Consider the following 57,128-nt stretch of genomic DNA (forward strand, 5'->3'; position numbering starts at 1 on the left):
CAGGTTCGCATTCCCCAGCAGGCGCCGAAGATCCTGCTCCATTTCACGCACCTGCCCGATCACCTGTTGGCGGCAGGCCTGCTCCTTGTCGGTGACGGTCTGGAGCTGCACCTCCAAACGGGCCCGGTCCAGCGGTAGCCGGAACTCCGGAACCTGCAGTCCCCGCTGTGACAGTAGTATGCGAACGGCCATGGCGGCCTGAACCAGCTCGCGGAGTTCGCCGGCATCGTGGACAGCGGTGGTCAGTGAGGTCAGCTCTGAGGGTGATTCTGCTGCCTGGATCTCCTCGATCACGGGCATTAACTGGCCGTAGAGGGCCCGCAAACGCCGGTCGAGGCTTTCCAGCCGGTGGTTGATGTCGTCGTCGGGCAGGGCGTGGATCTCATCGTCCAGCGACGCCAGCATGCTTTCGATAGCGGCCGGCTGATCCGGGCTGTGGGGAGTGAGCATCTGCGCGAGACTGTGTTTCAGACTCTCGATGACTGCCGTAACCCCGATCAGCTGTTGTAGCAGCTGCCGGCGCTGCTCCAGCTCCGCCAGCGCCTGGGTTGCTGTGTTCGCTGTAGGGCTCTCGCTCAAAGCCATCTCCTGTTGTTCCGGACGGGATCTGATTACAGTTTAAGGATTGATGCTGAGTATGCCAGGGTCGATTGGGCTAGAGTGCCCATCGATGCACGTGGCTATCGATTGTCGCCGGTCTTCGTGGTATATCAGCTGTCTTTCTGATTGGAAGGGACCGGTTTTACCTCCCGCCATTACGATGTGAGTATCAGTCTGGAGTGTTAGAAATGCCAAAAGCGAGTGAAATCAAAAAGAATTCTGCGGTTGAGTACGAAGGGCGGGTGTACTTCGTGAAGGACATTGAACGCTCCGTACCGCAGGGACGTGCCGGTGGCAGCCTCTATCGAATGCGCATGTACGATGTGGTCACCAACAACAAGCTGGACCAGACGTTCAAGGATTCGGACATGCTGAACCTGGCCGACCTGGTTCGCCGGCCCGCGACGTTCTCTTACGCCGATGGTGAAGAGTACGTATTTATGGACAGCGAAGACTACACCCAGTACGTACTCAACAAAGAAGCCATTGAAGACGAACTGCTGTTCATCACCGAAGACATTCAGGACCTGAAGGTTGTTCTGGTCAGCGACGCTCCGGTAGCGCTGGATCTGCCGACCACTGTGGATCTGGAAATCACCGAGACGGATCCGTCCATCAAGGGCGGCTCTGCCACCGCGCGGACGAAGCCGGCGACACTGTCCACCGGTCTGGTGGTGCAGGTGCCTGAGCACATCTCCACTGGGGACCGTGTCCGGGTAAACGTTGAAGACCGGAAGTTCCTCGGTCGGGCATGATCTCGCAGGGCGGGCGGCAGGCAGTCTGGAGGGGCTGCTGTCGGCCTGCCTCAAACCCATCCGCTTTGCTGGATGGCCATATAGGCGATCGTGCCTGCGCTGATGGACAACAGTGCATTGCCTCGCCAAAGATGTACCGCAATGACCAGCAGGCCCGGCACCATTGCATCCAGCCCGGGGAATGGTGCTTCCCAGTGGGCTGAACGCTGCAGGAATATGGTGGCCAGCAGTGCCATTACGGCCGCCGGCAGATAACGCCCCAGATGCTGTACCAGCGGGTGTTCGGTATGACGTTCAAAGAACAGGAACGGGATCACCCGGGTTGCAAAGGTCGCCAGGGCGGTAACCGCGACAAACGCTGTTATGTAGTAGGTTTCAGCCATGACAGTCCTGCCCCGCCTTCGCTGCCGTTTGCCGGGATCTCCGGTATTGGAGCAGCAACGCCAGTGTCGCCATCACAATGGCACCGATCAGTTGGTGTGCCGACGGTAACAGCATCATGGCCATTGCGGCAGCCACTGCGCCGATCCACACCGGAAAGTTCTCCCCCAGAGATCTGATGCCCAGGGAGCTGGCCCCGAGGGATTTGAGCTGCTCGATGGTCAGAACGATGAACAGCGCGACCAGGGCGAACTCGATGCCGGTACTGTCAAACGCCACGTTCTGGCCCAGCAATGCGCCGACACCGCAGCCGATGACCCAGTAAAGCTGGTTCAACGCACTGATGCGGAAATCCAGCCTTTGCTCCTGACGGAAGTTCTCGCCCCTGACTCGGCTGGTAAGCAGCGAGTAGGTTTCGTCGGTGAGCGCGAAAATCAGGTAGGCCTTGCGCCAGCCGGCACCGCGGAACTGGCCGAGCAGGGACAGGCCATAGAACAGATGGCGGGCGTTGAGCACAAACATCGCCACGAACACCTCGGCAAGGCCGGCGCTGGCGGCGAGCAGGCTGACAGCGAGTATCTGCCCCGCGCCTGCATACACAAATACTCCCATTAGCGGTGCAATCCACCAGGCGTAGTCAAGCTGGGTGGTAAAAAGCACCCCGAAAGCCATGCCAAGAGGGACATAGCCGAACAGTATTGGCAGAGTGAGCCTGAACGTGGGTCGTTGCATGGGTATCGGTAGCGGTTGGCAAGCGGGCGAGAATAGTCAATTTTCCGGGGCTTTGAAAGTGTCCTCCCGGACGAGAGCCGGGATGTAGGTGGAACTCCTGACCCCGGCGGCTATGCTTGTGGTGATGCCGGTCAGGGTTGTGGGCAGACGCTATCTACGTTGCAACATGGAAGGAGGCACTGGGTCATGGGGCAGACCGCATCAGCCAATCCGGCCGATATGGCCGCACGCCGCGAAGCGATGGTAGCCAATCAGGTGGCCGGTCGTGGTATTCGGACGCCGGCGATTCTTGATGCGATGACCTCGGTGCGGCGGGAAGCTTTTATGCCGCTGGATCTGCGGGAATTTGCCTACGATGACACCGCACTGTTGGTGGGGCCTGGGCAGTTGATGCCCCAGCCCTATCTGGTTGCCCTGATGATCGACGCGCTGGGTCTGGCTGGCGGCGAAACGGTGCTCGATGTCGGCGCTGGCTCCGGTTATCTGGCCGCGGTTCTGGCCAGAATGGCGGCTCGGGTGGTCAGCATTGAGCGTCAGCCCGCGTTGTGCGCCCGGGCCCGGAGTGTATTGGCTGAGGAGGGCGTCGACAATGTTGACGTGGTGCTCGGCGATGCTGCCACGGGGTGTCCTTCACAGGCGCCTTTTGATGCCATTCTGGTCACCAGCGGCAGCCCGAAACCTCCGCAGGCTCTGCTCCATCAACTGAAAGTTGGGGGGCGCCTGGTTATTCCCCTGGGCAGCAATGCCCGTATCCAGGAGCTGGTCTGCATCACCCGTGAGGGCGAGCAGGATTTTCGCTACAGCGACCTGGCCGACGTCAATTTCATGCCGTTGAGAGCCGCTTTTGGTTGGTCGTCGGAGGATCTCAGTGTCTGCACGCCGTTCGGCGAGTGGGTGCAGCGGGATCGTGAGACCTCGCTGTCCCAGCGCATTGCCGACGCTGCGCTGAGTTTTGACAGCGTGGACCAGATGCCGCTGGAAGGCTTGCTTGAACGGATTGGCGATTCACGGATTGTACTGCTGGGGGAGGCGAGCCACGGCTCCTCTGAGTTCTATCTGGCCCGGGCGCAGATCACCCGGGCCCTGATTGAGCAAAAGGGGTTTTCATTCGTGGCGATTGAAGGCGACTGGCCGGATGCTGCCCAGGTTGACCATTATGTGCGCCATGCCGAATACCCGGCGTCGGAGTGGACGGCGTTTGCCCGCTTTCCTACCTGGATGTGGCGTAACGAGGAGTTCCGTGGTTTTGTCGACTGGCTGCGCAGTCATAACGGGGGCCTGCCCGCCGAGCAGCGGGTGGCCTTTCACGGGCTGGACCTCTACAGCCTCTATAGCTCAATTCAGTCGATTCTGGAGTACCTCGATGAGGTGGATCCGGAAACCGCTGCCGTAGCCCGTGAACGCTATGGCTGTCTGACGCCCTATCAGTCTGATCCGGCGGCTTACTCGCGGGCGGCACTGAACCCTCACTACCACTCCTGTGAAGAGTCTGTGCTGGCAATGCTCAGCGAGATACAGCAGCGTCATCGTCATTACGCGGAACATGACGGTGACCGTTTCCTCAATACCGTGCAGAACGCCCGTTTGGTGGCCAATGCGGAGGAGTACTACCGAACCCTGTTTTATGGTTCCCGCAGTGCCTGGAACATGCGTGATACTCACATGTTTGAAACCCTGGAAAACCTGTTGCAACACCACCGTGAAGGCAGTCGCGTTGTGGTCTGGGCGCACAATTCACACGTCGGTGATTCCGACGCAACGGAGATGGCGTTACGGGGGGAGTTCAACATCGGGCGGCTTTGCCGGGCCCGCTATGGCCGTGAGGTGTACAGCATAGGCTTCGGCACATACAGTGGCACCGTCGCTGCTGCCTCGGACTGGAATCGACCCATGGAAATCAAGCAGGTACACCCGGCGCTGGAGGGCAGTATCGAGGCGCTGTGTCATCAATGCGGCGTTGCCCGTTTCCTGCTGCCCCTGCGTCAGGGTGACCCGATGTTGCTGAACGGATTGGCTACCCGCCACCTGGAACGGGCGATCGGAGTGATCTACCGTCCTGAAACTGAGCGTCAGAGCCATTACTTCGAGACCCGGCTTCCGGACCAGTTTGACGAGTACGTGTGGTTCGATGAGACCCGGGCGGTGACGCCACTGGTGACCGAGTCGCTCAGTGGCTGTCCGGATACCTATCCGTTTGGTGTTTAAGGGAGCCGGGGGAGTGTTACGCCCGTTGTGAAATCCGGAACTCCGCCACCATTGCCTGCAGTTCCGCGGCCAGTCGGGCCAGGTCGTTACTTCCTTGGGCCGTGTGATCGGCACCGGTACGGGTCTGTTCTGCGACTTCCACAATGTGGGTAAGGTTGGCGTTCACCTGATCAGCGGCAACGGATTGTTGCTCCGCGGCACTGGCGATCTGAGTGCCCATGCTGGTGATGTGCTCGACGGCACCGCCAATGCGCTCAAGGATGTCGGCCACCTCGATCACCTGATCCCGGCTCAGTTCTACCTCATGCTGGCCGCTTTCCATGGCGGTGACGGCCTTTTCACTCTGCGATTGCAGGGCGCTGACCATGGCTTCGATTTCCTCAGTGGAATCCTGGGTGCGGCGAGCCAGCGAGCGCACCTCGTCGGCCACCACGGCAAAGCCACGACCCTGATCGCCGGCCCTGGCGGCCTCGATTGCGGCGTTCAGTGCCAGCAGGTTGGTCTGCTCGGCAATCTCGTTGATGACCTGGATCACGCGGCCAATGGACTGACTCTGCTCGGCCAGACTGCGGATTGCATCAGCCACCTGGGTGACCTCGGTGGATAATGCTTCCAGGCGACGCCGGTTGTCCTGCCCTTTTTGGCGGCCTTCTTCGGATAACTCGTCGGCATTGCCGGCGGCGGACTGGGCTTCGCTGGCGCTGCGGGCTACATCCTGGCTGGCGGCGCTCATCTGATGCATGGCCGTTGCGACCTGATCGGTCTGTTCAGCCTGGGCGGCAATGGACTGCTGGGTCTGGCTGCTGACCGCTGACATCTCCTCGGCGGCTGAGGCCACCTCCGCCGTGGCGCCGGAGAGGCGTTGAACCAGGCTGTCCATCTTCTGCAGCATATTGTTGAGTGCAGACGAGGTATCCGAGATTTCGTCAGTGCCGGTGACATCGAGTCGCAGAGACAGGTCTGAGTTATCCGCGATGCGATTGATCATCTGCTGGAGGTTGTGGATCGGTTGCGATATCGAGCGCCCGATCAGCAGGCCCAGTGTCAGCATCACGACCAGCAATGCTGCTGTGCCAATGACAAAGACCGAAACCGTCACCGCATGAACTTCCGTCGTGTGATCACGGATGACGGCGGCTTCCCGCAATTGAAGCTGCATCAGTTCGTCAATTTTTGCGGTCACCGGATCAATGGTACGGTAGAGCGGGCCATCAATCGCATTCAGCCGGCCGGAAGGGCTGCCATTCACCCCGGCCAGCACCTCCAACGCTTCTGCAATCACTTCGTCCGCCGAGCGAAGTGCGCGTTCGGTTTCAGCAACCAGGCGCTGTTCTTCCGCCGTCAGTTCATTCTCAGTGTAGTGGCTCCATTCCTGATGGATGGTGTCATTGGCCTGGCGGATGTTGTTGGCGGCCTCATTGCCTGAGATCAGTCCGGCGTTGGCCTTGTTGACGGCGTCGATGATGAACACCGCGTAGCTGTCAGAAATGGTCTTTAGCTGTTTCAGTGGCACCACCCGGTTGTCGTACAGGCTGGTGACATTTTTCTCGGCGGTATTGAACGCACTCCAGCCATACAGCGTGATGGCAATGATCGCCAGGACCGGAACGGCATAGGACAACAGCAGACGGGATCGGATCTTGATTCTGTTTAACACCGTTTTCTTCCTGATCGGTTGATGTCTGGCCCCGAACCCGGGGAAAAGCGATCGGTCACCCTGGCGTAGTGGCAGTGCACGCTGCCGGAGCAGGGACGTATCCGCGCTGACTTGATTGATTATCGGCACCGCAAAACAAAAGTTTAGGGCTGTTGGGCAATTCCTGGCGGGGCAAAAAAGAACACACTGTCACGATAATGTCATGCTAAAGTCGCAAAATTGCACAGATGTACAAATCTTAATCTCTCAAGCAGTGGGATAACGCATGGATCATCGACGCAGAAACATTCTCAAGGGCCTGGCGGCCACTTCCTTAGGCACAACGCTGGCAGGTTGTATCGGCTCCTCCGGTGGTGATTCCGGGGACTCACCGGTGGATGGATCGGTCGATGGTTCGGGTGATTTACCCGGTGATGACACCCGCAATCCGGTCGTCGTGGCTTTTGAACATGGGGTCGCGTCCGGGGACCCGCTGGCGGATCGGGTGATTCTCTGGACCCGGGTCACGCCAACCGAGGCGTTGCCCCGTCAAGTAGGGCCAGTGACCGTACAACTTGTCGTTGCCCGCGACGCGCAGATGACCGACGTCGTTCATCGCTATCAGGCGGAGACCGGCATCGAACGGGATTTCTGCGTCAAGGTCGATGCCGATGGCCTGCAATCCGATAGCTGGTACTACTACCAATTCAGTGTTGGCCATGTTCGTTCTCCCATTGGTCGTACCCGGACCTTTCCCGCCGCGGGGGCCGCTGCTGAGCGCAGCCGGTTTGCGGTGGTCTCCTGTTCCAATTATGCCTACGGGCTGTTTTCGGTTTACCGGGCAGTGGCTCAGCAGAGCGATCTGGATTTTGTCCTGCACCTTGGTGACTACGTCTACGAGTACGGTCCCGGCGAATACGGTGATTACCCCGGCCGTGAGCCCCTGCCTGCCCATGAAATGATTACCCTGGATGACTATCGTCAGCGCCACGCCCAGTACAAGGCCGAGGAGGAATTACAAGGCGTGCATCGTCAGTTTCCCTTGATCTGTATCTGGGATGACCACGAACTGGCCAACGATACCTACCGCGATGGTGCGGAGAATCATACTGAAGCCAGTGAAGGCAGCTGGCAGGACCGGCGCGTTGCTGCGGTTCGTGCCTACTTCGAGTGGATGCCGGTCAGGCAACTGCCCATGAACAACGAACGGCTCTGGCGCCAGTTTGCCTTTGGTGATCTGATCGACCTGTTCATGATGGATACCCGTCTGGAAGGTCGCGATGTGCAGGTCGACAGCCCGCTGTCGGTGGATCGCAGTAACCCGGATCGCCGCCTGGTCAGTGAAGAGCAGATGCAGTGGCTGCAGGGCGGTCTGACGGGGTCATCGGCCCACTGGCGGTTTATCGGCCAGCAGGTGATGTTTGCTGAACTCAATATTGCCCGCACGGTAGTGGAGGCGGGGACGTTAGGACTGCCTGCACCGGACGCCCTCAATGACCAGTTGGTGGTCCTGAACGTGGACCAGTGGGACGGCTATGTGGCGGATCGCGATCGTATCCTTCAGACCCTGGATGACAACGGCATTGATAACACGGTGATCCTGACCGGTGATATCCATACTTCCTGGGCGAACGAAATCTACGTCGACAATTCGCTGATCGGCAATGTGCTGACCTCGCCGGTCGCTGCGGAATTTGTGGCGCCGTCGGTGACGTCGCCAGGTCTTGAAGAACCCCTGGGCGAGCCGGGTGCTGACTTGGCGGCGGTCGCTGTTTCTCTGGTTAACCCTCACATGAAGTATGTCGAGCTGAAATCCCGCGGTTTTGTGCTGATGGATGTCACCCGGGAGCGGGCTCAGGCGGAGTACTACTACGTGGCCAGCATCTCAGAGCCTGATCGTATGGGGGAGCTGGACGCCGCGAAAACCAAAGTGGTCGGTGTTGACAGTGGCAGCAGCCGGATCTACGAAGATCGCCAGCTGTCTTTCCCGCGCGCGGTGCGAACGGCGCTGTTTAATCCCAGGATTCAGGACCAGATTGGTTAATTGGAGACGATCATGTCGAAGAAGTCGGATATTCAACAGGTCCAGAAGCATCTCGTTTCCCTGGACGGCCAGAGCCGTCGGGCCTTTTTGCGTGCCATGTTCTACACCGCCGGAGCGGTGGGCTCGGCGTCATGGCTGGTGGGCTGTGGTGGCGGCGACAGCGTGCAGGGTGACAGTCTGACGCCGACGCCGGCAGACCCGGTCACTCCGGTGGTACCGACACCGCCGCCGGAAGAGCCGGGGCTGGTTGGCCGGTTTGCTGACCTCGGGCCGCTGGAAGATCCCGATATCTACGGTGTGCGTTCGCCGGCCGGGTTCACCACCCGTGTTGTCGCGATCAATAACGAGCTGCCCCAGCCCAACGGCATGGCAGCCGCCAGCCCCACTCCCGGGGGGATAGGCAACCGGCCGTGGCACATCTTCCCCGACGGCGCCGGTGTGGTGCCGCGGGACAACGGCGGCTGGATTTACATCAGCAACAGTGAAGTACCGGGGATTGGCTCACTTGGCTTCACCTTCCCGGCACTTTCTGGGCTGACCAACATTATTGAACAATTCACGCCGGGTCTGGCCCAGGTCGGTACGCTGGTGTTTGATCCGGATGGCACCATTGTCGATTCCTACACCATCCTTACCGGTACCACCTTCAACTGCGCTGGGTGTGTCACGCCCTGGAAAACCTGGCTGTCCTGCGAGGAGTTTCCCAATGGTCAGGTCTGGGAGTGCGATCCATTCCAGGCCGGTGAAGGGCTGGCGCGGCCGACGTTGGGGTTTTTCTCCCACGAAGCGGTGGCCATCGACCCCAACGAGCGCCTGCTGTACCTGACCGAAGATATGCCCGATGGCCGGTTCTACCGTTGGGTACCGGACCCTGCTGACTGGCCGGAAGGTGCTGAGCGTGCAGCGCTGCAGGCTGGCCGCCTGCAGGTTATGGCGGTCGGAGGTGATGGTGTGGAGGGCGCGTTGACATCGCCGCAGCCGATCACCTGGATCGACGCCCGGAACCCGCACCTGCCGCAAAATGAGCACCGGATTGCCGAATCTACCGCGTTCGACGGTGGCGAAGGGGTCTGGTACTTCAATGGCATCGTCTATTTTGCCACCAAGGGTGACAACCGTATCTGGGCTGTCGACATTGCCGCCCAGACCGTTGAGATTATCTATGATCTGGCAACCGCCGAAGCGCCGAATAATATCCTTTCCGGCGTCGACAACCTGTTTGTCACCAACCAGGGCGATGTGCTGGTAGCCGAAGACGGCGGCGACATGCAGATCGTGGCGATTCTTCCCGACCGGACGCTGAAGCCGATTGTGCAGGTTGTTGGTCAGGACGCGTCGGAAATTGCCGGGGTCGCGTTCTCGCCGGATGGCCGTCGCATGTATTTTACCTCGGACCGCGGTGGCCGTAATGGCTTTGGTGGTTTCACCAACGGACTTGGCATGGTGTACGAGGTATTGCTGCCAGACTCGCTTTGAGCCTGGCTGAACGTCGGCAGTTACTGTCGGGGCAGGGTGTTTGTTAAACGTGGTAAAATGTCACGTTTATAGCGGAACCTGTGACGATGTTCTGGCGTTCCTTTTCAGATACGGACGATGGAGGAATGGAACTCTGAGGGGGCGCCCCGGGGCTTGATAGCTAGTTTGGCTATTTGAAACGGGGAGCACCGCGGCAACCCGATTCATACGATTGAGAGCGTTCTATGCTTAATAACAACAATGTCCCGCAGCCTTTTCCTTCAGAGCGGTTTCTGGAAACGCATCTGGGCTGGTTCGCCATGACCCGAGAGAAGAATGATTTGGGCCCCTTTGCCACCCGTGGCGAAGCGGAAGAGGCGCTTCGCGCTCACATACGGGTATTTGCCGGGCTCAATGACCGGGAACTGAATCCGGTCTATCACGGTATCGGGGTTCACGACTCCAGTCACTGTACGAAAACCCACTGTGCCCGCTGCATTGATGAGAAGGCGTTCATGCAGGGCGTTGTATTTTTCGAGTAACGCGGGACGGCTGCCCGGCCGTCCCGGCGCCTTTCCCGCGAATTGCCTGGGCCTAGCGCTCTTTCTCTTCGGTGAATCGGTCCAGTCTTAACCGGTGACGGTCATCAAACAGTTGCTTCAGGGTCAGCCGGGAGGCCGTCAGGATGCCAATGCTGGTCCCGGCGGCAATCAACAGGATGATCAGGATCTGGTAGCTGACGGCGTTGACCGGATCGGCGCCAGCGAGCAGTTGCCCGGTCATCATGCCGGGCAGGCTGACAATGCCACTGGCGGCCATCATGTTGATCACCGGAATCAGCCCCTGCCGGATGCCATCGCGGCGAATGGTATGGGAAGCCTCCTGCCAGCTCTCGCCCAGGGCAAGCCGCTCTTCCAGCATGGCCCGTTGCTGATGGGCACCTTCCAGAATACGACTGATGGTCAGGGCTATGGCGGTCATGGTATTGCCAAGCATCATGCCCAGGAAGGGAATGGCGAAGCGGGGGTGATACCAGGGGTCGTGATCGATCATCACCAGCAGCGCAAGCAGGGTCAGAGAAAACGAGCCGGCCGCCATCGCAAACAGGCCGTTGCGCCACTCGGCGATCGTATGACGGCGGTAGTGCTGTCTGGCCATCACTTCCCTCCCGGCAGCCAGCAGCATTACCAGCGATACCAGCAGCACCCAGTAGGGCGTGACGTTTTCAAACAGCGCCTTGAGTACCAGCCCGATCAGCGCCAGTTGCAGGCTCATGCGGGCCATGCCAACGAGCAGGCCATTGGCGCTCCGTTTGCTCAGGGGGCGCACGAAACCGGCAACGGCCACGACCATCAATGCGGCCAGGCCAAGGTCAAACAGGCTGAGTTCGGGTCCGTTCACTGGCTGTCTCCCTGATCGATAACGTGGCCGTCCTGGATTTGCCAGTGGCGGTCGGCCATGCGCTGGCGCTGAGCCGGGTCATGGCTGGTCATGATCAGCAGGCCCGCTTCCTCCTTGCACCAGCCGGTCAGCATGTCTTCCATCAGACTCGTCCGGTCAGGGTCCAGGTTGGCGCAGGGCTCATCCAGCAACAGGACTTTCGGTCGGCGGTCGAAGGCCCGCAACACCGCCAGCCGCTGCTTTTCGCCGCTGGAGAGATATTGTGGATCCCGGCCCAGAATCGCCGGGTCCAGCCCCAACTGTTCGACGGCGGCTTGCCGGGGATGGCTGAAGTGGTCTCCGACCGATGGGAGCCACCAATGGCTTTCCGGAGGGACCAGCATTACTTGCCGGCGCCATTCAGGGCCGGAAAACCCGTTCACCGGCTGCTGATCCAGCTGAATGCTGCCCTGCCATGGAATCAGGTCTGCGAGGATGCGCAGGAAGTAGCTCTTGCCGGACCCTGACGGCCCACTCAGCAGCACCCGTTCGCCAGCGTTGGCTGTCAGGTGGTCAGCCTTGATGATATCGGTCTGGATGGACTGGAGTTCAAGCATGGGCCGTCACATCGCCCGGGTACGGTTGGCTGTGATCGCCCGGTTCCTTGACGTTCTCCATGACCACAAAGGTACTGGTCTGCAGGACATGGGGCAGAGCGGAAATCTGCTCACCCAGGACCTGGCGGTATTCCTCCATGTTTCGGGTCCGGACTTTGAGCACATAGTCGAAATTGCCAGCGATCATGTGGCATTGCTCCACCGCGGCAATCTGGTTGACGGCGCTGTTGAAGGCTTCCAGGGTCTTGCTGCTGGTGTCATTAAGCGTGACCTGGGCGAAGGCGATGTGGTCGAGCCCGAGTTTTGCCATGTTGACCAGGGCGGTATACCCGGTGATATAGCCCTGTTCCTCCAGTCGTCGCATACGGACCTGGCATGGCGTCTTGGAGAGACCTACCCGGGAGGCGAGTTCGGTCACGGTGATCCGGGCATTCTTCTGCAGTTCCCGGATGATGCCGTGGTCAATTCGGTCCAGTTCGCCCATGGCGGATCTCCTGCGTGGAAAGGGGAGGTTCGGAATGATGGCATGTACATGCCTGTAATTATGGGTGTTTTTCGCTCTATTAAAACCAGATAGATAATTTCACTAAAAATATAAAATTCACAGGAAACATTATCAAATAAAATTAATAAAAAGGTAATAATAACTAAAAATACGATAGTAAATGGGAAAAAAGGATTCAGGTGTCTCGATAGAATGGTTCGATGAGAACAAATCCCTATGAGGTTACGCCTATGAACCCGCAGCCATCAGTCACTCATGAGCTGATCGATATTCGTCATGCCATTCGCTCCAGCTATCTGGCGGATGAACACACGGTGATCCATAAGCTGATTGCTGAGGCCGGGGTGTCTTCGTCGGTCCGTCAGGCTATTTCCGAGCGAGCGGCCGAGCTGGTGCGCAACGTACGGTCCAGTGCCAAGCCAACCATCATGGAAAAATTTCTGGCGGAATACGGTTTGACGACCAAAGAGGGGGTTGCCCTGATGTGTCTGGCCGAAGCGTTGCTGCGGGTGCCGGACACCATGACCATCCAGGCATTGATTGAAGACAAGGTCACCTCCGGTAACTGGGGAGCGCACGTTGGCAAGGCGTCGTCTTCACTGATCAACTCCACCACCCTGGCCCTGTTGCTCACCAGCAACCTGCTCAAGGAGTCTGAGCGTCAGAGTGTCGGAGAGACCCTGCGCAAGCTGATTCGGCGCATGGGCGAGCCCGTGGTGCGCACCGTTGCCGGTCAGGCAATGAAAGAGATGGGGCGCCAGTTCGTTCTCGGTCGCGATATCGAGGAAGCCCAGCAACAGGCTCGTGGCTACGTCGCCCGGGGTTATACCTATTCCTACGATATGCTCGGCGAAGCCGCGCGCACCGATGCCGATGCCCGTCGCTACCACCAGGCCTACGCCGACGCCATTGAGCGTATTCGCCCGGCCTGTGTCGGTGATGTGCGCAAAAACCCGGGTATTTCCGTCAAGCTCTCTGCCCTGCATGCCCGTTATGAATACGGACATAAAGACGAGGTGATGGCCGTACTGGTGCCTCGCGCCCTGGAACTGGCCAAGCGGGCCCGGGCGGCCAATATGGGCTTCAATATCGACGCGGAAGAGGCAGATCGTCTGGACCTGTCCCTTGATGTGATTGAGGCGATATTGGCGGATCCTGAGCTGGCTGGCTGGGATGGCTTTGGTGTGGTGGTTCAGGCTTTTGGCAAGCGGGCGTCCCCGGTACTGGACTGGCTGTATGCCCTGGCGGCGAAGCTGGATCGTCGTATCATGGTGCGGCTGGTGAAAGGCGCTTACTGGGATGCCGAAATCAAACGGGCCCAGGTGATGGGGCTGGAGGACTTCCCAGTGTTTACCCGCAAGGCCTGCAGCGATGTATCTTACCTGTCCTGTGCCAGCAAACTGCTGGCCATGACCGACCGTATCTATCCGCAGTTCGCGACCCACAATGCCCACTCCGTAGCGGCCATTCTCGAGTTGGCGCAAGGACGGGATTGCTACGAGTTCCAGCGCCTGCACGGCATGGGCGAATCTCTGCATGACCAGGTCATCCGCGAAAGCGGCGTGCCTTGCCGGATCTACGCGCCGGTCGGTGCCCATCAGGACCTGCTGGCCTATCTGGTTCGCCGTCTGCTGGAGAACGGAGCAAACAGTTCTTTCGTCAACCAGATCGTCGATACCCGTATCACGCCGGAGCAGATTGCGGCTGATCCGATCGTCACGGTGATGGCCATGGGGACTGATATTTCCAGCAAGGCTATTGTCCGCCCGACCGAGCTGTTCGGCGCCGGGCGCCGTAATTCCAAAGGCTGGGACATTACCGATCCGGTCGCTGTTGCCGAGATTGATGCCGGTCGAGACGCGTTCCGCCAGCACCGCTGGAAAGGTGGCCCGGTCATCGCGGCAGACGCCGTTGGCGCCGAGATCCAGGTGGTGCGGAACCCTGCGGATCCCGATGATGTGGTGGGTGAGGTGACCCAGTCCGCGGATGCCGATATCCAGGCAGCCATCGCCGCGGCGGGGGAGGGTTTCAAGGCCTGGTCCGTTCTGCCTGTCGAGGAGCGGGCGGCTCGTATCCGCAAGGTAGGTGCGTTGTTTGAGACCCATGCCCATGAGCTGTTTGCCCTGGCCACCCGGGAGGCTGGCAAGTCGCTGCTCGACGGTATTGCCGAGATTCGGGAGGCCGTGGACTTCGCGTACTTTTACGCCAATGAAGGCCTGCGTTACCGCAACAGCGGTGAAGCCCGTGGGGTGATGTGCTGTATTTCACCCTGGAACTTTCCGCTGGCCATTTTTGCCGGCCAGGTGCTGGCCAGCCTGGCGGCGGGTAATGCGGTGATTGCGAAGCCGGCGGAGCAGACAGTACTGATCGCAACCCGCGCCGTGGAGCTGATGCACGAAGCCGGGATTCCCAAAGAGGTGATCCAGTTGCTGCCGGGCTCTGGAGCCACCGTGGGGGCCGCATTGACGTCGGATGCCCGGATTGCAGGGGTCTGTTTCACCGGTTCCACCGCCACTGCCCAGCGGATCAGCCGGGTAATGGCGGACGCGATGTCGCCGGACGCTCCGCTGGTGGCGGAAACCGGCGGTCTCAACGCGATGATTGTGGATTCCACTGCGCTGCCGGAGCAGGTGGTTCGGGATGTGCTGGCGTCGTCGTTCCAAAGTGCCGGCCAGCGGTGTTCGGCCCTGCGGATGTTGTACGTTCAGAAAGACATTGCTGATCACCTGCTGGAGATGCTCTTCGGAGCAATGGATGAACTGGCGCTGGGTAACCCGTGGGCATTGTCCACCGATGTGGGGCCGGTCATTGATGCGGCGGCCAAGGCCCGGATTGAGGCCCATTGCGACGAATTCGCCCGTCAGGGCCGGGTGCTGAAATCACTGCCGGTACCGGCGAAGGGGCTGTTTGTGGCGCCGACGGTGATACGAGTCAACGGGATTGAAGAGCTGGAAGAGGAGATCTTCGGCCCAGTGCTGCATGTCGCGACCTTTGAGGCCCGGGATATCGACAAGGTGGTCGATGCGGTCAACTCGAAGGGTTATGGTCTGACGTTCGGTATCCACAGCCGGGTGGATCGCCGGGTCGCGCGGATATCCAGTCGTATCCGGGTCGGTAATGTCTATGTGAACCGTAACCAGATCGGTGCCATCGTCGGCTCCCAGCCCTTTGGCGGTGAGGGGCTGTCGGGCACAGGGCCCAAGGCTGGTGGTCCTCACTATGTCCGTCGATTCATGACCACCGCAAGGGGCGCGGTAGTTGCCGATGGCCGTGCCAAAGCGGTGTCTGCAAAGGCTGTTCAGCGGTTGATCGACCAGCTGGCGACTATGGTCGCTCCGCGACCGGAGGACCGGGTGGAGCGGATCCGTCCGATTTTCGGCGCCGTGCCCGCACCACTGGATGGCCAGGTTGAGGATATGCCGGGACCCACCGGTGAGCTCAACCGGCTGTCGTGTCATGCCCGCGGCGTGGTGCTGTGCCTGGGACCGGATCGTGACTCCGCGCTGATTCAGGCTGCGGCGGCGTTGTCCCAGGGCAACAAGGTGGTGATAATCGCACCAGGAATTGCCGATGACGTATCCAATGCTGCCCGCGCCGGATTGCCGGTGGTTGGCGTGAATGGCCTGGTGGATCCGGTGGCGCTGGCTACCGTATCCGGTTTTGACGCTGTGGTCAGTGTGGCGGAAGACCGCGTGCTGCGAGCCTACCGGGTGGCGCTGGCGCAACGCTCGGGCGCTCTGCTGCCGCTGATTACCGAGCAGAGCCTGAGCCAGCGCTTTGTGCTGGAACGTCATCTGTGTGTCGACACCACGGCCGCTGGTGGCAATGCCAGCCTGATCGCCGCATCGGAATAGTCGCCACTGACGGACAGCTGCGAGCAAAAAAGACGCCCGGGAGGAAGCTCGCCGGGCGTTTTTTTTTGGCCGCTTATGCACCGCCCTAGCTTTGCCTTGATCTGCTCAATGCCTGCTATAATCGTTGGCTGTTTCGAAGGCGTCGCTGTGCAGCGCCTGATCAATCATGAGGTATCGAGTCTTGAAAAAAGCAGTAGTTAGTGCAGTTCTGGCTGTGTTCTCCCTGACCGGGTGCCAGACCTCCGGTTACATGTCTTCTGCCGTCAACGATGGCGATGGCGTGACCTGTGCCGAAATTTACAATGCCTTCGATGCCTACCAGTCAGACAAGCAGTCGGCCCAGGCTTTGGCGCAATTGAGCGAGCTGGTCTATCCGGGTTCTGGTTCCTACGCCCAGCAGGGCATGAGTTCCGCCGATGGCTACTACGAGCAGGCCAAGGCCAGTGCCAACATCGCGCTCGCCGTACGGGGCTGTCAGCCGGTTAAATAACCGTCACCACCAGGCCTTGCCCCACATTTCCGGATTAGCCCAGTGGTCCGGGTTGTTCCAGCTGCGTTTGTGGTTGTAACTGTCCAGGTTGTAGGTATACAACGTGTATGGACCGTTGGCAGTCTGCAGCTGGGTGTGACGGCGGAACCCCAGGCTGGTGAAATCCGTGAGCATCCATCCGGCGCTGTCACTCACCAGCACGGCTATCTGGTGGCTGCCATAGTTGCGTAACTGCCCCAGCAAAAGCACGCCTTCGTCTCGAGACACCCGTTCAAGGGTGTCAGAAACCAGTGCCAGGTCGGGTACCACGGACAATGGAACAGCGGCGTTCGGTGTTGCGCTGTCGAGAACGGTCAGCTGAACCTCGGGCTTGCTGTCCTGCCAGCGCCGGCAAATGGTTTCGGTCGTGGGGCCGCAGCTGAGTACTGTGTTTGGGTTACATGACCCTATAATCTGGGCCAGAACCTCATCCGCGGCATCCAGTGCGCTGGCAAACATTCCCGTGGTGCATGGCTGCGGGGACGGCAGGTCTTCTGGGGTAAAGGCATCGCCAGAGACTTCCGGGTTAAGGGCGCGAGCTTTCTCAATGCCAGTGTCCAGCAATTTCCCCTCCTTGAATGTCAATTCCCGACGCACGTGATCGTCCCCGATTGTCAGGGTGCCGGTGTAATCCAGTGCAAGGTTTACGTTGTTGTATTGCCAATAGCAGCCACTCATTTTTTCTGGCTCAACATTGTTCAGTGCTGGCAGTGGTTGCTTGGGGCCGATCAGGCGGTCCAGTTCGGCAAGATGATCAGGCTGGGTGATAGCCGGCTTCGGCATAATATAGCCAACGACCAGGCATTCGAGCAGCAGTTGCCCGTTCTCTATTGTGTAGAACGCCTGGTAACCCGACCAGTTGGAGGACTCCACGGCCTCGGGTTCGATGCCGTAATCCCAGGGAGAAAACAAGCCGGGTTGGCTTGCCAGGAGATTATGGGCGTTGCCGTCAAAACTAAGGCTCTGGTTGCAGATCTGGTCAGTCATGGCAGGGTCCGATTTTTGTCGAACGTAGATTATAGACGTTTGAATGCCAGACCGGGGGCAGCTGTTTCCGGGCGGGGGGAGTGGTAAGCTTTGGCGCAGCCCCTCAACGCCTGAAGGAACTTGCCTGATGTCAGGAACCGACACTCTGGATTTTACCGCCCGTTTTTCCCGCGAGCGCCCCTACAACCGGCCCCGGGGCGGAGACGTTGAGCGTGCGGGTTATAGCCTGCAGGCATCGGGCATTGCGGCCCTTGAAGATCAGCTTGAGAGCGACCGTGGCCGCATCATCAACTCTGCGGCGGTACGCCGTCTGCAGCAGAAAACCCAGGTGTTCCCCCTGGAACACAACGCAGCCGTTCGCAGCCGGCTGACCCATTCTCTGGAGGTTCAGCAAACTGGGCGTTTCATTGTACGTACCATCTTTCGCAAGCTGGGCGACCGGGCTGAACACTATGGCCTGAAAGGGCTGGAACGGGCTATGGAATCCCTGGTGGAGATGGCGTGCCTGATGCACGACATTGGCAATCCGCCTTTTGGTCACTTTGGCGAGGCGGCTATCTCCCGCTGGTTCGAGGCCCATGCCCGGGCGTTGGTGCCATTTTCCGATGCCGCGGCCCCGGAGGTGTTGAGGGAACCGCTGCTGCGCGAACTGGCCAGTTTTGAAGGCAACGCCCAGGCCATTCGCCTGCTCAGCCGCCTGCAGAAGCTCAACCTGACCTATGTGCAGTCCGCCGTGGTGCTCAAGTACACACGGGTTGCGACGGAGGGGCGGCCAGCGGCCGGGGCTGCATTCAGTTACCTGCAGAAGAAGCCGGGCTATTACTATTCCGAGCGGGAGTTTGTTGAGCAGATGCAGCGGGCGCTGGGGATGGAACCCGGCTGTCGCCACCCCCTGGCGTACATAATGGAAGCCGCTGATGATATTTCTTACTGTCTGGCGGATCTGGAAGATGGCGTCGACAAGGGGCTGATGTCCTTTTCGGTGTTGGCCGACGCGCTCAAAGCCGCGTATGCCAAGGCACGTCCCGAAGATGCGGACCAGGCCCGATTCCGTAATTTTGGTGATGCAAAATCCTTCGCCCAACTGGTAGATGAAGTCCTTGAGCGTGCCCACCGAGAGCCGATCAACAAGGATCATGAGTTTTTCGTCTCACTGCGGGTCAAGCTTATCCATCCCCTGGTCAACCATGCCGCCGAAGCATTTATCGCGCATCTGGGGGAAGTGTTCCAGGGTCGCCTGAACCGTGCACTGCTGGAGGACGGTTCGCCTTGCCACAGTGTCATTGAGACCTTCAAAACGGTGGCGCTGGAACAGGTGTTTTCGGTTCCGGAAGTGGAAACCCTCGAGTTGCAGGGGTACCGGATCATCTCTGGCCTGCTGGAGCACTACCGACCACTGCTGGAACTGGATCTTGATGCGTTCGACCGCCTGCGCAGCGGAACCAGCAAAGGACTGCTGATTGAAAGCCGGTTGTTCAAACGCCTGCCAGCCAAGCACGTCAAAGCCTATGAATCCATGCGTGCCGAACAGCCGGATGACACCTCAGCCGAGCTCTGGGAATGTTACTGCCGTTGCCGGCTACTGCAGGACATGGTCAGTGGCATGACGGACCAGTTTGCGTTGGATGAATTCCGCACCCTGTCCGTCATGGGGCCGCTTTAACCCTGGCCTGGCCGTGCAACCCCTCGGCGAAGAGAGGCGCGTCGGTCATTTCAGGGTAGGGTAGCCCTCCACAAAGACCCAGTCGGTACCCTGTGCCGGGGTATGGCAGCCCATGCAGGTCTGTTCGAAACTCTCCGAGACATTAGCCGCGGGGTTATCCGGTTTGATCAGTGCCCAGCCCCAGCCGTTGGCCCAGTGGGGGCTGTCGAACCGGCCCTGGGTATCCTTGATCATCACGAACCAGACCTGGGTATCCCCCGCCCAGAGCGCCGGGCCAGTGGTTTTCACCCCTGATTCGATGCTACGGATTTCCTTGACCAGAACGGTACCATCGGCAAACTCGCCGGTCTCACGATAGGCCTGGGCAGCTTCTGGCTGGGTGTAAACGTCGTGGAAACCTGCACCGGGGGCGTCGGCATCGTTCACCACCCAGGACCCAAGGTGCACCCAGTTCAGGCGTGCGTTGGCGGGCAGGGTGATATTCCCCTCGTTATCGACATAGTCACGGAAGGTAGTCTCTGCGGGCTCGGCGGCCAGGCTCAGGGAGCACCAGCCGGCCAGCAACAGGCTGGCTCCCAGTGGTTTGATCAACGTCATAACTGAACTCCTTTCAAAGGGTGATATCGGTCATTGACATTCTATTCGGGTGACAAGACTATTGGAGTTCTTTAGTCTCTAATAACACTCCCGGAGTATTGTCTTGGATAGACTTGCGGCACTCCTTGCCACCTTTCACCTGTCAGCCAGCGTGTTCAATGCGGGGGTTCTGGGAGCGGCTTCGCGGCATCCTGAGGGCGACGGTGTGGGCTACCTGCACGTATTGACCCGGGGTTCGATCTACCTTCGGGTTCAGGGGCGCAGTGAACAACGTTTCGACAAGCCGGTACTGATCCTGATGACGGACCAGCAGGACCACGAATTGGGCCCAGGAAAAGAGGGGGCTGAGACCCTGTGCGGTTCGTTTCGCTTTGGTGCCGGCAATGGCGGGCCGATATACCAGGCATTGCCCGGCCTGCTGGTGATTCCCTTTGATGACCTCGGAACACTCGGTGGATTGCTGGAGCTGATGTTACAGGAAGCGCGTCATGACCTGTGTGGCCGACAGGCTGCACTGGACCGATTGTGCGAGGTACTGGTGATTCGTCTGTTGCGTCACCTGATGGATTCGGGAGCCATGGACAGTGGGCTGTTGGCTGGTCTGGCGCACCCCAAACTGGTCAAGGCCTTAACCGCAATGCACCAGAAGCCCGAGGTGGATTGGACGCTGTCCGGGCTGGCCGATATTGCAGGTATGTCCCGGGCCCGTTTTGCGGTGGTGTTTCGTGAAACCCTGGGTCTGACGCCGGCGGTGTGTCTGGCTCAATGGCGGGTTAGCCTGGCGGAGTCACTCTTGCGGGACGGGCTGCCTCTGGAAACGGTGGCCAACAGGGTTGGTTACAGCAGTGGTTCTGCACTGGCAAAAGTGTTCAGACGTCATCTTGGCTGCTCGCCGGTGCGTGGAACGCGGATGGCCGCCAGGCACCACGGCAGCTAGTTCCAGTGGCCGGCTATGTTGCAAGGAATGGCTGAAACGGCAGGGAAGAGCTGGCGTGTCAACGATCACCATAACGGCGATGCAGAATGCCGACCCGCTCAACATAGGCCTGCGTTTCGGCGTAGGGTGGAATGCCATCAAAGCGGTCTACGGCCCCGGGCCCGGCATTGTAGGCGGCGGTTGCCAGTGTTACGTCGTTATTGAAACGGTCCAGCATGCGCGACAGGTACAGCACGCCACCCCGAATATTCTGGGCCGCGTCAAGCGCGTCTGACACCTCCAGTTCTGAGGCGGTTGCGGGCATGAGCTGCATCAGGCCCTGAGCCCCTTTGGGAGAGGTGGCCCGTGGATTGAACGCCGACTCCGCATGGATGACCGCCCGTACCAACGCCGGGTCGACATCATACTGACGGGCCGCGGCAACAATTTCAGACTGGTAAGGGCTGCGATACAGAGGGGTGGTCAGCCAGTTAACCGTGGAGGCTGGATTACAGGCAAAGCAGTGGAAGCGGATGACATCGTAGCTGGCGTCCGTTGGACGGTTGCTGCTGTACGCGACTACGCCATGGTTGTCCTCATAGCGGTAGACCGTATCGTTACCGGTGGACGCCCGGACCTCGGGATCTCCGGCGATATTGGTGTACTCAACGGAACCGTCCGGGTGGACAATTCGGCGAATGCTGTCCGCCAGTACCGGCGTAGCAAGCGCCAAACATGTGATCACTAGGATGGATAGAGTGGGAATGCGTCCGATGGTCATGCCGTACTCGTGGATAACTGGGCCCGATGGCTGCGGTGTCGGTGGTGACAGCCTTTGCTGTTCACAAGTATATCGACTCAGGGGCTGGAGTGTAGGTGGGATTTGCGTCGAAATGTCACGAATCTTGAATTTTGCCAGCCGGTTCCTGGCCTGATTCGGGACTGAGACGGTTGGTCAGGTGACGGTTGTCTGGATGATAGGCAAGAGAGGTCTACACTTAGAGGAACAATCCCCTGATGGAGGTTTCCTCATGCGTTCCCTGACAGTTATGGTTTTCTCGCTCCTGTTTACTGGCTCGGTACTGGCATCCCAGTGCCCGAGGCTGGTTCACCAGATTGATCAGCAACTGGCATCCTCCAGTTATGACAGTGCTACCCAGGCGCAGGTGATGGCCTTGCGTGATCAGGGGCAGGCCCTGCACCAGCAGGGTAAGCACGGAGAGTCGGTTGAGGTGCTGAAGCAGGCTGTGGAGCTGCTGAACTCAGAGCAAAAGTAACGGCGCGTTCCAGATGGTTAAGGTGCGGTTGGTGGCTTTAGCAGCCCCGGCTTGCCATGGCCGGGGCTGCTAAATGAGCACGTTCATCAGATCGGGACGGCGAGCGATCTTGCTGGCCCTGGTGGTGGTTGCCTTGGGCTGTGTGCTGGAGGTTTCACCGGCCCGGGGGGAGGTGCTGACCATGGCCATCCCGGGGGAGGGCTATCCGCCGTACATCATTACCCGGAGTACGCCGGGGGTTGGCGAGCTGGAAGAGGCGCCCACCGGCATTGTCATTGAAGTGCTGAAGATTGCTGCTGCCCGGGAAAACATTGACCTGGAATTCGCTGAGGTGCCCGAGCTGCGGGCTCAGAAAATGCTCGATGAGGGGATGGTGGATATTCGCGCGGAGTCACCGCATTGGGTTGAGCGGCCAGAGGGTTATCTCTGGAGCGAATCGATCATAGCCGTCCATGATGTTTTCGTCTTTGCCCGTGATGTCGAAGACGTCTTTGAAAACGATGAAGACCTCCTTGGCGCTGACATCATCACCCACTTGGGGTATGAGTACCCGACGTTACAGCCGATGTTTGAAGATGGCGTCCTGATCCGCAATGACCGGCAGACTGAAGAGTTTATGCTGACGGCCCTCTACCATGGTGGACTGGCCGATTTCGCTCCGCCCAAACGGGCCGCCGTCATGGACCGTCTGGTTGCCAGCTGGATTATCCGGCGGGAGCCCCGGTACCAGGGGCAGTTCCGTTTCTCGGAACGTGAAGTGGCTTCCGCGCCGCTCCATTTCATGGTGTCGCAAAAGCCCGGTCATGCCGAACTTGTCGACCGGATTAACCAACACATCGTGACGCTCAAGGCGAGTGGCGCAGTGGAGGACATTGCCCAGCGAATGATCAACCTGCCGGCAAAACCGGGTTCGCGCTGAATGAATCCCCCCCTGAGGTTGCCGGGAAATGTTCGGCCGCTGTTTGAGTTTTGTTCTATCTTAAACGGACTACCCGCGTAAAAAGGACCATCTGGCAGCTTGTTATGGATGAACACGCAGCACTGATCCGCAGCCGTTTCTGTGAGATTCGACAACATAGCGAAGCCCTGTGCGAGGGGTTGGATGTCGAGGACCTGTGCCTGCAGGGCATGGCTGATACCAGTCCGCTCAAATGGCACCTGGCCCATACTACCTGGTTCTTCGAGACCTTCATCCTCAAGCCCTTCGCTCGACATTACCAGCCCTACAACGAGCGGTTTGAGTACCTCTTCAACTCCTACTACAACGCGGTTGGCCGGCAGTATCCCCGGCCTTTGAGGCACATGCTGTCACGGCCAACGGTCACCGAGGTTCTGGCCTACCGGGCGGCTGTGGATGAAGCCGTACAGGCGTTACTGGACGTACCGTCTGCGCCAGAGCAATCTGAAATCCGTCATCGACTGGTTCTGGGACTCAACCATGAGCAGCAGCACCAGGAGCTGATGCTGACTGACCTCAAGTATTGTTTGTCTCTGAACCCCCTGCAGCCGGTTTATAACCATGCTGAACTGCCAACCTCGGGCGCGGGGGGGTTAACGTTCAGCGAGTTTGAGGGGGGTGACTGCGAGCTGGGCATGAATCAGGTTGACCCGGCCCGGATCACACCTGGCAGCTTCAGCTTCGATAATGAGGGTCCGCGCCATCGCAGCTGGCTGGCCCCTTTCGCGGTTGCTGACCGGCCAGTAAACAACGGGGAATTTATCGAGTTTGTTGAAGCTGGCGGCTACCGATCGCCACAGTGGTGGCATTCAGATGGCTGGGCGGCCGTCCAGACTGAACAGTGGCAAATGCCGTTGTACTGGCAGCGGGAAGGGCAGCGCTATTATGCATTTACCCTGCACGGCTATCTGGAGGTCGACCCGGCGGCACCGGTGTGCCATGTCAGCCTGTATGAAGCGCTGGCATTTGCTGCCTGGAGAGGGCTGCGGCTTTGCCGGGAAGGGGAGTGGGAACATGTGGCGTCCGGGGTCAAGCCTGACGGTAACCTGTGGCGCCGAAATTGCCAGCATCCGACATCGGACCGAGCAGAGTCAGGCATGCGCCAGCTCTATGGCGATGTCTGGGAGTGGACCCAGAGTGCCTACAGCCCGTATCCCGGGTATCGGCCGCAGGCCGGTGCACTGGGTGAATACAACGGCAAGTTCATGCTCAATCAGATGGTGCTCAGGGGCGGTTCGGTGGCTACGCCTCCGGGCCACATCCGCGCGACCTACCGAAATTTTTTCTACCCCGCTGACCGTTGGCAGTTCAGTGGAATCCGGTTGGCTCAGGATCTGTAAGGAGGCTGTGTGCAAACCCTACCTGTTGAACAACTCGCCCCCGAGGCGAGGCTGCAGTTTCACAACGTTAAACCGGAACTGGTGGACCAGCGCCAGGAAATTCTGACGGGCCTGAAGGCTGACAGGAAGTACATCTCGCCCAAGTATTTCTATGATGAAGCCGGCAGCCGGCTGTTTGACCGCATTACCGAGCTGGATGAGTACTACGTGACGCGGGCGGAACGCAGCATTCTGCAAGCCTCAGGACGGGAAATCTGTGCCTACCTGTCGGACGACACCATGCTGATCGAACCCGGTAGCGGCAGCTGCGAGAAGGTGCGTATGCTGCTGGAGCATTATCTGCCCGCCAGTTATGCGCCTATCGAGATTTCCGAGTACTACCTGGAGCGGTCTGCACGCCAGCTGCGCAGTGAGTTTCCGGCGCTGACCGTGCATGCGGTCTGTGCTGATTTTACCAGTCTGGACTGCATGCCGGATACGGTCCCCGGAGGTCCCAAGGCCGCGTTTTTTCCTGGATCCACCATTGGCAACTTTGAGCAGCCGGACGCGGTGAAGTTGCTCAAGAACCTGCATCGTATGCTCGGCAAGGCCGGTAAATTGCTGATCGGAGTCGATCTGATCAAAGATCCGGGCCGTCTCCATGCGGCCTACAACGACCGCCTGGGGGTCACCGCTCAGTTCAACCTGAACCTGCTCAATCATATCGGGCGAATCCTCAAACGGCCGTTCGATAGCGGAAGGTTTCGCCACAAGGCGTTCTTCAACCGTCAGTTTAATCGTATCGAAATGCACCTGGAGTGCCAGGAGTCCCACGCCGTGGACGTCGATGGTGAAACCGTAAGCTTCACCAAAGGCGAAACCATCCACACTGAAAACTCCTACAAATATTCGGTGGAAAGCTTTGAAGCGCTGGCGGAAGTGGCCGGATTCCGGCGGCGTCAGACCTGGATGGATGCCGATCGCCACTTCAGCGTCCATTGCCTGGAGGCGGTTTAGACGCAGAGGCTGATGGCTTCGAATTTACCTGACTCGGGGTTCGCCCTAGAATGTCGCGTATCGGGTTGTTGGCTGACGCTATGAATTCCTCCTTGAAGTATTCCACTCTGGCTGCCTGGCCTTTGGCGATTTGCCGGGCCCTGGAAGCTCATGGTTATGACCCAGCATCCCTGCTGACGGACTGTGATCTTGACCGGGAGGCGCTCGTGCAGAACCCCGATGGTCGAGTGGATATTCGTCTGATGACCCGGTTCTGGGACCAGGTGCGGCAGCAGACCCGGGATGAGGCCTTCGGTCTGAAAGTGGCGGATTATGCGTTACCCCTGCATTTTCGCGCCCTGGGCCTGTTGATGCACACGGCCGACAGCCTGGAAGACGCGCTGCTGAAAATTGGCCGCTACGCGGCGATGGTCAGCAATTCCGTCACCATCCGGGTCGAGCAGACCCCGGCCAGTCTGGCGTTCTGCATTGACCCCATTGCTGGTGTTCCGATCAGCACCATGGCGATCGACAGTTTCTTTGCTACCCTGATGCGCTTCGCATCGCAACTGGGAGCCCGGTCGCCGCTGGTGGCGCAGGTTGAGCTGCTACGGCCGCGCCCGACAGAGCCCGCTTCCTGGGAGCGCTATTTTGAGGCTCCGGTGATCTTCTCGGCCAGCCAGAATGCCTTGTGGTTCCGCCGCGGCCAGTTGAAGCACGGTCTGCTGATGGGCGATGAGCGGATGGCGGCCTACAACGAATCCGTTGTTCAGGCCTACGTGGCCGGACTGGATGCCGCCACCTTTGGCCAACAGGTCAAACGCCTCCTACTCGCCCAGCTGGAAGCTGGTGAACCTGCCATCGGCAGTGTGGCCAGTCAGCTTAACCTGACCGAGCGTAGCCTGCGCCGGCGCCTCCGGGAGGAAGGGTTGTCCTATCGCGAGCTGTTGCAGCAAAGCCGTATGGAGATGGCCGAGTACTACCTTCGCCATACCACGCTGAGTGTCACTGACATTGCGCTGCGAAGCGGTTTCGCCGATGCCAGCAACTTTGCGCGGGCCTTTACCCGCTGGTTTTCCCAGAGTCCCACCGAATTCCGCAAGACCCAGCTCCCCCATTAACGGACGTTTGCGCCGGTCATTAAGGACAGGTGATTGTCCGTTACGGCATGGCCGTGAATTCTCCAGGGCCTAAGCTGGCAGGATGAGTTCCTCAGGCGTTGTTCAGAGGCTCCCTAACAACAAGTCATACCAATAGGTCATTCATGAACATACATCGCACAATGCTGTTCACTTCCGTGGTCGCCGGAAGTCTTCTGATTGCCGGTTGTGGTGATACACCTCCGTTTGAACCCGGTGCCAATGAACAGGGCCACACTCAGGCTTCGCCAGCCACAGCAGAGGCTAACGAGGCGGTACTGCAACAACGCCCCTTCGTCAACCGCGTCGACTTCGAGGATGCCCGCCGCGGGCTGATCGCGCAGGACCCTGAGCTGGTCGTAAAGCAGGCCAGTGGTGACAATGTCTGGGATATGCCCGCCTACGATTTTGTCGACGCTGATGGCGAAAACGCCCCTGCCTCTGTGAACCCCAGCTTGTGGCGTCAGGCCGCCCTGAACAACATACATGGCCTGTTTGAAGTGGCCGAAGGAATCTATCAGTTGCGCGGCTTCGACCTGGGCAATATGACCATCATTGAGGGCGACGAGGGCTGGATTCTTGTCGACCCGCTGACCGCCCGCGAGACGGCCAGTCGGGCCTTCCTGTTTGCCCGCGAACACCTCGGGAACAAACCGGTCACGGCAATTCTGTTTACCCACAGCCACCTGGATCATTTTGGCGGGGTACAGGGAATACTGGAGCAGCTTTCGCCGGACGAGCTTGAGAATCTGCGAGTGGTGGCTCCCGCAGGCTTTGAAGAAGAGGCTACCAGCGAGAACATCATTGCCGGACCGGCAATGGTACGGCGTGCCATGTACATGTATGGCAAGCGCCTGGCCCGTGACGAGCGCGGTCATGTGGGCACCGGCCTGGGCAAGGCACCGGCCTTTGGCAGTTTTGGCTATGCAGAACCCACCGAGCTGATTATGGCGTCCGGTACCGAGCTGACCATCGATGGTGTGCCTTTTGTATTCCAGCTGGTGTCCGGTTCCGAGGCGCCGTCGGAATTTACTTTTTACCTGCCGGAGCAGAAGGCATTTTGTGGGGCTGAAATGGTCAGTCGCAACATGCATAACCTCTACACCCTGCGTGGTGCGAAGGTTCGAGATGCGCGGATATGGAGCGGGTTTATTGATGAGGCCCGCACCACCTTTGCTGACGCAGAGGTCTACTTTGGCAGTCATCACTGGCCCATCTGGGGCCGTGACCGCATCGATGATTTCCTGGCCAAACAACGGGATACCTACAAGTTCATCCACGATCAGAGTGTACGCATGATGAACCAGGGTTCGACCCCGGACGAGATTGCCGAGAATCTGGTGTTGCCCCCCGCGCTAAATGACGATTTCCACAACCAGGGCTACTATGGCACGGTCAAGCACAATGCCCGCGCGGTCTATCAGTTCTACCTGGGCTGGTACACCGCGAATCCTTCGACTCTGGATCCGCTGCCGGATACCGAATCTGCCGGACGTTACCTTGAGATGATGGGGGGCATGGACGCCGTTCTCGACAAGGCTCGCGCCCAGTTTGACGAGGCCGCCCATCAGGGGGCCGCGGAGGCTACCCGGACCTATCGCTGGCTGGCTGAGTTGCTGAACCATGCGGTCTTTGCCGACCCGGACAATGCCGGGGCCAAAGGCCTGCTGGCCAATGTTTACGATCAGCTGGGATATCAGGCTGAGTCCGCGCCCTGGCGTGATGTGTACCTGAGCGGCGCTTACGAGCTTCGCCATGGCGGCCCTGAGGTGGGTATCAATCCGGCGACTATGAAGGATATTCTGCTGGAAACGCCAGTGGCCCTGTTCTTCGACAGCATGGCGGTGCGCCTTGACGCTGCGAAGGCGGAAGGCGAGTCCATGACGCTCAAGGTGACCTTTACCGACCTTGGCGAAAGTTACCTGCTGACACTTGATAACTCGGTTCTGCGACACCGTCAGGTGGACGCGGACACGGCTGCGGACACAACCCTCAGTCTGACCCAAACACTGTTTGTGGACATGATGGTGGGGGATGCCGGACTGGATGACCTGTTGTTGAGCGATGAGCTCAGTGTGGAAGGCAGCAAACTGGGTCTGGTCAGCTTATTCGGCATGCTCGACAAGCCGCAGGGCAACTTCAATATTGTCCTGCCATGAGCCAGAGGGTTTTGTCTTGAGTTCGCAGACACACTGCCGGGCGTGTATGCCAGGCAATGTGTCTGCGGTATGAATGGCAGCCACCGGGAGTGCCTGCCTGCGGCATTCAGTTGGCGGCCGCGCGGGCCTGCTCCAGCCAGCTGTCGAAGGTTGAACGGTTGGCTTCGATCCAGGCTTTGGTGTGGGCCATGATGGCGCGCTGTGAATCTTCACCATTACGGATCTGCATGTTTTCGGCGCTGACATCGTTAACTGACAGCGTCATCACTTCAAACAGCTTCTTGGCGGCCGGGTTGGCTTCAACCCATTCCCGGTTGGCAACGATCCGTTCGCTGTTGATGTCGAAACCATAGTTCCTGCCATTGGGCAGAGTGGTATCGGTACCGTTGGGGTTGGACGAGTAGGGCACCTCAAGCCAGACCACATCCCGGCCGGGCACCAGAATGCCGGATACCCAGTAAGGGGTCCAGGTGTAGTAGAAAATCGGCTCATCGTTTTTGTAGCGCGTGATGGTGTCAGAAATGATGGCTGCGTACTGGCCCTGTTTGTGAGTGACCGTCTCGCGCAAGCCAAAAGCGTCGAGCTGATGCTCAATGACCCCTTCACAACCCCAGCCAGCCTGACAGCCGGTCAGGTCTGCCTTACCATCGCCATCGGTATCGAACAGTCTGGCGATGTCAGGGTTCTGGAAATCCTCTATGTTGTCGATGCCGTGGGCTTCGGCGGTTTTCTTGTCGATCAGGTAACCCTGGGCGGCACCACTGATGTAATGGCCCTGGCGATAGAATACGTCATCGCCGCCGGCATTCTCGTACATGGTGTTGTGCAGCGGATACCAGTTGGTGGCCATGAAGGTTATGTCGCCATTGGCGATGGACGTGTACCCCGCACTGTAGTCCACCTCCTGAATTGGTTTGACGTCGTAGCCCAGCTCTCGCAGGGCTTCGTTCACCAGCATGGTCTGGAAGGTTTCTTCCGCAATCGGGCTCTGTACTGCCTGAACCGATATACCTTCTCCCGGCATGGACTCGGCGACGACGTGAAAGCTGAGGCTGCCGGCGAGAATGGCGCCTGCGAGCGTGACTTGGGTTTTCATCATACCTACTCCTGCTTTTTGGTTTGCTTCATGCTTCGTTTTTGTTTTTAACCAGCCCGTAAACCAGCCCGACAGGGCCGGATTCGTACCAGTGACGCACGCCACGTTCCCGGGAGTCCTTGCCCAGGGCCTGGGTCATCCGATCCAGGATAATGGCCAGGATGACGATGCCTATGCCACCGACGGTGGCCAGGCCAATATCGAGACGCCCTATACCCCGCAGCACCATCAGCCCGAGTCCCGGTACTGCAATCATGGATGCGATAACCACCATGGACAGGGCCAGCATCAGGGTCTGGTTTACCCCCGCCATGATGGTGGGCGTGGCCAGCGGGAGCTGAACCTTGAACAGCAGTTGCCGGGGGGTGGCGCCAAAGGAGCGAGTGGCTTCGACAAGGTCTTCCGGAACCTGACGGATGCCCAGATTGGTGAGGCGGATAACCGGCGCTACCGCAAAGATAATGGTGACGATGACACCGGGGACGTTGCCGATTCCGAACAACATAACGATGGGCACCAGATAAACGAACGCGGGTGTGGTCTGCATGGCATCAAGCATGGGGCGGACGACACCGGCCACCCGGTCACTCTTGGCCATCCAGATGCCAGTGGGGATACCTATGGCCATGCAGAACAGCACCGAGGTAATCACCAGCGACAACGTCGTCATGGCTTCGTCCCAGGCGCCAATGGCCCCCATGGTGATCATGCCCACCATGGCTGCAATGCCCAGGCGGATGCCGGACAGTTGCCAGGCGAGAACGCCAAACAGCAGCACGATCAACAGTGGTGGAACGCTAAGCAAAGTGGCGTCGAAAAAGTTCAGCGCCAGGTCCACCGGCTGTTTGATCAATTGGAAGAACAGGCGAAAGTTATCGACTATCCAGTCAATGCCATTCTCAACGCCGGTCTGAAGGTCAAACCACTCGGTCTGGAACGGGTCAAGCCAGGTGTTCTGGTCGGTCTCTTCGATTTGTGATTGCGCCAGCCAGTCTCCGGGGGCTGTTTGCTCGTCGGTGCCAGCGCTGCCCCAGGGATCGGCGGCGGCCGTTTGTGGCGGGGGACTGTTGGTCGCTGGAGTCGTGACGTCGGCCCAGGGGTTGGCGCCGCCTGCGGTATCGTAGGGAACGGGTTCGTTAATGGCCCCGTTATTGGTATCTGCCATGGTTACTCTCCCTCCCGGTCCAGGGTTTGCAGCAGCGATGCCCTCGAAATAACACCGAGGTATTTGCCGTTGTCGTCTACCACCGGCAGTCCGCAGGGCGCCGCCGCTACAGGGCCAATAATCTCGTGCAGGGTGGCGCTGCCGGTCAGCGGCTCAACACTTTCGACAAAAGCGCCAGCGAGGCTGGCCTCTGACTGCTTGGCGGCCATCAGGGACTCGATCGAGATGGTGCCCTGATAGCGCTGGTTACGATCGACGACATAGCCGTAGTCCCGCTCGTGCTGGCGCAGCCGCTCAAGGGCAGAGGGAACTCCGGCGCCTTCGCGCTCGATCACCGTGACATGCTTGCGCCTGGCCACATCGGCGGCGGTGAATACCGCAGACTTGTCGACGCCGCGGAAGAACGAGCGGACGTAGTCGTCGGCTGGATTCTTGAGGATCTCGTCAGGGGTGCCGACCTGGATCACCCGGCCGCCTTCCATGATGGCGATGCGGTCGCCGATGCGCATGGCTTCGTCAAGATCGTGGGAGATAAACACCACGGTGCGGTTGGAGTCCTGCTGCAGTTTGACCAGTTCGTCCTGCATTTCGGTGCGGATCAGCGGGTCCAGTGCCGAGAAGGCTTCATCCATCAGCATGATCTCGGGGTCGTTGGCCAGGGCCCTGGCCAGTCCCACCCGTTGCTGCATGCCGCCGGAAAGTTCGTCTGGGTAGCTGTGGACATAGGCCTCAAGGCCGACCTGGGCAAGTGCGTTGCGGGCCCGTTGATGGCGTTCGTCGCGGGGAATACCTGAGAGTTCGAGGCCAAAGGATGCGTTGTCGATCACATTCATGTGGGGCATCAGTGCGAACGACTGGAACACCATGGTGATTTTCTTGCGACGTAGTTCGCAGAGTTCCCGGTCGGGCAGTTTGGCAATGTCCTGGTCGCCAATCCACACTTCACCGGCGGTGGGTTCGATCAGACGGTTAAGCAGGCGGACCATGGTGGACTTGCCTGAGCCGGACAAACCCATGATTACAAATATTTCGCCTTCAAAGATTTCAAAGGAGGCGTCCATCACGCCAATGGTTTGCTGGGTCTTCTCGAATATTTCGTTCTTGGGGATGCCCTGCTTCACCATTCTCATGGCTTCCTCGGGCTTCCCGCCAAATACCTTATAGAGATTCTTGACTACAACCTTGGGCTTCATGCGGGTAGATACCTTTCGGTCTGTGTCTTTTTATTCATTGGGCGGTCGCCGAACATTGATCGGATCTTGCCCAAAAAAATGTTTACAGTACTTAATACTAGCACGAAGATTCAGGTTGGTTTCCAGTGCGACCTCATGTATCTGCTGTCGCTCCAGAAAGCCGCCGCAGGCGGCCTTTGTGTCACAATGGGCTTTTGAACGAATGCGGAGAACCGCAGTGAGACCATTATGGATGGCTGCGTTGCGGCCACAGAAACTGCCGTTCCGACGTCGAATGGCTCGGGCCTCGGTTGCACTGATCTATCGCCACGGTGAGGGGGGCGAGGCGGAACTGCTGTTTATTCAGCGGGCACGCCGTGCAGGGGATCCGTGGTCAGGAGACATGGCGTTTCCCGGGGGGCGGATGCAGGCTGACGATGCGTCAGCCAGCGAGGCTGCCCGCCGGGAAACGCTTGAGGAAACAGGACTTGATCTCGTTAGACATGGCCTCTTTCGCGGACGCCTGTCTGATTTGCTGACCCGCCGTCACAGCCAGTGGCGCCCGATGGTTGTGACGCCTTATGTCTTTGAGTGGCGGGGGCCTGATGAGGCTGCACTCAATCACGAGGTGGAGCGGATCGTATGGATTCCGCTGTCGCACCTGGCCGCAGAAGGCAGCCAGTCGGTCCGGCTCTGGCGGAGCCCGTTTGGCGCCTTGCGAATGCCGTGTTGCCGTTATGAGGGCTACTGCATCTGGGGCTTGAGTTACAGCATGCTGCGGGACTTTCTGGGCAGTGATCTGTTGGCCAGTGCCGCCATTCGCTGATGCAGTGGGGGGATAGGCTGTACTGTTGGTATCGGCGGACTATGCTCTGAAGAGCACCGCGTCAAGCGTCCCCATCACTGGGTGGCCGGTTGTATCCGGTGCGTGGCGATCCATCCTGCTTCCTGGTAAGGATACCAATGCGCTGTCCACTTGCTGCTTTGCTTCCGTTGTTTTTTGCTCCCTTCGCTGCTGCTGAGGAGGGGGAGCTGTACCTCTTCCACAATGTCTACACCAACCACCTGGGTGACTCGACCTATTTTTTCAGGGCCTATGGCGAAGGTGAGTATGAGGAAGACAATAATGCAACGGGGCTGCGTTACAAACTCACAGACCGGTTTGCCCTCGGCGCTGGCTACACGCCGGACAATTCCTATCATCGCTCATCGGTGATCCTGGCGGCCGAGTATGCCTGGCCGTTGCCGCCTTATCTGGAGCTCGGCGCCATGATCGGAAGCGCGTCCGGGTACGAGATACTTGAGCATGAGGTGAATGGTTGGACGCTCCAGTTCGGGCCGTTGGTACGGGTCGGTAAGGGCTGGTTCGCCGTCAGTGGCATCCTTCTTAATCTGGACATCCTGGTGGTCAATGCCGAGCTTCGTATCTGGCAGTTCTGAGTGTTCGGGCTGCACCGCGTCAGGCGTCGTTCCGGTCGCCATATTTCATCATTTTTGCTGCCGTGAATCGTCAGAAATCGCGAGCACAATGGGCTTATACACACTGGAACCCATGGTGGGAGAGCGATGATGAACAGAGTACTGCAGAATGGTGGTCCAACACTGGGAGCGGAAATCGAGGGGGAATCTCCAGAGTCGGTGGCGGCAGGGTGGGCGGCGGAACAGCCGCTGCGCAAACAGGTGTGGCGACTAACCCTGGAACGGGATCTGGCGATTGTGGAACGGGAACGGGCATTGTCTGAGCTGGCGGCCCTGAGGAGCCTGATCGGCAGCCTCAGGGCCAGCTGAAGGTTACTTCAGCTTGAACCCCTTGCCTTTGAGGAAGTCGGCCATATGCGGGCGCAGTTTGGACGTGAACAGGGGCTTTAGCTGTTCTGACCAGTTCGTGTCCTTGTTGCCCCCTGTGCGTGCCAGGTAATACTGCCGCATGGTGTCATCGAACTGAGCAACCAGCGCCGCGTCGTTGTCATCCTGGTAATGATCCTCCTTGAGAATGGATTCCAGCGGGAGGCGGGGTTTGACGTCCGGTTGCTGGTCCGGATAGCCAAGGCACATGCCAAAGACCGGGTAGACATGATCCGGCAGCCGCAGTAGCTCACTGACCGCCGCAGGGTTGTTGCGGATGCCACCGATATAGCACAGGCCAAGCCCCTCGGATTCGGCGGCTATGGCCACGTTCTGTGCCATCAGTGCGGTATCGACGCTGGCAACCAGTAGCTGCTCGGTCATGCCCCGAACAATGTCCGCTCCGGCCCGTTCCGCGGCTTCGGTGGAGCGTTTCATGTCGGCGCAGAACACCAGGAAATCGGAGCACTCTGCAACGTAGGTCTGGCCACCGGCCAGCTCGGCCAGTTTGCGACGGTTCTCAGGATTAACAACGTGAATGATGCTGTAAGCCTGTACGTGGTTTGACGTGGCGGCACTCTGGCCTGCCCGTATCAGCGTGTCAAAGAGTTCACGGGGGATGTTCTGATCGGTGAACTTGCGGATTGACCGGTGGGAGAGCAACAGTTCAATGGTGGAATTCATACGACCTCACTGATAAAGGCACAGGATCTGGATGGCCACTATTGTGCCTGTTTGGACGTCCGGACACGAATGTCGCGGAGCAACTTCACCCGGTGTCCTAGATCGCCTGCTGCCTGATACGCCCATTGGCATGCCGCTTCGTGGCAATCACCAGGTGTGCGCTGACCGGAAAACGGAGACCGCCGTTTGCGGCGGTGAAGTCCTTCAGCGCCTGTCCGGCGGCGGCAATAACCTTTTCGGTCACGGTCTCGTCAAGGTCAATGCCGGCAAAGGGAAACCAGCCCCTGATATCGGCAAGCACCAACGCTTCCACGCTGGCAAAGTGCGCGTCTTCCCTGCGTGTTAGCAGTTCGGTATCGGGAATGGTGGCCGCTGCAAACAGACCGTTCAGAACGTGACGGCTGCCCATTGAAAATGGCGCCCGCAGCAGCTCGGCGATGGCCGGATCGGCAACCTGACCGTAGGTTTCTGCCAGGATCCGATAAACCGGCAGGTTGTCGATGTCATCAAACACCGTTGTTACCAGGTGCCGGCCCGGCTTGAGAACCCGCTGCATTTCAACAAGGGCGCCTACCGGGTCGGGGAACAACATCAGACCAAACTGGCAGGTCACGGCGTCAAACTGGTTGTCTTCAAAGGGCAGGGATTCGACCGATCCCTGCTGCCAGTCGACCGACGCGGACTTTGACCGGGCAACGGCCAGCATGCCGGGGTTGGGGTCAAGTCCGGTAACGTGGCCGTCTGGCGCGACCCGGGGCTCGGCAGCAAGGGCGACCGCACCGGTACCGCAGGCGACGTCGAGGATCCGGTCTCCGGGCCTGAGATGGGCGCCGGAAATGGTGTGCTTAGCCCAGGGGGCAAAGAGGCTTGGGCCCAGGCGACTGTCGTAGTCCCTCGCCGTGTTCTCCAGTATGCGTTCAGAATCCCCGTTCACGGTGATGCCCTCCTGCTCATAACCGCCGCACGGCTCATTACCTGATATCAGTGTAGGCCCGGTTCATCAGTTTTGACATGGTGAGGTGCCTCCTGCAGCAGATCTGACCGGTTGAAGGCCTCGGTCAGATGGGACATGACCAGGCGAATGCGTTGCACGTCCCTGAGGTCAGGGTGGGTCAGCAGCCATAGCTTGCTGGCCGGAATGGCAGGCAGGTGGAACAGTCGATCGATCCCGGGACGGGCCTGATCGTCTGGTAGCAGGGCCAGACCATGTCCACTTTCAGCAAGATAGGCCATCGCGGTGAGCTCATCGCAGCGGGTGCAGACTTGATCATGATGGTGCTGGTCGAGCCAGACAAACGCTGGCAGGCTGGCCATCTTGCCGGTACCACCGATCAGCTGGTGTTGCCCCAGGTCGGTAATCGACCCCGGAAAGCCAACCCGGCGTTCGTAGCGAGGGCTTCCGTATACACTCCAGGGAAATTCACAAAGCATACGGCCAACCAAATGCCCGGGCGGCGACGGGGTGGCCCTGACCGCGATGTCGGCCTGCCGTGTGTTCATGTTGATTTCCTGATTGCTGGACAACAGGTTTAGCTGGATGTCCGGGTATGCGAGCCGGAAATCCGCAAGCGCCTCCGGCAAATACCGGCAGGCAATGTTGTAAGGGGCTGTGATGCTCACCGGGCCTTTGGGTTGCACATCCTTGCCGGCAATCTCCCGTTCAATCCGGTCAACGGTCGCGGCAATGCGCTGGCAGTGCTCCAGCAATCCCTCCCCCAGGGTCGTCAGCCTGTATCGCTGGTTAATCCGATCAAACAGGCGGCCGCCTATCTCTTTCTCAAAGGCTTTCAGGCGCCTGAACATGGTGGAGTGATTGACGTTCAGGCGATCGGCGGCTGCGGATAGAGAGCCGGTCTCTGCAATCGCCATGAAGCTTTTAAGGCCGTTCCAGTCCATAACTATCCTTGCATATATGCAAACTTTGTTTGCCAGTATTGCCAGTTAACTTGCGTATTGGCAAGTGAGAAGCTGAGACGGTCCATCAAGTTTGAATAAGGTAAGGGGAGATGATGATGTCTGATGTGAATCGATCTGACTGGGCTGCTCTGATATTACGGGTGCTGCTTGGCTTGGTTATGCTGGCTCACAGTCTGTATTTGAAGCTGCTGGTGTTCACCCTGGCAGGTACGGCACAGTTCTTTGAGTCTCTGGGGTTGCCCGCGGTGCTGGCCTATCTGGTGTTTGGTGTAGAAGCCGTCGCCGGCGTGATGCTGCTGCTGGGCTATCGAGTTCGCCTTGCGGCGTTGGCTCTGCTGCCGATTCTGGTTGGTGCCACCTGGGCCCATGCCGGCAATGGCTGGCTGTTCACCAATGCGGGCGGTGGCTGGGAGTATCCCGTGGTATTGGCGATGCTGACGTGGCTTCAGTTCCTGCTGGGGGGCGGCGTGTTGGCCCTGGACAGCCGAACACCAGCGAGGGGGGCTGTCTGCCATGACGCTAGTGCCCCGTGAACGGGGCAGCCATGAACTGCGCCCCTGCGTACAGCGCGCAGTCATCGTATGGGAGGACGCTTGATGGTGACCTGGGCACCAGGGGCGCCATCAATGGCCAGGTAAACAGGGTTGCGGCGGGATCAGTCCGGATCGAGGATGCGTTGGCCAGATAAGTTTTCCATCAACCGGCAGGTCACCAGGTCACCGGTGACGTTGATGGCGGTACGGCACATGTCGAGGATGCGGTCGACGCCCATGATCAGGGCGATACCGCTGGGAGGGATGCCCACGGTCTGCAGCACCATGGCCAGGATCACGATACCGACCCCGGGGGTGGCAGGGGAGCCGATCGAGGCGCCAACGGCCATCGCGACCACCAGGGCCATGCTGCCCAACCCCAGATCGACACCATAGACCTGAGCCAGAAACATGGTAGCAACGGCCTGGTAGAGTGCGGTTCCTGTCATGTTGATGGTCGCGCCGAGCGGAATCACGAACTGCGATACGGATGGGCGGATACCGAGTTTGTCCTCAGCGGTGCGGATCGACAGAGGCATGACGGCCGCAGAACTGGACGTAGAGAATGCCAGTAGTAACACATCACGGGTTTTGCCGAGGAACTCCGCAGGCCCATCGCCACCCAGTACCTTCAGGATGATCAGGTAAACGGCGAGCATGATCAGCAGGCCGAGCAGTACAGTAGCAACGTAGGAGGCCATGCCGAGCATGGCCTGAAAACCGATGGTGGTGGTGAGCTGCGCCATCAGCCCGAATACCGCATAGGGGGCAAGCCCCATCGCCCAGCGCACGACGGTCATGCAGACCTGCTGGAGAGAATCGAGGAGGTCCAGCATCGGGCGGGATTTCGCCGGATCCATACTGACCAGGGCAACACCGACGATGCTGGAGAAAATGACCACCTGCAGCATCTGGCCTTCCACCATGGCGTCCAACGGATTACCCGGCAATAGGCCAAGCAGGGCTTCCGGCAGATTGACGGCGCCCCCAAGACCGGCGGTTGTGTTATCAGCAGCGGTTGCTGGCGGAAGTGTGAGCCCACTCAGCATGTCCCCCGGGCTGATCACACTGCCTACCCACAGACCGATCGTGGCGGCTATGGCCGTGGTCACTATAAAGAACGCAATCACCCGAAGTCCCAGGCGTCGCAGCTGGTTCAGGTTTTCACTGGCGGCCAGCCCCCGCACCACTGAGGCAATCACCAGGGGAATGACAATCATCTGAATGGTGGCGAGAAAGAGCTGGCCGGGAAAGGCCAGCCAGTTACCGAGGGTGGCGCCGGTTTCCGGCTCGACCAGCCCTACCGATGGACCGAGCAGGGTGCCCACCACCAGACCCAGCAGCATGCCCACCAGCACCTTCAGCCACAGCCGTCCCTGCACCAGACCTGACAGGTAGACGCTGAGGTGACGTAACGGGCGTGGATAGCGAAGGGCGCTTTCCTGACTGTGCATAGCAATGGGCTTCCTTGCAGGATGTTCGAGGCTTGCCGCCAGTTTAGCCTATTGCCGGTCAGCAGGCCGCCCGCAGTGGCAGGGGCGGCCAGTCGATCTGTCAGAAACTGGCTGCCAGCTCAGCACCCTGGCGGATGGCGCGTTTGGCATCCAGCTCCGCCGCCAGTTCGGCACCACCGATCAGGTGGAAGTTTTCTGCGTCTTCCTGATAAAGCTCCCGCAGGGACTCCTGGCCAGCGCAAATGATAACGTTGTCCACGTCGAGCACCCGGGCTTGTTCTCCGATCTTGATGTGCAGGCCTTGATCGTCAATTTTCTCGTAGCTGCAGCCTTTGAGCATGTCTACGTTGCGGGCCTTCAGGGTGGCGCGGTGAACCCAGCCGGAGGTCTTGCCCAGATCTTTGCCCACTGAGGTCGGCTTACGCTGGAGCAGGGTGATCTGCCGAGCCGGGGCCTCAACCTGTGGCTCCACCAGGCCGCCGGGGCTGTCGCCATTGATATCGACACCCCATTCCTTCATCCACTCGGGCAATGGCTGCTCACCGTCACGGGGATGCTCGGCAAGGAATTCGGAGACATCAAAGCCAATACCGCCAGCGCCGATCACCGCGACCTTCTGGCCAACCTCGGCTTTGCCACGCAGTACATCAATGTAAGACAGCACTTTGGGGTGGTCGATGCCCGGGATGCCAGGGGTCCGTGGGGTAACCCCGGTGGCCACCACGATTTCGTCGAAGCCGGCAGCCTCCAGGTCGGCGATCTCAACGCGGGTTTCGAGCTTCAGTTTGACGCCGGTGGCTTCGATGCGTTTGCCGAAGTAACGAATGGTGTGATGGAACTCTTCCTTGCCCGGAATCACCTTGGCCATATTGAACTGCCCGCCGATTTCACTGGCCTGGTCAAACAGGGTGACGTCGTGGCCGCGCTCGGCAGCGACGGTGGCGCAGGACAGTCCGGCTGGGCCGGCACCGATCACGGCAACCCGCTTGGGCTTGGCGGTCTTTACGTACACCAGCTCGGTTTCGTGGCAGGCCCTGGGGTTGACCAGGCACGATGCCCGTTTGAGCTGGAAGGTATGGTCCAGACAGGCCTGGTTACAGGCGATGCAGGTGTTGATTTCATCCGCTTTGCCAATGATGGTCTTGTTCACGAAATCCGGGTCGGCCAGCAGTGGACGGGCCATGGAAACGGCATCGGCCTGGCCTGCGCTGAGGATTGCCTCGGCAATGTCCGGGTCGTTGATACGGTTGGACGCGACCACCGGCACGGACACCACGTCCTTGACCTGACGGGTGGCCTCGGCAAACGCGGCGCGGGGAACGGAGGTCACGATGGTGGGCACCCGGGCCTCGTGCCAGCCAACACCGGAGTTGATCAGGCTGACGCCGGCGGCTTCCAGTTCGCGGGCCAGGGCGAGCACCTCTTCCCGGGTGGAGCCGTCCGGTACCAGGTCGATGACCGACATGCGGAACATGATGATGAAGTCGTCACCGCAGCGCTTGCGGGTTTCCCGCACAATCTCCACCGGGAAACGGCGACGATTCTCGGCATTGCCACCGTACTTGTCCTTGCGTTTGTTGGTACAGGGGGCAGTGAACTGGTTAATCAGATAACCCTCGGATCCCATGATCTCGACGCCGTCGTAGCCTGCCTTTTTGGCCAGCTCGGCCGTCCGGGCGAAATCCCTGACGGTTTGTTCGACCTCTTTGGTGCTCATGGCTTTGGGCTTGAACGGGTTGATCGGCGCCTTGATGGCTGATGCCGAGCGGGACAGCGGATGGTAGCTGTAGCGGCCGGCATGGAGAATCTGCAGGGCAATTTTGCCGCCTTCCTTGTGCACCGCCCGAGTGACCTTGCGGTGATTAAGGATGTCAAAGCGGCTGTTGAACAGCCCGGCGAACGGATAAAACCAACCCGCTTTGTTGGGGTTAAAGCCGCCGGTAACGATCAGGCCAACGCCGCCACGGGCCCGCTCAGCAAAGTAGGCCGCCAGTTTCGGGAACTGCCAGAAGCGGTCTTCCAGGCCCGTGTGCATGGAGCCCATGATGACCCGGTTCTTCAGTTGGGTATGGCCCAGATCAAGGGGTGACAACAGGTTCTGGTAGCGTTCGGTGGTCATGGTTAGCCTCTGGTACGTTCTCAATGGACGGCAGTCTGAATTATCTGGACAGTGTCAAGATAAGGGGCTATTTTGACAGTGTCAAGATTATTCCGGAGACTATTGGCTTCGGCTTTATGCCCGCTTTACCTAACGTTCCATATTTCAGGACCTTGCCTATGACCACTGCCCATCGTTATCACCATGGCGACCTGCATACAGCTTTGCTGCAGGAGGCGGGCCGGTTACTGATGGAACAGGGGATTGAGGGCTTGTCCTTGCGCAAACTGGCGGAGCGGGCGGGCGTATCACGGACGGCGCCATACCATCATTTCAAGGATAAGAACGCCTTGTTGTGTGCGCTCGCGACCCAGGGCTTTGAGTCCCTGGACGAACTGATCAGGCGGCAGTTCAAAGGGGCGACCCTGCGCGAGCAAATGACCGCCTTGGTGCGGGAATACCTGAGTTTTTCGGTGGATCAGCCCGAGCGTTATGAGCTGATGTTTGGGCGAACGTTGTGGAAAGCGGGAGCGCCGACGCCGGAGTTGAAGTCCGTGGCCTATCGCAGCTTTCGTCACTACACCGAGCGCCTGGCCCGAATGCTGGATGGTCGTTTGCCAAAGGCTGGCGATCCACTACGGATTGCCCAGGCCAGCTGGGCCACAGTGCACGGCCTGTGCCGATTGCTGATTGACGGTATTTACGTCAATCAGCAGGACATGGAAGCGGTGTGTGAACAATCGGTGGCGCTGATTCTGTCTGCCCTGGACAACTAGGCGCGTCGAAAAAAAAGCCCCCATGCCGGTCACGGCATGGGGGCTTTTTTATTGGGTAATCGGCGAGAGATAGTTCAGCCGCAATTTGCCCGGTGGGATCTGCAGCTGCAGGCGAGAGTCTGCATCCACCGCCACATTGGCAATGCCTCCGCAGATGTAGGTGAACGGCCAGAGGCCGCAGAGACCGCCGGTATTGGAGCCGGTAATCTCAATGGTGCCCTCAACGTCGGCATTGATGGTAATGGGGCTTTCATTGCTAAGCGCGATCTGCATGCGGCCATCGTCGAGGAAGGTGATCGGACCGGAGATGGTCAGGTTGTTGATCGGGTAACTCCTCAGATTATGGTTGAGGACGGCAGGTCCCAGACTCGGGTTCAGGTAGGGAGCGTCCAGATAGACATCCAGCGTGGTGCGGAAGGATAGCTGGCCATTGTCATCGTTATAGATAGCCCCCTTGGGCGGGACATCATTGCCAGCGCCATCGTCGGCGTAGCGAATGCGCATGAACATGGGGCCGGTCGGTATGCGCTCATGCTCAGACAGATCGACGCTCAGGATGAAGTCCGGGAAGGCGTCGATAAACGAGGTGTCAATCCGGACCCAAAGGTCGTTGCTGCTGGTCGCGAGAAATGAGGGGAAGATGTCGACTTCCAGTTCGCCCTGCGCATTGGGTTGCGGATAAATCCGGGTATCAAGCCCGGCCGTCAGGTAAATGTACTGACCCGCCGGGCAGCTGGAATCCGTCCGGCAGCCCACACGCCCCGCCGTGACTACCGTGTCCGTATTCAACGGCGACACCCCAGTCACAGTAAGCCCGGCGGCGTTGGGCATGGACTCTCCGGATTGGGAGCCAGGCTCGGTACCCTGTACGAAGCGAAGGTCGGAGTTGACGTCTGCTGTGGGCAGGTTCCGCAGTGGTAGCGGCAAGTGTCCCTCCGGCTTTGCGGCCATGAAATAATTGACCAGCTCCGGGCCCCCGTACGCACGATCATTGATGTCACGGACGCCGGAGGTCAGCACCTGGGTCTGCAATGGAAGCCCGGCGTGGGAACGGATCAGGGGACCACTGTTGCTGTAGTTGGAGCTCAGCATGTAGCGGTATAGCTGGCCATTCTGCCAGCCCATCACGGGCACAATCTGAAGTTCTCGGGTGCCCGTCTGTAAAACGTAATCAGCGCGATCGACGTCCTGCCAGACCCCATTCTGCTGATGCTGTACACGCACGGTCTGTCCGGCAATGAAGCTGCTTTCATCCATATCCTGGGAAAACCGCACCAGCAGGGGCTGGTCGCCCGGGTAGCTGGGCACCGGCAGGGCGTCATCCGAAGATTTGCCGCCGCTGCACCGGCCCTGATGGCTGGGCAGGTTGGCGCCGGTCTTGGCGCAGGGGTAGCCAGGCAAACTGGTCAGCACCAGTGGCGCCTGATCGGTGGGGGCGGTCGTGGTGGTGTCCGGAAGTGAGAACGAATAGCTTCGGGGCACCAGTGCGTTGCCGGCCAGGTCCGTCAGATTCTGCAACTCCAGGGTGTATTCAACGTTGCTGAGCAACGGGGTGTGGGGGACGATCTTGAGTGCCGAGCCATTGGGCACCAGGGTGGTCTCGATGGCGGTCAAGGTGCCGGGGCTGCCGCCGTCACTGACCAGTGTCACATGACCGGGAGCCTGAAGGCTGGTCAGCATCATCGGTTCGGTAAAGAACACCACGAGTGGGTCGCCTGGCTGCAGGGTGTTTTCGCCACCGGCACCTGGAACCCAGTGTTTGACCTCCGGTGCAACCCGGTCGGCAAAGTCGTCGGGATTCAGCTGGCTGTCGTTGTCGGCCCGTCCTTCGAGGCGGAAGGTGATCAGGCCGGAAGCGGTGTCTAAACCCAGCACATCCGGTTCAATCACCCCGGCCGCATCGATGGCCATGACCCCATTCTCCACAAACGCCGTGCCGACCAGGTGCACGTGCAGCAATTGTTGGGCAAAGGCGCCGTTGGCTATGGGATTGTCGGTGCTCAGGGCAAGGTCCAGATAGAGCTCGACGATCCGGGGGGCGCTGTCCAGATTGGTGTAGGGATTGGGGTGCAGGAATCCGCTCGCTGCAGACAGGAATCGGATATCAATGTCACCGGAGCCAAAGCCGGCCGGCAAGGCACCTGCCACCACAACATCCAGCTGGCTGCCCTGCATCAGGGAGTTGCGGGCAATGCGTAGGGGGATGCTTTGGTCGGTACCGTCAAATCGCGGCAGGTAGCCCAGCTCGGCAAACACGAGACCGCTGGCTTCCGTTGAGTTTTCATTGCCCAGCAACAGGGATTGGAGTCCCACTGAGTTAAGGCTGGCGCCGGTCAGTTTGGAAACCAGTCGGCCGCCGTTGGAGTCCCGGGTACGTTGGGCCATCAGCCCGCGGGGGTGGGTATCAGTGGCCAGGTATTGCCAGGGCTCGGCCGGAACCTCCATAGGGGTGTCGGCAATCCGGCTGTGAATGCCGTCGGTGATCGCCAGTTGGTAGACTTCGCCTGGAGTGAGCGGGTCCAGTGGATCGATGGTAATGCGATGGTCCTGAACCAGTACCTGGGCATTCACCAGATCGCCATTTGAGCGGATCAGGCTAAGGGTTTCGCCGTAGCGTACGGTCACCGGGTCTACCGGCTCACTGGTCTGCAGCCGGAAGACGGTCATGTCAGTGGCTGGATAGCTTGCCGAACCGTCGGGAATCCGGCGAATTACCCGGAATGAGCCGATGCCCTCGGTTTGCTCCAGCAGCGGACCATCGGTCGCGGGAGCGGTTGAGAAATCGAATTTGCCAGGCAACACCAGGTCCTCACCGTCGGTTTTGAGGGTGTAGGTTGCGCTATGGGCAAGTGCGCTTGCGGGCTGGAGTACCAGGCCCTGCTGGTCCTCAGTAAGGCGGATGCCGTTCAGGGTGATCTCGCCCCCCGGGCCCATCAGAGCCAGCTGCTTGGCGAGATCCGCGGCCTCCCCGGCCAGTGGCTGACTGAAGCGCAGCAGAATGGGGGCGGATGTTGGTACCGCTGACTGACCATCAAGAGGATAGCTGTAAGTCAGTGCCTGGGGCACCGCCGGCGTTCTGAGTTGGGATAACTCCTCGCCACAGCCGGTCAGAAACAGGCCGCCGACCAACGGCAGTAGCAGCGTGGCAGGTCGGATAGTTCTGGCATCTGAGGTTGTTGAAGCGGTTTTTGCGTGGCTCCGTCGAACGGACGACGATCCCGACAGCGGCGCGGATGGCATCGCGTTGCGCGCCCGCAGAATGCAGGGGAACAGGTTCATGTGAAGGCCTCGGTCTTTATGGATGTTGTAATTTTTATTGCGGGCGGACCGGTTGGATTATTGGTGTGGTTGTCGTTGATCCGCCGTTTGATGTTGCACCTGAGGCATTGTCATTGAAGGTAACGTCAATGGGGTGTGCAAAATAGGACGAATGCAGGGCCGGGCGCTGGTAGTGATTGGGAATCCTTCTGGGTTTGTGATGGGTGTCACAAAACGGGGGGCAGTTGGGCGGGGGTTCAGGGTGATGCAGGGTCTCGCGGTTTGGTTGACAGTCCCTGCCGCCCCGATAAAATTCCTGAATGTCCATTCAGCACGCGTTATTAACGTCCCTCCTTGAAAAGCCTTCCACCGGCTATGGTCTGGCGAGCCGCTTTGATCGCTCCATTGGCTATTTCTGGCAAGCGACACATCAGCAGATCTATCGGGAGCTTCGCCGAATGGCGGCTGCAGGCTGGGTGGTGGCGGACGAGGAAGGGCAGGATGGCGGGCGTAAGCGCAAGACCTATCGGGTGCTTCCTGCCGGGGTGGATGAGCTCAGGCGATGGGGGGCAGAGCCTGCCCAGACCCTGGATGGTCGGCGCGAATTGCTGATCAAGCTTAGGGCGGAAGCGGTGCTGGGGCCGCTGGGTGCGCGGGATGAGCTGCTGCGCCTCATGGTCTGCCATGAGGCGCAGCTGGAAACCTATCGCCAGATTGAGAAACGGGATTTCCCCGACGGGGCTATGACCGTACCGCAACAGCTCCAGCATCGGGTGCTGGCCATGGGCATTCAGTCGGAAGAGAGCTGGCTGTCCTGGGCCCGGGAAACCCTGCCGGTTCTGGAGGCGGCCCTTGCGGATGCCTCGGGAGACCGGCGTAGTTAACCCAATGCTTGGTGAGTAGGGGCTGCTGATGTCCCGGTCATGAGGACGCGCTTGCCAGCCCCAGCCGTTCCCTTGCCGCGTTATATTCTTCTTTCATCCGGTGTACCAGATCGGCAGCCGGCTCGACCTGCTTGATGGCGCCGATCCCCTGGCCAGCACCCCAGATATCACGCCAGGCCTTGGCGCCACCTTCCGAACCAAAACTCATCTGTGACGGATCAGACTGCGGAAGGTCGGCAGGGTCCAGGCCGCTATTGATAATGCTCTGCTTCAGATAGTTGCCATGCACGCCGGTGAACAGATTCGAGTACACAATGTCGTCCGCCATGCCATCAACGATGGCTTGCTTGTAGGCCTCGGCGGCGTTTGCCTCACGAGTGGCAATGAACGCTGAGCCAATATAAGCAAGGTCGGCTCCGGCGGCTTGTGCGGCAAGAATGGCGTTGCCATTGGCGATGGCTCCGGACAACAGCAAGGGGCCATCAAACCACTCGCGGATTTCCTGGATCAGGGCGAACGGCGATTGGGTACCGGCGTGTCCACCGGCACCTGCGGCGACGGCAATCAGGCCATCGGCGCCTTTTTCAATGGCTTTGTGGGCGAACCGGTTGTTGATGATGTCGTGCAGGACAATGCCCCCGTAGCTGTGTACGGCTTCATTGACGTCCTCTCTGGCGCCCAGGGAGGTAATGACGATCGGGACCTTGTACTTCACGCACAGATCGAGGTCGTGCTGAAGACGGTCATTGGACTTGTGGACAATCTGGTTGACCGCAAACGGGGCTGCCGGATGGTCCGGGTTTTGTTCGTTGTACTCGGCCAGTTCGCGGGTGATCCGCTGTAACCATTCTTCCAGAACCGGTGCCGGACGTGCGTTTAGGGCCGGAAACGAACCGACGACACCTGCCTTGCACTGGGCAATGACCAGATCCGGGTTGGAAATGATGAACAGGGGAGAGCCGACGGCAGGTAGCGACAGTCGGCCTTTCAGAATGTCAGGTAGGGACATGGTAGCTCCATTCAGCGTCTGGGGGATGAGTGTGATCAGGCACCTTCGCCCTTGAGCATAGCGAGATAAGGCGCAACGCGCTTGCCCATTTCGCCGGCAAGGGCCTGAAGGCCGGAGAGGGGGCGAATCATGACCTCGAACTCGACGATCTTGCCGTCGTCGTCAAAGCGGATCATATCGATCCCCTTGACCGACTTGTCGCCGACGTTGGCACTGAACTCCAGTACGACGCTGCAACCATCATCGCCCGTAAACTCGCGGTGATAACGGAAATCGCTGAATACCTCAGTGACGGTTTTCAGCACAAGCTTGATGGCGTCCTTGCCCGGGTATGGGGTGTGGGCGGCCGGAGAGCGGAAAACGACCTGGTTGGATAGCAGTGGCTCCAGCTTTTCGAGGGCATTCTGAGCCATCAGTTGGTGCCAGGTTGCGAGGCCCTGTTGAGCGTTCTCAGAGAGCGGTGTTGTTGGCATTGGGGTCTCCCAGCATGGGTGGGTGGCCTGGGCAGGCTGCCTGGCCGGTTGGTGAAAAACTATCAGTGCACTTGTTTATATGCAACTGGTTTCATATAAGGTCTTGCGCATTCGGGGTTGCAGGTGGCGGAAGTTCGGACAACACTAAACCCGATTCCAATAATAATGTGAGGTAGATCCATGCCGTTTTCTTCCGATCAGATTGCCGAACTCAAACTGTTGTCCCTGTTCGATTCCAGTTCGTCCCAGGAAGGGATCAAGGTCCATCAGCACAGTGCCGCGCCCGAGGCTGTAGCCGCAGCTGAACGTCTGTTCCGCAAAGGGCTGATAACTCAGCATGACGGGGGCTATCTGACCAGTCTTGGCTGTGAGGCTGTCGAGCAGACCCAGCAGCTATTGGCCATGCTTACCGACGAGTAAGGGGTCAGGTTTGTTGCGAGCGGCGCAGGAACTGCTGCTCGAACTGTCGAATGTTCTGTTGGATATAGTCCAGAAAGGCTCTCATGGCGGGGGTGGGGTGTTTGGCCTGAGGGTACACAACGCACCAGCTCCGGCGCAGAGGGAAGCCGGGCAGGTCAACGATGTGCAGGTTGCCCAGAGACAGTTCCGGAAGGATGCTCAGCTTCGGTAGGACCGCCACTCCCAGGCCTGCCATGACCGCGTGTTTGACCGCATCGTTGGAGCCCAGCTCCATGTTTGGGCGAACCTTCAGGTGCTGCTGCTGACAGTGGAGCTCCAGAGCCAGGCGGCTGCCTGAGCCCGGCTCGCGCATCAGCAACTGGCTGTCGAGAAACTCCTGTGGGTCGGGGCGCTCTCGCGTCAGCAGTGGGTGTCCGGAGGGGGCGACTGGTACCAGTTCATTGTCCAGGAACGGAATGGAGGTCAGTGGCCGTTCGGTGGGTACCATGCCCATGATGACCAGGTCGTCGCGGTTTTCATTTAACCGCTGGATGGCGGTTGCACGGTTGACCACTGTTACGCTGACGTGAACCTGAGGGTTGAGGTTGAGGAACGCCCGCAACAGGTACGGCACCACATACTGGGCGGTGTTTACCGCCACCAGACGCAGCTCCCCTGCGACCTTGCCCTGTAATGCGGCGAGGTTGGTCTGCAATCGACGCACTTCTCCAAAAATCGCGCCTGCACTGCGGGCAAGGGCTTCTCCGGCGGCGGTGCAGTAAAGTCGTCGTCCGACATATTCAAACAAAGGCATGTCCAGGGCCTGCTCCAGCTGTCTGATCTGGCTGCTGACCGCGGGTTGGGTGAGTCCCAGGCGCTCGCCGGCACGGCTGTAGCTCTTCAGTTCGTGGACGGAGAGGAATACCTGCAGTTGACGAAAAGTCAGCCGGCTGGCCAGTTGTTGAGTGCTGAAGGGCATGGTTGTCAGTCAGATTGCCGAATGTATAAGCAATAGCTTATACATAAGAGAAATTATATCAATTTCAATTATGGTTGGTCTGTGGCTAGTCTGAGTGTGGGGCGAATTGACGAGGAATTTCCCATGCTCAAGAAAGTTCTGATTGCCAATCGCGGTGAAATTGCGGTCCGGATTGAACGGGCCTGCGCCGAGATGGGTATCCGCTCGGTAGCGATTTACACCGAGCCGGATCGCTACGGCTTGCACGTCAAGCGTGCGGATGAAGCCTACTCGCTGGGGGACGATCCTTTGGCGGGCTATCTTGATCCGGCAAGGATCGTCAACCTGGCGGTGGAAACGGGGTGTGATGCCATTCATCCGGGTTATGGTTTCCTGTCTGAAAATGCGGAATTTGCGGCCCTGTGTGAACGCAAGGGTGTGACCTTTATCGGGCCCAAGGCCGAGGTCATTAACAAAATGGGTGACAAGACCCAGGCCCGTGACAGTATGCGCGCAGCCGGAGTGCCGGTGACGCCAGGCTCTGAGGGCAATCTTGAGAATCTGGATGAGGCGCTGCGGCTGGCCGGTGAGATCGGCTATCCGGTGATGGTCAAGGCCACCTCCGGTGGTGGTGGTCGGGGCATTCGTCGATGCGATACTCCGGAAGAGCTGAAGGCTCAGTATCCCCGAGTGATTTCCGAGGCGACCAAGGCTTTCGGGTCCGCCGAAGTGTTCATGGAGAAATGCATTGTTAATCCTCGTCATATTGAGGTGCAGGTGCTGGCGGACAGTGACGGTAACGCCGTTCATCTGTTCGAAAGGGATTGTTCGATCCAGCGCCGTAACCAGAAACTGATCGAAATCGCGCCCAGCCCCCAGTTGACTCCCGAACAGCGCCAGTACATCGGCAACCTTGCAGTAACTGCGGCCCGGGCCGTCGGCTATGAAAATGCCGGTACCGTCGAGTTCCTGCTCACCGGCAATGAAGTCTACTTCATGGAAATGAACACCCGGGTGCAGGTGGAACACACCATCACGGAAGCCATTACCGGTGTGGACATTGTCCGTGAGCAGTTACGGATCGCCTCTGGCCTTCCCCTCAGTTACCGCCAGGAAGATATCCAGTTCCGCGGTTATGCGATCCAGATGCGGATTAATGCTGAGGATCCGAAGAATGACTTTTTGCCCAGTTTTGGGCGCATCACTCATTACTATGCACCAGGCGGACCGGGCGTGCGGGTCGATACCGCGATCTATACGGGTTATGAGATTCCGCCCTATTTCGATTCCATGTGTCTGAAACTGGTGGTGTGGGCGTTGACCTGGGAAGAGGCCATTGCCCGCAGTGAACGGGCTTTGGACGATATGCGTCTGCATGGCATCCGCACCACGGCGAGTTACTACCAACAGATTTTCAAGCACCCGGACTTCAGGGCGGGGGTATTTGATACCAGCTTTGTGCCCGCGCATCCGGAGTTGCTGAACTATTCCACCAAGCGTCAGCCCAGCGAAATAGCGCTGGCGATTGCTGCCGCCATTGCCGCCCACGCGGGCTGGTAACACGCAGGAGGACATCACTATGAGCCAAGCCAAGAAAATTGAAGTTACCGACGTTATCCTGCGTGACGCGCACCAGTCGCTGATCGCGACCCGCATGCGTACCGAGGACATGCTGCCGATCTGTGACAAGCTGGATCAGGTCGGTTACTGGTCGCTGGAAGTGTGGGGCGGTGCGACTTTTGACGCCTGTGTCCGTTTCCTCAAGGAAGACCCGTGGGAGCGTCTGCGTCAGCTGCGCAAGGCCTTGCCCAACACCCGTCTGCAGATGCTGCTGCGAGGGCAGAACCTGCTGGGTTACCGGCATTATGCGGATGATGTGGTTGAAGCGTTCGTGCAGAAAGCTGCCGAGAATGGCATTGATGTGTTCCGGGTATTCGATGCCCTGAATGACCTGCGTAATATTGAGACCGCCATGAAAGCGGTGAAAAAGGCAGGCAAACACGCCCAGGGTACCATTTGCTACACCACCAGCCCGGTGCATACCCCTGCACTGTTTGTGCAGCAGGCCAAAGACATGAAGGCCATGGGGGCTGACTCCATCGCCATCAAAGACATGGCGGGCCTGCTGACGCCCTATGCGACCTACGAGCTGGTCAAGGCGATCAAGGCGGAAGTCGATCTGCCCCTGGTGGTGCATAGCCACTCCACCTCGGGCCTCGCTCCCCTGTGTCAGCTGAAGGCGATTGAGGCCGGGGCTGACCGGATAGATACCGCTATATCCTCGTTTGCCTCCGGTACCAGCCATCCGGCGACAGAATCCCAGGTCGCGGCCCTGCAAGGTACGGACTACGATACCGGGCTGGATCTGGAGCTGTTGAACGAGATTGCTGACTACTTCCGGGAGGTTCGCAAAAAGTACCATCAGTTCGAGAGTGAATTCACCCGCGAGGATGTTTCGGTCCAGATCAATCAGGTGCCCGGCGGTATGATGTCCAACCTGGCCAACCAGCTGAAGGAACAGAATGCTCTGGACCGGATTCGCGACGTGTTTGCTGAAATTCCGCGGGTTCGGGAAGATCTTGGGTATCCGCCGCTGGTAACGCCGACGTCCCAGATTGTCGGCACCCAGGCGGTCTACAACGTGCTGGCTGATCAGCGCTACAAGACCATCACCAATGAGGTGAAGCGCTATCTGCAAGGCGGCTATGGTCGGCCGCCGGCCGAGGTGAATGCCGAGCTGCAGAAGAAGGCCATTGGTAATGAGTCCGTTCACGAAGGTCGTCCTGCCGACCGGCTCAGTCCGGAATTGAACAAGTTGCGGGAGGACATTGGTCGCATAGCGAAGTGTGAAGAAGATGTGCTGACATACGCGATGTTCCCGGACCTTGGTCGCGAGTTCCTGCAGCAACGGGCAGATGGTACTCTCAAGCCGGAGGAGCTGTTGCCAGCCGAGCAGGGCGGTAAGGGGCGTATGAGCGCCGGTGTTGCCACTGAATTCCGAATTGATGTGCATGGTGAGAGCTACGAAGTGGCCGTCACCGGAGTGGGGGATTCCGGCGCGGGCAAACGCAAGCTCTATCTGTCATTGGATGGCATGCCGGAAGAAGTGGTTTTCGAATCGCTGAATGAGTACGTGGCTGAGGGTGGCAGTGGTCGCAAGCGCGCGAGCGAGCCCGGGCATGTTACCACTGCGATGCCAGGTAATGTGGTGGATGTCCTGGTCAAGGAAGGGGATGCCGTAACGGCCGGTCAGGCGGTCCTGGTGACCGAAGCCATGAAAATGGAAACGGAAGTGCACGCGAATGTTGCCGGTACGGTTCAGGCGGTGCATGTGGCAAAAGGTGACCGGGTGACCCCTGGTGAGATTCTGATCGAGATCGCTTGACGAAGCGCCTCGGCGGGCCCGCTCCCCGATGGGCGGGCCTCGCGGTGGTGATGTCGTTGGCGGCTTGGATATGACTGGAATGAGGAAGAAGCGTGGATCATATCGTTCGTGGAGTACTGGAATTTCGGGAAAACGTCTATCCCGAGCGCAAAGACCTGTTCGGCACCCTGATCGAGGACGGTCAGCACCCTGAGGTCCTGTTTTTTACCTGTTCGGACTCAAGGATTGATCCTAACCTGCTGACAGGCTCAAGCCCTGGTGACCTGTTTATATGTCGCAATGCTGGCAACATTATTCCGCCCCACAGTAACGAAACCGGGGGCATGACCGCCTCAATCGAATACGCCGTGGCTGTGCTCAAAGTTCGCCATATCATTGTTTGTGGTCATACCGATTGTGGCGCCATTAAAGGAGCTATGGATATTCCGGCCCTGAAGGGGCTTCCCCACGTTAAAGAGTGGTTGGGGCACTGCCGGTCTGCCATGGAGATTGTGCGTGAGCGCCATGGCTTATCGGTGGATAGTTGTCTGGATGCGAAGTACCTGAATGAAGCCATCGAGGAAAACGTGCTTCAGCAAGTACAGCACCTCAGGACTCACCCGGCAGTAGCGGCAAAGCTGGCGACCCATAAAATCGAGATTCACGGTTGGGTGTACGACATCAAGAACGGAAACGTACGTTGCTGTGGCAGCAACAGCGTCGGATTTACCGATTTTAACGACTACTACGCAGACGTCATTTCCCGGGTGACTGACAATCCTGCCTGACCGGGTGGGCAGGGGGAGGCTGATCCCACCAGGGAGGTTAGGGGGCAGGATGCGCTACCGAGCGGGCCGACAGTGCGGTATACGGTGACGTTATGAGCGATGCCGGTGTTCCGCGACTGCTGGCTCGGAACGGGCGCACCCTGGCCTGGATGGAGCGGGGGGCGCCGGATGGATTTCCGGTGTTCTATGCCCATGGCAATCCAGGGTCCCGGCTGGAGCTGTTGTTTCTGGACCGTAAAGCTGAAGACTATGGTTTGAGGCTGATTGCTCTGGATCGTCCCGGGTTTGGTCAGTCTGATTTTGTCAGTGAGTACGGTCTGCTGGATTATGCAGCAGATGTTGAATATCTGGCTGACCATCTGGGGGTCTTGCGTTTCGGGCTGCTGGGCTGGTCAAGCGGCGGTCCTGCGGTGTTGGCTGCGGCCTGTCAGATGCCACAGAGGGTGGCATTTGTGGTGTCAGTGTCCGGCTACACCAACTTTGGCGAGTGCCCGCAAGCTGAATCCCTGATGAAAAATTATAACCTCCGGGGCCCTGAGTTGTCGGAGCGGCGGCCGGAGTTGTTCAGTCGGGTCGTTAAACTGGCTCGTTGGGTGGATCGGACGCTTCCCAATGTCTATCTGAAAATGGCGGCGTCAGAAATGTCCGGACCTGATCGCCAAATTCTGCGAGACCGGCGGGTGGCCGAACTGTTTATGCGGAATCAGCAGGAAAGTGTCGCCCAGGGGGTGGACGGGGTTATCCAGGATCTGGAAACTCAGTGGGCGCCCTGGCCGTTCCTGTTGGCCGATATAGGCGTGCCGGTGTCTTTGTTCCAAGGGCAGAAAGACACGTTCGTGCCATGGCTGTTTGCCACCCATCTGCAGCAGTCAATCAATGGGGCTGAGCTTACGCTGTTCGAAGATCAGGGGCACCTGTACATTCTGTCACCGGTTTACCAGGACCGGATATTCCGCAACATTCTTCGCCACGCAGACTGACCTCCCGGGGGTCAGTTGGACGACTGGCCTCTCCTCAGAGCCCTTTCCACCCGGGTTTCCTGCTTTGATAGTTCAAGTAACCCTTCCTCAACATAGGCCAGGTGCTGGTGTGAGCGCTGGCGGGCCAGTTCGGCATCCCCGGACAGGATGGCGTCAAACAGCGCCTGGTGCTGCTCCAGCAGTTGGCTGCGGGAGTTATCCCGCTCGAACAGGTGGGTCAGGTTCTCGACGATGTTCTTTTCGAGCAGGTTAAACAGGCCCCGCATGGTGTGTAACAGAACGATGTTGTGAGCGGCTTCAGCGATGGCCAAGTGGAAGGCCGCGTCCGCCTCGGCTTCCTTTGTCGGGTCGTTGTCGAGGTAGGTGGCTTTAAGTATTTCGAACTTCTGTTGCAGGCGGGCCTTGTCAGCGGGGGTTGAGCGCAGCGCCGCGTAGTACGCAGAGAGCCCTTCCAGAGAGTGTCGGAATTCAAGGAGGTCGTAATGGAATTCCTGGTGGCTGCCCAGTAATTCCAGGAGAGGGTCGCTGAACGAACTCCCAATAGTCTTGCTGACAAAGGTGCCGCCGCCCTGGCGGCTGGTCAGCAGGCCTTTGGCTGCCAGTTTCTGAATGGCCTCCCTGACCGACGGACGGGATACGCCAAAGTTGCTGGCCAGTTCCCGCTCCGGGGGCAGTTTCTGACCTGGCTTGAAGCTGCCTTCCAGGATCATGCTCTCCATCCGTTGCATGATGACATCAGAAAGTCGTGGGGTTTCAACGCGGTTGTAGGTCATGCCGGTTCCTGTCTGCAGCCTGTCTGATCAATAGCGATAGCATACCAAAGCTTCTTGTGTTCATGGGTTTTGCTGGCTTCTTGAGTTTAATATTTAATTGGTCTTACCAATAAATTTTTGTTTTTGAGTGTTCAGGTTAAAGCACCTTTTGTTTCCTTAACTTACCTCATTTCCCGATTTTAGAATGTTGGTGTGTGATATTAGACCAATGGTTTAGAGCGATGGTTGTAAATTGACAAGTCATATTCGGGGTCATTAGGATGCCTAACCAGTTAAGTGTAAATTGGTATTACCAATTATAAAAAGTCAGGTGAGCCCATGACCGATCCCATCAAGCTTTACCCTGCCAAACCTGAAAAGGTGTATTTTTTCGCAACCTGCCTGGTTGACCTGTTTTACCCCGATGCCGGTATGGCGGGGATTCAGCTGCTGGAACGTGAGGGAATTGAGGTGCTGTTTCCTCAAGATCAGACCTGTTGTGGCCAGCCCGCCTTCAGTTCGGGCTTCAATGATCAGGCCAGAGACGTTGTTGTACCGCAGCTGGACCTGTTCCCAGGGGACTACCCCATTGTGGTGCCGGCGGGTTCATGCGGCGGGATGATGCGCAAACACTACCCGGAACTTTTTGCAGGCACGCCGTGGCAGGAGAAAGCGGAAGCATTGGCGGCCAGAACATGGGAGCTGACGGATTTCCTGCTGAATGTTTGCCACATTCGCCTGAAGGATCAGGGGAAGCCGGTGAAGGTGGCCATGCATACGTCCTGCTCCGCCCGTCGGGAAATGGGTATTGCCGAGGTCGGTCCTCGCCTTTTGGGACAGCTAGGGCAGGTGGAGCTGGTTGAGCAGGCGCGGGCGGAGGAATGTTGTGGATTCGGCGGTACCTTCGCCGTACGTCACCCGGAAATCTCCGAAGCGATGGTCAACGATAAAACCGAGGCCCTGGTTGCGGCCGGAGCAGAGACCGTGGTTGCGACGGACTGTGGCTGCATGATGAACATCGCCGGTTTCGCAGAGAAAAACCAGCGACCTTTAAAAGGCCAGCACATCGTGAGTTTCCTTTGGGAGCGGACGGGGTGCTCGGATGGGGAGGGTGAGGCATGACTCAGACCTCAACGCTGTCGGACGTTCGTGAATTTCACCCCAGGGTTCGGACCGCCCTCGACAACCCCCAGATTCGCAGCAATTTCCGCAATGCCATGGACGGGCTCATGGGCAAACGCCAGAAGGCATTTGACGGCTGGGACCTGGACAAACTGAGGGACCTTGGGGCCGCCGTTCGGCTGCGCGCACTGGCGCGACTGCCGGAACTGTTGGAACGGCTTGAAGCCAACTGCATTCGTCAGGGGATTCAGGTGCACTGGGCGGAGACGGGTGAGCAGGCCTGTGAAATCATCGGTGATATCTGCAAGGCCCGCCAGGCCCGTACGGTGATCAAGGGCAAGTCCATGGTGTCGGAGGAAATGGAGCTCAACCATTACCTGGAAGAGCAGGGCATCGAGGCGCTGGAGTCAGATCTGGGTGAGTACATTGTTCAGCTCGCCGAGGAGACCCCGTCCCACATCATCATGCCGGCGATACACAAAAACACCACTGAAATCTCGGACCTGATGCATGAGCGCACCGGGACCGAGCGCTCCCACGATGTTGACTACCTCACCGCCTCGGCTCGTCAGCAACTGCGGGAAAAGTTCATGACGGCAGATGTGGGTATCTCTGGCGTGAACTTTGCGGTTGCCCAGACCGGCACCCTTTGCCTGGTTGAGAACGAAGGCAACGGCCGACTGACGACCACGGTGCCGCCCTGCCACATTGCGGTGACCGGCATTGAGAAGGTCGTTGAGCACCTGGAGGACATTAGTCCGCTGCTCGCGCTATTGACCCGATCCGCGACCGGTCAGCACATTACGACGTACGTCAACATGATCTCAGGCCCCCGCCGTGATGCCGAGTTGGATGGTCCGGAGGCCGTCCATCTGGTGCTGGTGGATTCCGGTCGCTCGTCGGTCTATCAGGACCCGGAGTTGATGGACACCCTGCGTTGCATTCGATGTGGCGCCTGCATGAACCATTGCCCGGTCTACACCCGCGTTGGCGGGCATGCCTATGGCACCACCTACCCAGGGCCAATTGGCAAAATTCTGATGCCTCATCTGCTTGGGCTGGACAGTACCCGTGATCTGCCGTCGGCCTCAACCCTTTGCGGTGCTTGCGGAGAGGTTTGTCCGGTCCGTATTCCCATTCCAACGCTGCTGCAGCGTTTGCGCAAGGAGTCTGTTGATGGCGACCGCCTGCGACCGTCTGTTGTCCGCGGGCACGGAAGCAAACGCCACTGGAAGGAAGTGCTGGCGTGGAACGCCTTTCGCTGGATCTTTGCCAGCCCCGGCCGCTACCGCCTGCTGGGGATGCTGATGACCCGCTTTCGGGCCTTCACACCATCACGGGTCGGGGCCTGGAGCCGCTATCGCAGCGCACCCAAACCAGCCGCCAGAACGCTGCATCAACTGGTTAACGAGAGAGCGAAGGGAGGTGGGCGATGAGCAAGGCCAGAAACGCCATTCTGGAGCGCCTTCGGGCCGGACGGGGAGATCAGCCGCTGCAGGCTCCGGCCAGTGACTTTTCTGTTGTCAGGGATCGCGACTGGAGCCTGACGGAGCGGCTGGAGCGTTTTGAAACCACGATCTCGTCGGTGAACGGCGAGGTTCACCGGGTGGTTGAAGAGGTCTGGGTTCAGCACCTGTGGGCGCTGATGGCGGCCAAGGGGCTGAACAACCTGTTGGTTGCGCCAGAGACGGTGCTGG

At 59.1% G+C, this 57,128-nt stretch carries 52 protein-coding genes (2 of these 52 cut by a window edge); 29 read left to right on the forward strand and 23 right to left on the reverse strand.

All coding sequences use genetic code 11. The features are described 5' to 3' along the window. Positions 1-579: the 5' portion of a hypothetical protein gene (locus tag BLV11_RS03040; protein WP_139173200.1), read on the reverse strand. Its footprint begins 369 nt before the window's first position; 579 of the gene's 948 nt are visible here — the first part of the coding sequence; it begins with the start codon at positions 577-579; its stop codon lies off the left edge, out of view. Positions 580-788: 209 nt separating this feature from the next. On the opposite strand from BLV11_RS03040, the gene efpL reads away from it, so the two are divergent. Then, positions 789-1,355 (forward strand): elongation factor P-like protein EfpL, encoded by a 567-nt coding sequence (gene efpL / locus BLV11_RS03045; RefSeq protein WP_091811486.1) that lies wholly within the window; start codon positions 789-791, stop codon positions 1,353-1,355. A 50-nt stretch (positions 1,356-1,405) separates the two neighbouring features. Here the strand turns inward: efpL and BLV11_RS03050 are convergent, their stop codons facing one another. Then, the gene (locus BLV11_RS03050; protein ID WP_091811487.1) at positions 1,406-1,738 is read right to left on the reverse strand and encodes a branched-chain amino acid transporter permease; all 333 of its coding nucleotides are present in this window, start codon (positions 1,736-1,738) and stop codon (positions 1,406-1,408) included. Next, a complete protein-coding gene (locus tag BLV11_RS03055) occupies positions 1,731-2,468 on the reverse strand; it encodes an AzlC family ABC transporter permease (RefSeq protein ID WP_091811488.1) in 738 nt (245 codons plus the stop codon). The genes BLV11_RS03050 and BLV11_RS03055 overlap by 8 nt, the downstream gene beginning before the upstream one ends. A 186-nt stretch (positions 2,469-2,654) precedes the next feature. Between BLV11_RS03055 and BLV11_RS03060 the strand changes: the two genes are divergently transcribed. Next, positions 2,655-4,673 carry a protein-L-isoaspartate(D-aspartate) O-methyltransferase gene (locus tag BLV11_RS03060; RefSeq protein ID WP_091811489.1) on the forward strand — a complete coding sequence of 673 codons (2,019 nt, stop codon included), beginning with the start codon at positions 2,655-2,657 and terminating at the stop codon, positions 4,671-4,673. Positions 4,674-4,689: 16 nt separating this feature from the next. Here BLV11_RS03060 and BLV11_RS03065 read toward each other — a convergent pair whose 3' ends face one another. Continuing rightward, a complete protein-coding gene (locus BLV11_RS03065; RefSeq protein ID WP_175528266.1) occupies positions 4,690-6,330 on the reverse strand; it encodes a methyl-accepting chemotaxis protein in 1,641 nt (546 codons plus the stop codon). Positions 6,331-6,595: 265 nt separating this feature from the next. Here BLV11_RS03065 and BLV11_RS03070 point away from each other — a divergent pair, with 265 nt between their 5' ends. The 3 genes from BLV11_RS03070 to BLV11_RS03080 all read left to right on the forward strand — a co-directional run bounded on the left by BLV11_RS03070 (position 6,596) and on the right by BLV11_RS03080 (position 10,350). Continuing rightward, positions 6,596-8,353 carry an alkaline phosphatase D family protein gene (locus BLV11_RS03070; protein ID WP_091811491.1) on the forward strand — a complete coding sequence of 586 codons (1,758 nt, stop codon included), beginning with the start codon at positions 6,596-6,598 and terminating at the stop codon, positions 8,351-8,353. 12 nt (positions 8,354-8,365) lie between these two features. After that, complete coding sequence (locus BLV11_RS03075; RefSeq protein ID WP_217634526.1) at positions 8,366-9,829, forward strand: alkaline phosphatase PhoX; 1,464 nt, start codon at positions 8,366-8,368, stop codon at positions 9,827-9,829. Between the two features lie 224 nt (positions 9,830-10,053). Continuing rightward, complete coding sequence (locus tag BLV11_RS03080) at positions 10,054-10,350, forward strand: DUF6316 family protein (RefSeq protein ID WP_091811492.1); 297 nt, start codon at positions 10,054-10,056, stop codon at positions 10,348-10,350. Positions 10,351-10,402: 52 nt separating this feature from the next. On the opposite strand, the gene BLV11_RS03085 is transcribed toward BLV11_RS03080, so the two are convergent. The 3 genes from BLV11_RS03085 to BLV11_RS03095 are packed head-to-tail and all read right to left on the reverse strand — an operon-like array spanning position 10,403 to position 12,289. After that, complete coding sequence (locus tag BLV11_RS03085) at positions 10,403-11,209, reverse strand: ABC transporter permease (protein WP_091811493.1); 807 nt, start codon at positions 11,207-11,209, stop codon at positions 10,403-10,405. Then, the gene (locus BLV11_RS03090) at positions 11,206-11,805 is read right to left on the reverse strand and encodes an ABC transporter ATP-binding protein (protein ID WP_091811494.1); all 600 of its coding nucleotides are present in this window, start codon (positions 11,803-11,805) and stop codon (positions 11,206-11,208) included. The genes BLV11_RS03085 and BLV11_RS03090 overlap by 4 nt, the downstream gene beginning before the upstream one ends. Beyond that, on the reverse strand, positions 11,798-12,289 hold the full coding sequence (locus tag BLV11_RS03095) for an Lrp/AsnC family transcriptional regulator (RefSeq protein ID WP_091811495.1): 492 nt from the start codon (positions 12,287-12,289) through the stop codon (positions 11,798-11,800). The genes BLV11_RS03090 and BLV11_RS03095 overlap by 8 nt, the downstream gene beginning before the upstream one ends. Positions 12,290-12,540: 251 nt before the next feature. Here BLV11_RS03095 and putA point away from each other — a divergent pair, with 251 nt between their 5' ends. Further along, positions 12,541-16,164 (forward strand): bifunctional proline dehydrogenase/L-glutamate gamma-semialdehyde dehydrogenase PutA, encoded by a 3,624-nt coding sequence (gene putA / locus BLV11_RS03100; protein ID WP_091811496.1) that lies wholly within the window; start codon positions 12,541-12,543, stop codon positions 16,162-16,164. Positions 16,165-16,345: 181 nt separating this feature from the next. Continuing rightward, a complete protein-coding gene (locus BLV11_RS03105) occupies positions 16,346-16,654 on the forward strand; it encodes an outer membrane protein assembly factor BamD (protein WP_245725896.1) in 309 nt (102 codons plus the stop codon). Between the two features lie 3 nt (positions 16,655-16,657). On the opposite strand, the gene BLV11_RS18455 is transcribed toward BLV11_RS03105, so the two are convergent. Continuing rightward, positions 16,658-17,680, reverse strand: coding sequence for a DUF6231 family protein (locus BLV11_RS18455; protein WP_245725897.1), 1,023 nt, complete (start codon positions 17,678-17,680; stop codon positions 16,658-16,660). Between the two features lie 127 nt (positions 17,681-17,807). Between BLV11_RS18455 and dgt the strand changes: the two genes are divergently transcribed. Next, the gene (gene dgt / locus BLV11_RS03115) at positions 17,808-19,343 is read left to right on the forward strand and encodes a dGTPase (RefSeq protein ID WP_091811498.1); all 1,536 of its coding nucleotides are present in this window, start codon (positions 17,808-17,810) and stop codon (positions 19,341-19,343) included. A 45-nt stretch (positions 19,344-19,388) separates the two neighbouring features. Here dgt and BLV11_RS03120 read toward each other — a convergent pair whose 3' ends face one another. Continuing rightward, entirely contained in the window at positions 19,389-19,940 is a 552-nt protein-coding gene (locus BLV11_RS03120; RefSeq protein ID WP_091811499.1) for a cytochrome P460 family protein, read from the reverse strand. A gap of 103 nt (positions 19,941-20,043) precedes the next feature. Here BLV11_RS03120 and BLV11_RS03125 point away from each other — a divergent pair, with 103 nt between their 5' ends. After that, positions 20,044-20,877: an AraC family transcriptional regulator gene (locus tag BLV11_RS03125; protein WP_091811500.1), complete on the forward strand. Its 834-nt coding sequence runs from the start codon at positions 20,044-20,046 to the stop codon at positions 20,875-20,877. 58 nt (positions 20,878-20,935) lie between these two features. Here the strand turns inward: BLV11_RS03125 and BLV11_RS03130 are convergent, their stop codons facing one another. Further along, entirely contained in the window at positions 20,936-21,637 is a 702-nt protein-coding gene (locus BLV11_RS03130; protein ID WP_091811501.1) for a lytic transglycosylase domain-containing protein, read from the reverse strand. A gap of 250 nt (positions 21,638-21,887) precedes the next feature. Between BLV11_RS03130 and BLV11_RS03135 the strand changes: the two genes are divergently transcribed. The 6 genes from BLV11_RS03135 (at position 21,888) to BLV11_RS03160 (ending at position 28,704) form a co-directional block, all read left to right on the forward strand. Further along, complete coding sequence (locus tag BLV11_RS03135) at positions 21,888-22,133, forward strand: tetratricopeptide repeat protein (protein WP_091811502.1); 246 nt, start codon at positions 21,888-21,890, stop codon at positions 22,131-22,133. 73 nt (positions 22,134-22,206) lie between these two features. Then, positions 22,207-23,052 (forward strand): substrate-binding periplasmic protein, encoded by an 846-nt coding sequence (locus tag BLV11_RS03140; protein ID WP_091811503.1) that lies wholly within the window; start codon positions 22,207-22,209, stop codon positions 23,050-23,052. Positions 23,053-23,156: 104 nt separating this feature from the next. Further along, complete coding sequence (gene egtB, locus BLV11_RS03145) at positions 23,157-24,431, forward strand: ergothioneine biosynthesis protein EgtB (protein ID WP_091811504.1); 1,275 nt, start codon at positions 23,157-23,159, stop codon at positions 24,429-24,431. Positions 24,432-24,440: 9 nt separating this feature from the next. After that, positions 24,441-25,427: an L-histidine N(alpha)-methyltransferase gene (egtD, locus tag BLV11_RS03150; RefSeq protein WP_217634527.1), complete on the forward strand. Its 987-nt coding sequence runs from the start codon at positions 24,441-24,443 to the stop codon at positions 25,425-25,427. Positions 25,428-25,507: 80 nt separating this feature from the next. Then, on the forward strand, positions 25,508-26,527 hold the full coding sequence (locus tag BLV11_RS03155; protein WP_175528267.1) for an AraC family transcriptional regulator: 1,020 nt from the start codon (positions 25,508-25,510) through the stop codon (positions 26,525-26,527). 143 nt (positions 26,528-26,670) lie between these two features. Beyond that, complete coding sequence (locus BLV11_RS03160; protein WP_091811506.1) at positions 26,671-28,704, forward strand: alkyl/aryl-sulfatase; 2,034 nt, start codon at positions 26,671-26,673, stop codon at positions 28,702-28,704. Between the two features lie 106 nt (positions 28,705-28,810). Here the strand turns inward: BLV11_RS03160 and proX are convergent, their stop codons facing one another. From proX to proV, 3 genes are read right to left on the reverse strand one after another with little or no spacing between them, the layout of a single operon-like run. Next, complete coding sequence (proX, locus tag BLV11_RS03165; RefSeq protein ID WP_245725898.1) at positions 28,811-29,803, reverse strand: glycine betaine/L-proline ABC transporter substrate-binding protein ProX; 993 nt, start codon at positions 29,801-29,803, stop codon at positions 28,811-28,813. A gap of 25 nt (positions 29,804-29,828) precedes the next feature. Beyond that, positions 29,829-30,965, reverse strand: a complete 1,137-nt coding sequence (gene proW, locus BLV11_RS03170; protein WP_091811507.1) for a glycine betaine/L-proline ABC transporter permease ProW — start codon at positions 30,963-30,965, stop codon at positions 29,829-29,831. A 2-nt stretch (positions 30,966-30,967) separates the two neighbouring features. Next, on the reverse strand, positions 30,968-32,158 hold the full coding sequence (proV, locus tag BLV11_RS03175; RefSeq protein ID WP_091811508.1) for a glycine betaine/L-proline ABC transporter ATP-binding protein ProV: 1,191 nt from the start codon (positions 32,156-32,158) through the stop codon (positions 30,968-30,970). Between the two features lie 217 nt (positions 32,159-32,375). Between proV and BLV11_RS03180 the strand changes: the two genes are divergently transcribed. From BLV11_RS03180 to BLV11_RS03190, 3 genes are all read left to right on the forward strand, one after another. Further along, positions 32,376-32,963: an NUDIX hydrolase gene (locus BLV11_RS03180; protein ID WP_245725899.1), complete on the forward strand. Its 588-nt coding sequence runs from the start codon at positions 32,376-32,378 to the stop codon at positions 32,961-32,963. Positions 32,964-33,100: 137 nt separating this feature from the next. Beyond that, the gene (locus BLV11_RS03185; RefSeq protein ID WP_091811510.1) at positions 33,101-33,577 is read left to right on the forward strand and encodes a hypothetical protein; all 477 of its coding nucleotides are present in this window, start codon (positions 33,101-33,103) and stop codon (positions 33,575-33,577) included. A gap of 126 nt (positions 33,578-33,703) precedes the next feature. Then, the gene (locus tag BLV11_RS03190) at positions 33,704-33,925 is read left to right on the forward strand and encodes a hypothetical protein (RefSeq protein WP_091811511.1); all 222 of its coding nucleotides are present in this window, start codon (positions 33,704-33,706) and stop codon (positions 33,923-33,925) included. Positions 33,926-33,928: 3 nt separating this feature from the next. On the opposite strand, the gene nfsA is transcribed toward BLV11_RS03190, so the two are convergent. From nfsA to BLV11_RS03205, 3 genes are all read right to left on the reverse strand, one after another. After that, entirely contained in the window at positions 33,929-34,666 is a 738-nt protein-coding gene (gene nfsA / locus BLV11_RS03195) for an oxygen-insensitive NADPH nitroreductase (protein WP_091811512.1), read from the reverse strand. A gap of 97 nt (positions 34,667-34,763) precedes the next feature. Continuing rightward, positions 34,764-35,600 carry a methyltransferase domain-containing protein gene (locus BLV11_RS03200; RefSeq protein ID WP_175528268.1) on the reverse strand — a complete coding sequence of 279 codons (837 nt, stop codon included), beginning with the start codon at positions 35,598-35,600 and terminating at the stop codon, positions 34,764-34,766. A 47-nt stretch (positions 35,601-35,647) separates the two neighbouring features. Beyond that, positions 35,648-36,562, reverse strand: coding sequence for a LysR family transcriptional regulator (locus BLV11_RS03205; protein WP_091811514.1), 915 nt, complete (start codon positions 36,560-36,562; stop codon positions 35,648-35,650). Between the two features lie 110 nt (positions 36,563-36,672). Here BLV11_RS03205 and BLV11_RS03210 point away from each other — a divergent pair, with 110 nt between their 5' ends. Then, positions 36,673-37,116, forward strand: coding sequence for a DoxX family protein (locus BLV11_RS03210; RefSeq protein WP_217634528.1), 444 nt, complete (start codon positions 36,673-36,675; stop codon positions 37,114-37,116). A 122-nt stretch (positions 37,117-37,238) separates the two neighbouring features. Here BLV11_RS03210 and BLV11_RS03215 read toward each other — a convergent pair whose 3' ends face one another. Both BLV11_RS03215 and BLV11_RS03220 read right to left on the reverse strand, forming a co-directional pair. Then, positions 37,239-38,570: a dicarboxylate/amino acid:cation symporter gene (locus tag BLV11_RS03215; RefSeq protein ID WP_091811515.1), complete on the reverse strand. Its 1,332-nt coding sequence runs from the start codon at positions 38,568-38,570 to the stop codon at positions 37,239-37,241. Positions 38,571-38,670: 100 nt separating this feature from the next. Continuing rightward, positions 38,671-40,689 (reverse strand): NADPH-dependent 2,4-dienoyl-CoA reductase, encoded by a 2,019-nt coding sequence (locus BLV11_RS03220; RefSeq protein WP_091811516.1) that lies wholly within the window; start codon positions 40,687-40,689, stop codon positions 38,671-38,673. 158 nt (positions 40,690-40,847) lie between these two features. Here BLV11_RS03220 and BLV11_RS03225 point away from each other — a divergent pair, with 158 nt between their 5' ends. Further along, on the forward strand, positions 40,848-41,444 hold the full coding sequence (locus tag BLV11_RS03225) for a TetR/AcrR family transcriptional regulator (RefSeq protein WP_091811517.1): 597 nt from the start codon (positions 40,848-40,850) through the stop codon (positions 41,442-41,444). Between the two features lie 48 nt (positions 41,445-41,492). On the opposite strand, the gene BLV11_RS03230 is transcribed toward BLV11_RS03225, so the two are convergent. Continuing rightward, positions 41,493-44,723: an Ig-like domain-containing domain gene (locus tag BLV11_RS03230; protein WP_091811518.1), complete on the reverse strand. Its 3,231-nt coding sequence runs from the start codon at positions 44,721-44,723 to the stop codon at positions 41,493-41,495. 299 nt (positions 44,724-45,022) lie between these two features. On the opposite strand from BLV11_RS03230, the gene BLV11_RS03235 reads away from it, so the two are divergent. Further along, positions 45,023-45,586, forward strand: coding sequence for a PadR family transcriptional regulator (locus BLV11_RS03235; protein WP_091811519.1), 564 nt, complete (start codon positions 45,023-45,025; stop codon positions 45,584-45,586). Between the two features lie 37 nt (positions 45,587-45,623). Here BLV11_RS03235 and BLV11_RS03240 read toward each other — a convergent pair whose 3' ends face one another. Together BLV11_RS03240 and BLV11_RS03245 are read right to left on the reverse strand one after the other, a co-directional pair. Next, on the reverse strand, positions 45,624-46,595 hold the full coding sequence (locus BLV11_RS03240; protein ID WP_091811520.1) for an NAD(P)H-dependent flavin oxidoreductase: 972 nt from the start codon (positions 46,593-46,595) through the stop codon (positions 45,624-45,626). A gap of 35 nt (positions 46,596-46,630) precedes the next feature. Beyond that, positions 46,631-47,068 carry a nuclear transport factor 2 family protein gene (locus tag BLV11_RS03245; RefSeq protein WP_091811521.1) on the reverse strand — a complete coding sequence of 146 codons (438 nt, stop codon included), beginning with the start codon at positions 47,066-47,068 and terminating at the stop codon, positions 46,631-46,633. A gap of 180 nt (positions 47,069-47,248) precedes the next feature. Here BLV11_RS03245 and BLV11_RS03250 point away from each other — a divergent pair, with 180 nt between their 5' ends. Next, on the forward strand, positions 47,249-47,488 hold the full coding sequence (locus BLV11_RS03250; RefSeq protein ID WP_091811522.1) for a TIGR02647 family protein: 240 nt from the start codon (positions 47,249-47,251) through the stop codon (positions 47,486-47,488). Between the two features lie 4 nt (positions 47,489-47,492). Here the strand turns inward: BLV11_RS03250 and BLV11_RS03255 are convergent, their stop codons facing one another. Continuing rightward, a complete protein-coding gene (locus tag BLV11_RS03255; protein WP_091811523.1) occupies positions 47,493-48,446 on the reverse strand; it encodes a LysR family transcriptional regulator in 954 nt (317 codons plus the stop codon). Between the two features lie 123 nt (positions 48,447-48,569). Here BLV11_RS03255 and BLV11_RS03260 point away from each other — a divergent pair, with 123 nt between their 5' ends. The 4 genes from BLV11_RS03260 to BLV11_RS03275 all read left to right on the forward strand — a co-directional run bounded on the left by BLV11_RS03260 (position 48,570) and on the right by BLV11_RS03275 (position 53,557). Next, positions 48,570-49,985, forward strand: a complete 1,416-nt coding sequence (locus BLV11_RS03260; protein ID WP_091811524.1) for an acetyl-CoA carboxylase biotin carboxylase subunit — start codon at positions 48,570-48,572, stop codon at positions 49,983-49,985. A gap of 19 nt (positions 49,986-50,004) precedes the next feature. After that, entirely contained in the window at positions 50,005-51,810 is a 1,806-nt protein-coding gene (gene oadA, locus BLV11_RS03265; protein ID WP_091811525.1) for a sodium-extruding oxaloacetate decarboxylase subunit alpha, read from the forward strand. A gap of 92 nt (positions 51,811-51,902) precedes the next feature. Beyond that, complete coding sequence (locus tag BLV11_RS03270; RefSeq protein ID WP_091811526.1) at positions 51,903-52,577, forward strand: carbonic anhydrase; 675 nt, start codon at positions 51,903-51,905, stop codon at positions 52,575-52,577. Between the two features lie 92 nt (positions 52,578-52,669). Then, the gene (locus BLV11_RS03275; RefSeq protein ID WP_091811527.1) at positions 52,670-53,557 is read left to right on the forward strand and encodes an alpha/beta fold hydrolase; all 888 of its coding nucleotides are present in this window, start codon (positions 52,670-52,672) and stop codon (positions 53,555-53,557) included. Positions 53,558-53,568: 11 nt separating this feature from the next. Here BLV11_RS03275 and BLV11_RS03280 read toward each other — a convergent pair whose 3' ends face one another. Continuing rightward, entirely contained in the window at positions 53,569-54,330 is a 762-nt protein-coding gene (locus tag BLV11_RS03280) for an FCD domain-containing protein (RefSeq protein ID WP_091811528.1), read from the reverse strand. A gap of 318 nt (positions 54,331-54,648) precedes the next feature. Between BLV11_RS03280 and BLV11_RS03285 the strand changes: the two genes are divergently transcribed. The 3 genes in view from BLV11_RS03285 to BLV11_RS03295 are tightly spaced (each overlapping or abutting the next) and all read left to right on the forward strand, a layout consistent with a single transcriptional unit that may run on beyond the window. Next, positions 54,649-55,431 carry a (Fe-S)-binding protein gene (locus BLV11_RS03285; RefSeq protein WP_091811529.1) on the forward strand — a complete coding sequence of 261 codons (783 nt, stop codon included), beginning with the start codon at positions 54,649-54,651 and terminating at the stop codon, positions 55,429-55,431. After that, a complete protein-coding gene (locus BLV11_RS03290) occupies positions 55,428-56,867 on the forward strand; it encodes a LutB/LldF family L-lactate oxidation iron-sulfur protein (RefSeq protein ID WP_091811530.1) in 1,440 nt (479 codons plus the stop codon). Before BLV11_RS03285 ends, BLV11_RS03290 begins: the two co-directional genes overlap by 4 nt. Further along, positions 56,864-57,128 carry the beginning of a LutC/YkgG family protein gene (locus BLV11_RS03295; RefSeq protein WP_091811531.1) on the forward strand. Its footprint extends 398 nt past the window's final position, so the window shows 265 of its 663 coding nt (coding positions 1-265); the start codon lies at positions 56,864-56,866; its stop codon lies off the right edge, out of view. Before BLV11_RS03290 ends, BLV11_RS03295 begins: the two co-directional genes overlap by 4 nt.

Origin of the sequence: Marinobacter mobilis (genome assembly GCF_900106945.1) — a bacterium.
Lineage (GTDB): Bacteria > Pseudomonadota > Gammaproteobacteria > Pseudomonadales > Oleiphilaceae > Marinobacter > Marinobacter mobilis.

Coding starts and splice junctions, on each gene's coding strand:
- BLV11_RS03225 (WP_091811517.1), top strand. CDS start 40,848: ATGACCACTGCCCATCGTTATCACCATGGCGACCTGCATACAGCTTTG.
- BLV11_RS03280 (WP_091811528.1), bottom strand. CDS start 54,330: ATGACCTACAACCGCGTTGAAACCCCACGACTTTCTGATGTCATCATG.
- BLV11_RS03230 (WP_091811518.1), bottom strand. CDS start 44,723: ATGAACCTGTTCCCCTGCATTCTGCGGGCGCGCAACGCGATGCCATCC.
- BLV11_RS03050 (WP_091811487.1), bottom strand. CDS start 1,738: ATGGCTGAAACCTACTACATAACAGCGTTTGTCGCGGTTACCGCCCTG.
- BLV11_RS03060 (WP_091811489.1), top strand. CDS start 2,655: ATGGGGCAGACCGCATCAGCCAATCCGGCCGATATGGCCGCACGCCGC.
- BLV11_RS03205 (WP_091811514.1), bottom strand. CDS start 36,562: ATGGACTGGAACGGCCTTAAAAGCTTCATGGCGATTGCAGAGACCGGC.
- nfsA (WP_091811512.1), bottom strand. CDS start 34,666: ATGAATTCCACCATTGAACTGTTGCTCTCCCACCGGTCAATCCGCAAG.
- BLV11_RS03140 (WP_091811503.1), top strand. CDS start 22,207: ATGAGCACGTTCATCAGATCGGGACGGCGAGCGATCTTGCTGGCCCTG.
- putA (WP_091811496.1), top strand. CDS start 12,541: ATGAACCCGCAGCCATCAGTCACTCATGAGCTGATCGATATTCGTCAT.
- BLV11_RS03055 (WP_091811488.1), bottom strand. CDS start 2,468: ATGCAACGACCCACGTTCAGGCTCACTCTGCCAATACTGTTCGGCTAT.
- BLV11_RS03080 (WP_091811492.1), top strand. CDS start 10,054: ATGCTTAATAACAACAATGTCCCGCAGCCTTTTCCTTCAGAGCGGTTT.
- efpL (WP_091811486.1), top strand. CDS start 789: ATGCCAAAAGCGAGTGAAATCAAAAAGAATTCTGCGGTTGAGTACGAA.
- BLV11_RS03240 (WP_091811520.1), bottom strand. CDS start 46,595: ATGTCCCTACCTGACATTCTGAAAGGCCGACTGTCGCTACCTGCCGTC.
- BLV11_RS03155 (WP_175528267.1), top strand. CDS start 25,508: ATGAATTCCTCCTTGAAGTATTCCACTCTGGCTGCCTGGCCTTTGGCG.
- BLV11_RS03255 (WP_091811523.1), bottom strand. CDS start 48,446: ATGCCCTTCAGCACTCAACAACTGGCCAGCCGGCTGACTTTTCGTCAA.
- BLV11_RS03275 (WP_091811527.1), top strand. CDS start 52,670: ATGAGCGATGCCGGTGTTCCGCGACTGCTGGCTCGGAACGGGCGCACC.
- BLV11_RS03215 (WP_091811515.1), bottom strand. CDS start 38,570: ATGCACAGTCAGGAAAGCGCCCTTCGCTATCCACGCCCGTTACGTCAC.
- BLV11_RS03160 (WP_091811506.1), top strand. CDS start 26,671: ATGAACATACATCGCACAATGCTGTTCACTTCCGTGGTCGCCGGAAGT.
- BLV11_RS03070 (WP_091811491.1), top strand. CDS start 6,596: ATGGATCATCGACGCAGAAACATTCTCAAGGGCCTGGCGGCCACTTCC.
- oadA (WP_091811525.1), top strand. CDS start 50,005: ATGAGCCAAGCCAAGAAAATTGAAGTTACCGACGTTATCCTGCGTGAC.
- BLV11_RS03075 (WP_217634526.1), top strand. CDS start 8,366: ATGTCGAAGAAGTCGGATATTCAACAGGTCCAGAAGCATCTCGTTTCC.
- BLV11_RS03245 (WP_091811521.1), bottom strand. CDS start 47,068: ATGCCAACAACACCGCTCTCTGAGAACGCTCAACAGGGCCTCGCAACC.
- BLV11_RS03285 (WP_091811529.1), top strand. CDS start 54,649: ATGACCGATCCCATCAAGCTTTACCCTGCCAAACCTGAAAAGGTGTAT.
- BLV11_RS03185 (WP_091811510.1), top strand. CDS start 33,101: ATGCGCTGTCCACTTGCTGCTTTGCTTCCGTTGTTTTTTGCTCCCTTC.
- BLV11_RS03250 (WP_091811522.1), top strand. CDS start 47,249: ATGCCGTTTTCTTCCGATCAGATTGCCGAACTCAAACTGTTGTCCCTG.
- BLV11_RS03290 (WP_091811530.1), top strand. CDS start 55,428: ATGACTCAGACCTCAACGCTGTCGGACGTTCGTGAATTTCACCCCAGG.
- BLV11_RS03095 (WP_091811495.1), bottom strand. CDS start 12,289: ATGGGCGAACTGGACCGAATTGACCACGGCATCATCCGGGAACTGCAG.
- BLV11_RS03120 (WP_091811499.1), bottom strand. CDS start 19,940: ATGACGTTGATCAAACCACTGGGAGCCAGCCTGTTGCTGGCCGGCTGG.
- BLV11_RS03190 (WP_091811511.1), top strand. CDS start 33,704: ATGATGAACAGAGTACTGCAGAATGGTGGTCCAACACTGGGAGCGGAA.
- proW (WP_091811507.1), bottom strand. CDS start 30,965: ATGGCAGATACCAATAACGGGGCCATTAACGAACCCGTTCCCTACGAT.
- proV (WP_091811508.1), bottom strand. CDS start 32,158: ATGAAGCCCAAGGTTGTAGTCAAGAATCTCTATAAGGTATTTGGCGGG.
- dgt (WP_091811498.1), top strand. CDS start 17,808: ATGTCAGGAACCGACACTCTGGATTTTACCGCCCGTTTTTCCCGCGAG.
- egtB (WP_091811504.1), top strand. CDS start 23,157: ATGGATGAACACGCAGCACTGATCCGCAGCCGTTTCTGTGAGATTCGA.
- BLV11_RS03210 (WP_217634528.1), top strand. CDS start 36,673: ATGATGATGTCTGATGTGAATCGATCTGACTGGGCTGCTCTGATATTA.
- BLV11_RS18455 (WP_245725897.1), bottom strand. CDS start 17,680: ATGACTGACCAGATCTGCAACCAGAGCCTTAGTTTTGACGGCAACGCC.
- BLV11_RS03260 (WP_091811524.1), top strand. CDS start 48,570: ATGCTCAAGAAAGTTCTGATTGCCAATCGCGGTGAAATTGCGGTCCGG.
- proX (WP_245725898.1), bottom strand. CDS start 29,803: ATGATGAAAACCCAAGTCACGCTCGCAGGCGCCATTCTCGCCGGCAGC.
- BLV11_RS03235 (WP_091811519.1), top strand. CDS start 45,023: ATGTCCATTCAGCACGCGTTATTAACGTCCCTCCTTGAAAAGCCTTCC.
- BLV11_RS03135 (WP_091811502.1), top strand. CDS start 21,888: ATGCGTTCCCTGACAGTTATGGTTTTCTCGCTCCTGTTTACTGGCTCG.
- BLV11_RS03090 (WP_091811494.1), bottom strand. CDS start 11,805: ATGCTTGAACTCCAGTCCATCCAGACCGATATCATCAAGGCTGACCAC.
- BLV11_RS03220 (WP_091811516.1), bottom strand. CDS start 40,689: ATGACCACCGAACGCTACCAGAACCTGTTGTCACCCCTTGATCTGGGC.
- BLV11_RS03130 (WP_091811501.1), bottom strand. CDS start 21,637: ATGACCATCGGACGCATTCCCACTCTATCCATCCTAGTGATCACATGT.